The organism is Xanthomonas bromi (assembly GCF_900092025.1).
Classification (GTDB): Bacteria; Pseudomonadota; Gammaproteobacteria; order Xanthomonadales; family Xanthomonadaceae; genus Xanthomonas; species Xanthomonas bromi.
This window is the reverse complement of the sequence record NZ_FLTX01000066.1, coordinates 1-42,118: the sequence shown is the minus strand read 5'-3', so window position 1 is coordinate 42,118 and position 42,118 is coordinate 1. Positions and strand designations below refer to the sequence as shown.

The following is a 42,118-nucleotide window of genomic DNA, read 5'->3' as shown; positions in this document are numbered from 1 at the left end:
CCTAAGATCCTGGAGCCGATTCGCGCTTGCGTTCGTTTGGCGAGCGATGCCGCTTACGAAAAAGCCGGCGTTCCGATCTGGGGCATCAGTCTGCAAAACGAACCGATGGCCGTGCAGACCTGGGAGTCGATGTTGTTTTCGGCCGAAGAAGAGCGCGACTTTCTGAAGAACTACCTGGGGCCGACCATGGCCAGTGCCGGCTATGGCGATCGCAAGATCATCGTGTGGGACCACAACCGCGACATGATGGTGCACCGCGCGCGTGTGATCTTCGACGACCCGGAGGCGGCCAAGTATGCGTGGGGCATGGGCTTTCATTGGTACGAAACCTGGGCCGGGTTCGCGCCGATGGTGGAGAACGTTGCTGCGGTGGCGCAGGCGTATCCGGACAAGCACTTGCTGCTGACAGAAGCGGCGGTGGAAGAATTCGACCCGACCAAGTTTGCAGTACTGGCCCAATGGCGAACGCTATGGCACGGCCCTCATCAACGACCTCAATCATGGCGCAGTGGGCTGGACGGACTGGAACATCCTGCTCGACCAAAACGGTGGGTCGAACCATGTCGGCAATTACTGCTTTGCGCCGGTGCATGCCGATACGCGCACGGGCGAGGTGACCTATACGCCGAGCTATTGGTATATCGGCCGCTTTTCCAAGTTCATCCGGCCGGGTGCGCGACGGGTGAGTGCGGCCAGTAGCCGAAGCAATCTGGTGACCACCGCATTTGTGAACCGCGACGGCTCCTTGGCAATAGTGGTGATGAATCCCACCGACGTGCCGATTCACTACAACCTCTATGTGGGCGCAGCCTCCAGCGCATTGGAGATTCCGGCGCACGCAATACAGACGCTGACGATGCAGCAATAGCGATGCGGTGGCTTGCGCGGCGCTGTCTCTTCGAGAGAAAGGGGCCGCGTTCAAGAGCGTTGCTTGGGGAGAAATGTGGATCGCCACACAGGCGATCCACATTAGGGCAGCAGAATGAAGCCAGCTGGTGACTCAGGACAACAACAGTCCACCGGTGGCACCGAAGACCTCACCGGTGACATAGCTGGATTCCTGCGACGCCAGAATCACGTACAACGGCGCCATCTCCACCGGCTGGCCAGCGCGCTTGAGTGGAGTTTCCGAACCGAACTCAGGAATCTTTTCCGGCGGCTGACCACCGCTGGGCTGCAACGGGGTCCATACCGGGCCGGGCGCCACGGCGTTGACGCGGATGCCTTTGTCGGCCACCTGCAGCGCAAGCCCCTTGGTGAAGTTGACGATGGCGGCCTTGGTGGAGGCGTAGTCGAGCAAGGTAGGCGAGGGCTGGTACGACTGGATCGAGCCGGTGTTGATAATGGATGCGCCCGGCGGCAAATGCGGGATGGCCGCCTTGCACAGCCAGAACATCGCATACACGTTGGTCTTGTAGGTGGCGTCGAACTGCTCGGTGGTGATATCGGCGATGTCCTTGGTGGCGGTCTGCTTACCGGCAATGTTGACCAGCAGATCCAGCCCGCCGAGTTCCTTGACGGCGCGCGCCACGAGTTCATTGCAGAACGCTTCGTTCTTGAGATCGCCGGGGACGCTGATGGCCGTGCGGCCTTCGGCCTGGATCAATGCGACTACTTCGACCGCATCCTGCTCTTCTTCGGGCAGGTAATTGAGCACGATGTCCGCGCCTTCGCGTGCATACGCAATGGCGGTGGCGCGGCCGATTCCCGAGTCTGCTCCGGTGATCAGCGCCTTGCGGCCCTTCAGCCGGCCGAAGCCCTGGTAGCTTTGCTCGCCATGATCTGCCTTGGGCTGCAGCGCATGGATGGTGCCCGGCGCCTCCTGGGTCTGGTCCGGAAACTTGGGCTGCGGGAACTGGGTCAGGGGGTTCTGCATTTCGTACTGATTCTTCGTGCTGGACATGCACGGTCTCCTGCATTGGGGGATGAGTAGGCACGCAGCAGTGCATGCCTATGTCCGCAAGTGTGGAAACCAGCACGATGCGCACGGGTGAACGAATGTTGTGCGTCATGTGAATGCCCTTGTGCGCGCAGCATTGTGCTGCGTTTATCTCGGACGATGGCATTACCTGCATTCGCTGCACATGCTTGGGTCAGATTAGCGAGTCGCGCGACCTGGACGGTGGCATCTTTAGCGCCTCTAGCAGCATATCCGGTCGCCGAATCCGCTTGCGTACGCTTGCCTTGCGTCTACGCTCTGTCGTGGCCGGCAGTGCCTCTCGGGTGATTGTCATTGCCATCACCACTGCCCATGCTTGCATGTGAGCCCCCTCCATGTCTTTCGTCGCCCCCTCCATGTCTTTGGATCAGAACCGCCACCATCAGATGTTTCCCGAGCTGGACGCGGGCCAGTTGGCGATCGCGCGGCGCTTTGCCAGCGGGCCGGCGCAACGGTTCGCTGCCGGCGATACCGTGTTCGAGGTGGGCGACGCGCACGCGCCGGTGTGGGTGGTGCAGGAAGGCGCCATCGAAGTGGTCCGCCGCGACGGGCTGGGCAACGAAAAGCCGATCACCCTGCACACACCCGGCCAGTTCACCGGCGAGGTGAGTCAGTTGGCCGGGCGCGCGTCGTTGGCTGCTGGACGCGCCGGGCCGGACGGTTGCTTGGCGCTGCCATTCGATACCGCACACCTGCGCGCGCTGATGATCAGTTCGGCCGAAGTGGGCGAAGTGGTGATGCGTGCGTTGATCCTGCGCCGCGTCGGGTTGATCGAAGGCGATGCGTCTGGTTCGGTCCTGATCGGCGAACCGAACGATCCGCATCTGACCCGGTTGCAAGGCTTTTTTACGCGCAACGGCTACCCCAATACGGTGATGGATGTCTCCGATGAGGAGGGCCGCGCGCTGGTCGAGCGCCTGGGCATCCAGGACCACGATCTGCCGGTGATGGTGTGCCCAAGCGGGCGTGTGCTGCGCCAGCCCAGCGATGCCGAGGCCGCGCATTGCCTGGGCATGACCCCGGACATCGATCCGGACAAGCGCTACGACGTGGCGATTGTGGGCGCAGGCCCGGCGGGTCTGGCGACGGCCGTGTATGCCGCGTCCGAAGGGTTATCGGTACTGGTGTTGGATCAACGCGCCATCGGCGGGCAAGCCGGTGCGTCGGCACGGATCGAAAATTATCTCGGGTTTCCCACCGGTATTTCCGGTCAGGCACTGGCCGGGCGCGCCTACAGCCAGGCGCTGAAATTCGGCGCGGAATTGGCGATTCCGATCGAAGCGGCCACGTTGGAATGCAGCCGCGACGATGGCGCGCTGAAGCTGGATCTTGCCGATGGCAAACAGGTGCTGGCCAGCACCGTGGTGATCGCCTCGGGTGCGCGTTACCGCCGCCCGGAGATCGATGGGTTGGAGCGTTTCGAAGGCCACGGCGTGTCGTATTGGGCCTCGCCGGTGGAAGCGCGTCTGTGCGAGGACGGCGTGGTGGCGTTGGTGGGTGGCGGCAATTCGGCAGGGCAGGCGGTGGCCTTCCTGGCGCCTCGCGTCAAGGAATTGCACCTGATCATTCGCGGCGACGGGCTGGACGCGTCGATGTCGCAATACCTCATCGAGCGCATTGCCGCGTTGCCCAATGTGCAGCTGCGTACCGGTACAGAAGTGTCCGCGCTGGAAGGCGACCCCGAGCACGGTCTGCAGGCGGCCGTGCTGCGTACGCGAGCAGACGGTGCAACCACGCGCGTGGAATTGCGCCACCTGTTCTTGTTCGTCGGTGCCGACCCCAATACCGGCTGGCTACAGGAGTGCGTGGACACCGACAAGCGCGGCTTTGTCATGACCGGCACCGCGCGTGGCGACGGCGTCCCGGCGTGCCTGCCGCTGGAAACCAATCGCCCTGGCGTGTTCGCCATTGGTGATGTGCGTGCGGGCTCGGTCAAACGCGTGGCCGCCGCGGTGGGCGAGGGCGCCGCCGTGGTCGCGCAGATCCATCAGTACCTCGCACATCAGGCCAACCCGGTGCCGGTCTCCGAGCTTGCCAGCGCCACCCAGGAGTCGAGCAACGCATGAGCCGGCACTGCAGCCATACCGATCAAATCAATGAGGTCACGCCCAATGCGCGCGGCTGCGAAGAATGCCTGGCCATCGACAGCGCATGGGTGCATCTGCGCCTGTGCCGCAGTTGCGACCATGTCGGGTGTTGCGACGACTCGCCCAACCGCCACGCCACTGCGCATCACCACGCCACCGGCCACCCCATCATCGAAGGCTACGACCCGCCGGAAGGCTGGGGTTGGTGCTATGTGGACGAAGTGGACGTGGAGCTACCGGATCAAACCCCGCAGCTGGGGCAGATTCCGCGGTATGTGTGAGCGGCGCGGGTGCGCCGCTGGGATTGGGGAGTTGGGATTGGGGATTCGTTAGAGCGATTCCCGCGCGTTCGATGTTTCGTGTGTGACGTTGGGCGTCTGCTACGGTTAGTTTCGCCTGCTGCGTGGTGTGCAGATTTGCGTAGTTCTTACCCACACCCGCGCACTCACTCCGGCCAATGCACCTGCGGCAGCTCGCCGATCTGCGGTCTGGCGAACAGATAGCCTTGCTGCAGGTGGATGCCCATATCGCGCAGGGTGCGGTATTCGTCGGGGGATTCGATGCCTTCTGCGATGACGGCAACGCCGAGTTCTTCGCACATGCGGGTGACGTGGCGCACGATGGCCTGGCGGCTGCGATCGGTGTCGATGCCGCGGATCAGCGCGAGGTCCAGCTTGAGCAGGTCCGGCTGAAACTCGGCCAGCAGGCCTAGCCCGGCGTAGCCGGCGCCGAAGTCGTCGATGGCGGTTTTCATGCCGCGCGCCCGATACGTGCGCAGGATGTCGAGCAGATGCGCCGGGTCGGCGAGGTGTTCCTGCTCGCTGACCTCGAAGATGATCGCGTTGAGCGGCCAGCCGTATTGCTCGGTGGCCGACAGCGTGGCGCGCAGGCAATGCTCGGGGTTGTAAACCGCGTTGGGCATGAAGTTGATCGACAGCAGGGCCGGTAGGGCGATCTGCGCGGCGCATTCGATGGCCTTGATGCGGCAGGCCTGGTCGAAGGCGTAGCGGTTGCGCTCATCCACCGCGGCCAGGATGCTGCCGGCCGATTCGCCGTTGAAACCGCGTACCAGCGCTTCGCCCGCGTAGATGCTGCGGGTGGACACGTCCACGATCGGCTGGAAGGCCATGGTGATGGCGGTGGGAAAGTCCTGGCCGTCGCGGCAGGCATTGCAAACAGGGAGCGTGGGCATGTCGGAGCAATCGTGCGGCGTGGTGAGGGTAGCCTAGCGGTATCGACCGCAACAGCGTGTCATCGAATCTGCACATGCGTCCTCGCGCCATCCTCACCTGGCACCTCGCCGGGCTCGGCGATAATGCGCCATTGCCCGCATCGGACGCCCCATGACCGCTCTCACCGAACGCTATGCCCTGGCCGTGGACTACGCGCGCATCGCCCATGCCGGGCAGCTGCGCAAGGGGACGCAGATTCCTTACCTGAGCCACTTGCTGGGCGTGTCCACGCTGGTGCTGGAGTGCGGCGGCGATGAAGAGCAGGCCATCGCCGGCTTGTTGCACGACGTAGTGGAAGACTGCGGCGGCGGGCACGAGGCGTCGATCCGGGCGCAATTCGGCGATGTGGTGGCCGACATCGTGATGGCATGCACCGACGCCACCGCTGAAGACAAGGCCGATGTGGACAACAGCGAGCGCGCACGCAAACACGATTGGCGCGCGCGCAAGCAGGCCTATCTCGAGCGCCTGCGCAAGACGCCCGAGCGTGCGTTGCTGGTGTCCGGCTGCGACAAGCTCTACAACGCACGCAGCATCGTGCAGGACCTGGAAAATCCCGCCGTCGGCCAGGAGATCTTCAATGTGTTCACTGCCGGGCGCGAAGGCACACTGTGGTATTACGCTGCGCTGGAAGAGATCTTCCGCACGCGCGATACCGCCACTGCGCGGTTGTTCAGTGGAGTTGTCATGCGCATGCAGGCGCTGGCCGATACAGGCGAGCAGCCGGTACCGGCGCACGCGCTGGGCTGATCGCGTTTTAGAGCGGCTGATCTGCTGCCTGGCTGCAGTGCCCTTGCTCGCCCACCATCGCGGGACACGCTGCAAGTACGTCCTTGTAGGCTCTTACGCGGCATCCATGCCGCGTAAGGTCCCGCGACGGTGGGCGGGCAAGGACCAGTCGGGATGGTCGGTGTATAGGGTGCAAAAAATGTGGGACGTGCTTTTAATGGGCTAGCTCTCGTCTATTTGCAGCCCGCCCAGCGAATCAATGTATCTGTGAAATTGCCTGTTTTTCACAAAGCGACCGACGAACGTTCTGGTGCGGTGTCCTCGCCGCTTGCGGAACCGTGTGGCGGCATGGATGCCGCCACCAAGCCTCCCCGGATGGATTCACGGCGTGTCCCGCAAGCGGTGAGGGCACCGCGCCTTCGACCAACCAGTCTTTTGATCCAAGCAGCTTACTGCATCTAAACGACGCGTCGATGCTACGACGACATTGGCTGCATGTGCGCCGCGCTAGCCTAATGCGCTCTCGCAAGTCGGTTCGATAGTCATGTCCAGCACAACGTCGTCTTCCTCCGGCCTGGTGCGCGTGCGCGGCGCGCGCGAGCACAACCTCAAGAATGTGGATGTGGATATCCCCCGCGATGCGCTGGTGGTGTTCACCGGCGTTTCCGGCTCGGGCAAATCGTCGTTGGCATTCGGCACCATCTTTGCCGAGGCGCAACGACGCTATCTGGATTCGATCTCGCCGTATGCGCGGCGCCTGATCGACCAGGTAGGCGTGCCGGAAGTGGATGCCATCGATGGCCTGCCGCCGGCGGTGGCCTTGCAGCAGGCGCGTGGCGCGCCAAGTGCGCGTTCGTCGGTGGGCAGCGTCACCACCATCTCCAACTCGTTACGCATGCTGTATTCGCGTGCGGGCGACTATCCGCCGGGGCAGGAAATCATCTACGCCGACGGCTTTTCGCCGAATACGCCCGCAGGCGCATGCCCCACCTGCCATGGCCTGGGGCGCATCTACGACGCCACCGAAGCGACGATGCTGCTCGACGGAAGCCTGAGCATCCGCGACCGCGCGGTTGCCGCCTGGCCGGGCGCCTGGCATGGTCAGAACCAACGCGACATCCTCACCACGCTGGGCCACGATGTGGATGCGCCGTGGCACACGTTGCCGAAGAAAACCCGCGACTGGATTCTGTTCACCGACGAACAACCGGTGGTGCCGGTGTACGCCGGTTATAGCCTGGCCGAGGTCAAGCGCGCGCTCAAACGCAAGGAAGAGCCCAGCTATATGGGTACCTTCACCAGTGCGCGGCGTTATGTGCTGCACACCTTTGCCACCACCCAGAGCGCGCAGATGAAAAAGCGCGTGGCGCAGTACCTGATCAGCACGCAGTGTCCGCAATGCGATGGCAAACGGCTGCGACGCGAGGCGTTGTCGGTGACGTTTGCCGGGCTGGATATCGGCGAGTTGTCGCGCAGGCCGCTGGATGAAGTGGCCGAGCTGTTGCGTCCCGCGGCTGACGCCAAGCCATCCAGAGGTGCGCGCAAGGGCGCAACCGAACACCCGGAACAAGTGATCGCCGCGCAACGCATCGCTGCGGATCTGCGCGCGCGCATCGCGGTGGTGCAGGCGCTGGGCTTGGGCTATCTCAGCCTGGAGCGCAGCACGCCCACCTTGTCGCCGGGCGAGTTGCAACGGCTGCGGCTGGCCACGCAGATCCGCTCGCAGCTGTTCGGCGTGGTGTATGTGATGGACGAACCATCGGCCGGGCTGCATCCCGCCGACGCGCAAGCGCTGCTGGGCGCATTGGACCAGCTCAAGGCGGCCGGCAATTCGGTCTTCGTGGTCGAACACGAAGTGGACGTGATCCGCCATGCAGACTGGATTGTGGATGTCGGCCCGGCAGCCGGCGTGCAGGGCGGGCAGGTGCTCTACAGCGGCCCGCCCGCAGGATTGGAGCAGGTGCAGGCCTCGTCCACGCGGCGCTATCTGTTCGGCACACCACCGCAGGTGCGCGGCCATGCGCGCGCGGCAAGCGGTTGGCTGCAGCTGCGCGGCATCACCCGCAACAACGTGCGCGCGCTGGATGTGGATCTGCCGCTGGGTGTGTTCACGACGGTCACCGGTGTGTCCGGCTCGGGCAAGTCGTCATTGGTGAGCCAGGCGTTGGTCGAACTGCTGGCTGCCCACCTGGGGCAAACGCAGGCAGAGGACGAAGAAGTCTTGGATCCGCTGGAGCGCGGCACGCAGGTACCGTTGGGCGGCGCGATTGTCGCCGGGTTGGATCAGGTGCGTCGGCTCGTGCGCGTGGATCAAAAACCCATCGGCCGCACGCCGCGCTCCAACCTGGCCACCTATACCGGGCTGTTCGATCCGGTGCGCAAGCTGTTTGCGGCCACGCCCGCCGCACGCCGACGACGCTACGACCCTGGGCAGTTTTCCTTCAACGTCGCCAAGGGGCGCTGCGCCACCTGCGAGGGCGAAGGCTCGGTGTCTGTGGAATTGCTGTTCATGCCTAGCGTCTATGCACCGTGCCCCAGCTGCCACGGTGCGCGCTATAACGCCAAGACGCTGGAGATCGAACTGCGCGGTCGCAACATCGCGCAGGTGCTGGAAATGACGGTGGATCAGGCAGCCAGTTTCTTCGCCGACGATGCCAGCGTGCTGCGCCCGTTGCAGGTGTTGCGCGAAGTGGGGCTGGGCTACCTGCGTCTTGGCCAGCCGGCCACCGAACTGTCCGGTGGCGAAGCGCAGCGCATCAAGCTGGCGACCGAACTGCAACGCGCGCAGCGACGCGACACCGTTTACGTGCTCGACGAACCGACCACCGGCCTGCATCCGTCCGACGTGGACACCTTGATGGCCCAGTTGCAAGGGCTGGTCGATGCAGGCAACACGGTGATCGTGGTCGAACACGATATGCGCGTGGCCGCCAGCAGCGACTGGGTGCTGGATATGGGGCCGGGCGCGGGTGACGCTGGCGGCCACGTGGTTGTCGCAGGCACGCCGGCGGCGGTGGCTCAACACGTCAAGAGCCGAACAGCTGCATTTCTTGCGCCGTTGATCGTTTAGGCGACGCAGGTCGCAACTGATCGATACGGTCGGAATTCGAGTGCGCCACGTTTCGCCATCGCGCGCGGCGCTTCGCATTCGACATTCCGCGCGATGCTCAGCGCACTACTTTAGGAGTGGAGCAGCGGGACGTTGGATGCCCGACGTGTCCGCAGCGATACATCCTGACGGATGTCATTTCTTCTGGGAGGGAGGACGACATACGCTTAACCACAGCAAGGCAACAGCGTCACGCTCGAGGCGTGAGCGTCTTCAATTGCGTGCACACCCTGAGGTTGCCAGCGCCCGCGTGATTTCGCGTCTCTGGCGGGCTCGCCGTCTGGCCTGAACTAGCCATGCGTCAGTGCGCCAATTGAGGGCCTGGGCGTTGCCCGCGCCCGTTGAGTGTTGCCGATCAAGCCGAATGGATTGCCTCTGCACGCCTCGTGCGCTGTCAGGCATCCATGGGCCTGCCTGATCGGAACGCACATTTCTGGTACTTCACACCATGTTAGGCGTCGCCCTGCAGACGTCGCGCCGAGCATCCCATCTTTTTTGGATAGTTTGATGACCACATCACACTCCATCGCTTCCTCAAGTGCGTCTCGGTCGCTGCCGGCACCAGATTCGGCCGACGCGTCGGTGCCGACCACAGTCTCACCGCGGGCGCCTTTCCCTGAGCCTCCGGCGCATGCGCTGGGCGCCTTGCCGGTGAGGCGAGGCGCATCCAGCACCTCGACCACCGCGGTCCGCCTGCGCAGTTCCCCGTCGCGGCATGGCCGACGTGCCGGTGTGCAGCTCGACGGCGCCTCTGCGTCGGATAGCGATGTCGCACGCATGATTGACGCTTGTCTTGCGCGTCGGCCGGCGGTCCAGAGCGAATCGCCCCTAGGCGGCGGTGGACGTCTGCTGCGCTATGTGGCCGACCCCAAGGACCCGCGGATGCCACGCAACGAGGCGTTCTTCACCACAACGCCAGGTTTACTGATCGCAGGGTTGACCGTGCATCCGGACGTCGAACGCCGCACCGGCACGGCGCCGACTGCCGACCAGATCGCCAGCCAGCTTGCCGAGCCGCCGATTGGCCTGCTGACCGGTATCTGGCAGGCGACCGATGGTCAGTGTTTCACCTGTCGTGCCAACCAACTGCATCGCGCCGATGCGAGTGGGCGCTGGGTACCGGTTCCGCTGCCTGCCCCGTGCGGTGCGGCTGCCGATATCCGCATGCTCGGCCTGCAGGCCAATGGCGCTGTGTATCTGCAGGCGGGCGCGCACTGCTGGCGTGCCGGCAGTGACCAGATATCCGTCAGCGTCGGCGATCTACCGGACGGCGCCGTGCTTCGTTTCGATGCCAATGGCAGGCCATGCATGCTGCATGATGGCGTGCTCCGGCGTTGCGATGAGGAGACGCCCGACCGGGTGGTGGAGTTGTTGCGTCCGGTGCCTGGCGGCCCAGCCTTCGAGTCGATGCCTGCAATGCCGGTCGATGTGCTGCCGCTGGCGCATCCTGACGCCGGCACCGCGTTGATGCTCGATGACAAGGGGCGTGTGTATGAGGCGGATCTGCGCGGCACCGGGCCAATCACTGCACGGCTTCTGACCCTGCCGGATCGGATGGAGCGCGCACAGGGATGGGCGGTCACGTCCATGGGATTGGCCACCGATAACAGTGCGCATCTTGTGCTGGAAGACAGCACCGGGCACCGGATCGCCTTGCAACGGCCGGCAGGGCAGGCGAGATTCCAGCCGGCGTTCATGCTCGACCGCCCGCTTCTGCTGATGCGCAGCGAAGGGCTGCAGCTGCCCGCCGATGAGAAGATACATTCGCCGGTGGTGCTGGATGGGCATGCCCGGTTGGGGCATCTGGACGGGGTGCTGCACTACTCGCCCGCGCCGGACCAGCCATGGGAGCGGTTGAAGCTTGCCTGTGGCGCGCCACTCACCGGTGTTGTCTCGTTGCATACCGGACCGCGTGGGTTCGTCGATCGTCGGCCGGTGTTTGCGTTGCTGGCTGCGCCGCCGCAACTGGTCGACATCACGCTTCCCGGGCGGACGACCTGGCTGGCGGCCGATGCGGTGCCCACCACGCCTTCCGGTGGGCCGCTCGTCGTGGTGCCGGATGTGGTGGAGGTGCGCTGCAAGCCAATCGCCCGTTTCGACGAAGAGCTCGTCCAGGCGGCAGTGCATGCAGATCGCAGCGCGGTAGTGATGACGGCTTCGGGAACGTTGCTCAAGGTGGATGCGGAAGGCAACCGCGGCAGCATCCCCCCGCTGCAACGCCCGCTGGCAATCGCGGTCGGGTTGGACGATGTGCTGTATGCGTTAGACCACCCTCGTGAAGGGTCTGTGCAGCTATACCGGCTTGCCGAGCACGGGCAGTGGGATGCGGTGCAGATCACCTTGCCGAAGACGCTACCGCCACCGCATGGGCTGCGAAGTACGCGTACCGGGCGACTCCAGGTGCAGCTCGGCGCGGGCTGGCACGCCGTGTTGCCAGCAATGACGGCTGCAGATGGCACCCGCCTGGCGGCACGCGTTGCCGCGTCTCCGTCACCCGAGGAAGTCGCTGCTGCCGGTACCCAGTCCGGTACCAATGCCCACATAAACCAGCAGCAGGCAAGTCGGATCAGTACGCCCGACCACGACGCGGCGATCAGCACGACCTTGCTGGGTACTACGTCCACCGATCCGTTAAACTTGAGTTCGAATGCGCAGGTCCTGGTCCAGAGCGGTCGCGCGCAGGCCACCGCGCTCGCGCAGGTGATGATAGGCATGGTCGGAGGCGCTGTGCGCACGCTGGCCGGATGGAGCGGCGTGGTACAGCCACCCACTCCGCAGCAGCAACGGCTTGCCGGCTTCCGCCAGGAGGCGATGCAGGCTCAGTCGCTTGCGCTGGAACTGTTCGAGAGCTTGCCGGTCCTGGCCGAGGTGCGTATTGCCGCTGCGGCGTCTCCGCGCCAACCGGTTGAGGGGCTTTCGCCCGACCAGCATGCGCACCTGGTGGCGTTGCGCGAAACGGCCTTGGCCGGGCTATTGCGCGATCTGCGCAAGATTGGATTCCGCGAAGGCGCGCTGGCTCCCGATTTTTCCATGGCGGACGGTGCCGCCATCCAGCGCACAAGTTCGACTGCCAGTTATCGCGCCGCCGAACTCTGGCGGCGGGCGCGTTCTGCGGTCACTCGCGCTGTGGTCCAGAAGGATGATGACCTGCTGCCGTCATTTGACCGTTGCATTGCTGCGCTGGCCGGTGGCGCATCGCTACATCCGCAGGCATTGAGCGACATCGAGCATGCGCTGCTTGCCGAGTTGCGCGAGGTCATCCATCGGCTTAAGACCGCCCAGGTCACCTTGCCGGCGCAACATGATCAGGCCGCCAACGCAGCCGATACGCCGAATGCGCTGCGCAGTGCCTGCCTGCTCGCAGGCTTGGTTGAATACAACGCGCTGCTGGGCGTCGCCGATGCGCAGGCGCTGGAGGCAGCCGACGCCAGACGGCAGCAGTCCGGGCTGCATGCGCTGGCCAAGTTGGGGTTGTCGTCTTGGTACGAACTGGAGGCATTCGATGATGTAGTGTCGACCTTTCGGCAGGAAGTCACCACGCCCGGAAGCGCCCGCCAACTGCAGCTGCTCAAGAGTCTTGGCCTGCCGCAGGGGAGCGCCCCGGATGAAATGGCATCGCGCATGATCGATGTGCTGCAGGACCTGTTCAATCGCAGCACCTTCTTCTCAACTCGGGTGCGCTCGGCCGAGCTGCGTGGCTCGCTGGGGTCGGTGCAATGGATGCATGCAAATCCGATCAATGTCGGTATGGGAGGGGAGGCCATCCACGCGCTGGGCGTCGAGCGCATCGGCGATTCGAAGGACGGCGACGCGGGCCTGGTTGCCTTCTTCGTGCGCCACGCAAAAGCTACCGCGTCCGCAAGCGCAGGCCTGAGCATCGATCTTCAACCGGGCCCGGGAACCGGCGGGTATGTGTATGTGGACACCCCGGCGCCAACAGTGTCTGCAAGCTGGGGTGGCGCGGCCAATCTCGGCGTGGGGGGGGCCTATCAACATGGCGTGGGCGCGGCAGTCATCCTGTCGCCGGACACCATCCCCGAATTTGCCAGACTGTTGTTCGACCGGTACGCCGGCGATACCACGCGCCTGTTACGCGCAGGCGTGAATGATGGGGCGATCGGCCTGGATCTGTTCGAAACCAACATCAACGCCTCGCTCAACGTCAACCTGACTGCGCAGCCACTGGCGATCAGGCATCCCTTCGGTCCGAAACAGCCCACCGCACCGGGCGCAGCCACTGGCAACCCGCGCAGCGCGATTTCGGCATCGGTGCCGTTCAGCATGACCGCGCAGATCGGTGTGCAATGGAGCCAGATGGAATTGCATCTGGACCACGCCTGGAAAGACATCATCGGCCTGGAATTCCAGGGCCGCATCGGCATTAATGCCGAGGTCAATGCCAGCATCAATTTAGGCGGCGGATTGACCTCGGTACTGGGACGCAATTTCAAACGGCTGGTCAATGCCGTCACCGGTGCCGGCACGCTGCAGCTGGCCGGCATGCGGGTGGCGTCTAGCGACGTGCAGTTGCCAACCGACGCGATACTGGACGATACGCGCCCCGGTCCGTTATTGGGCACTGCCAGCTACAAGCGCACCCTGGATACGCATGCAGCGCAGCCGGTGACGCGGCATGGATGGGACACGTTGCGTGCGCGGCTCAAGGCCGTCTTTCCAGAAAGCAGCGCCGAACTGGGCGCGATGGAGTATCCGGCCACGCCGGAAGAGCGCAGTGTCCTGCTGCGCAAGGCGCTCGAACGTATCCAGGGTCCTGACGCACTGGCCATCGAAGCTGGCGCCGCACTCGGCGGAGCAGCCCTGGTACAACAGCGGACACTCGCCACGCAAGCGACCAGTGCCGCGGCGGCATCGCTATGGAAAGGCGGCACGGCGGCCGAGCGCGCGGCAGTGGTCGACATGCTGCATCAGCTGCGGCAGGAGGATGCTGCAGCCATCCAGCAGCGCGCGCGCGTGATTCCCGGCGCCCGCGTAGAGATCAACATGTTCGGACGTGAATCGCTCGACGCGGTAATCAGTCATGCCATCGGCCACTACTCGCTGGGCGAGAAGATGCGCGACGTTGCCGAGATACGACGCAAGATTCCCGGGTTGGATGAGGTGTTGCGTAGGTTCAAGGACATCCCGCATGTCAATCAGGTTCGCTTCGTGTTTGAGATGCGGCCGCAAGCCATGGTGGCGATCAACGACGCGCTGGCCGCCAGGCAGCATGCACAGGCAGCAGCGGCACTGGGATTGCCGGCATCCAGCGACGGGATGTCTTGGCAGGACGTTCTCATCGCTGCGCAGCAATCGCCGGATCTGTACCGGCTTGCGGCCATCGCCGTTCACAATACTGACGAAAATCCGCTCACCAGCCGCGTCGGCCTGCCGCTGCTCAATGTGGCGTCGACTGCTGTCGCCTCGCACCAGGTGTTCGAGGCGGAGATTCAGTTCCGTTACGGGTTGTACGACCGCATCGAAGGGGCGGAGGTCCTCGAAGCCGGTGCGCGTGCGCTGCGCCGCCCACTGGACCGCCTGCAGCAGGCCGGCGTGCAGGCGCTTGGGCAACCTCAGAGGGCGCAAGTGCCGCCACCGGGCACGGCCTCTCCGCGCGGCGAGGGCCCAGGGTTACAGGAGACGCGCGACCTTGCATTTGAACGGTATCTGCAGGCGGCCACGCCGCCGAAGGATCCTCATCCACGCGCGCTGACGCGCGAATTGGCACGCATGGAAGAACAAACGCTTGGCGTTGACGCGCAGCGCCGCAACTGCGCTGCGTTGATGGAGGCAGTGGGCCTGGCACAGGCCAAGGCAGGCGAACGCATCGACCGGCTGCTGGCCAGACTTGCGCCAACAGGCGAGAACATAACCGATGCGGCGGTCGCGCCGTGGAGCTTGCGCCAAGCGCTTGCGTCAGTGCACGCCTGTAGCGAGGCGGTGACACAGGCCGAGCACGCGCTCGACCAGGCGCACGGTCGCCTAAGTCGCCAGATGGCCGGACGCAGCGCGATGGAGGAGATTGCGGTAGCTCAGCAGGCGTTCGAATTACTGCAGCAGGCTGCACAAAGCGAGTCGTCGCTGATTGCAGCGATCGACTACCTTCTGCGTCAGACCGCAGAGGCGTATGACGCGCAAGAGGCGCAACTGCAGGACGTGGACGACAGGTTGAACGACCTGCTGCAGCGTCTGGAGGACCTGCAGCGCGTGTCTGAGCTGGAGCGTCAGTCTGTCGAAGACGCCGAGCGCGATGCCGACATCCGACGCCAAGCGCTGCGGGCACTGCAACTGCAGGCCACGAGCACCGATGCGTCGGCGAACGACACCGCCAGCAAGGATGAGGCGGTCCGGGCACTCGAAGAGGCGCAAACGAAGCTGAGCAGGGTCCAGCAGCAATCGGCAGAGACACGCGATCGCATCGGTACGCTGGTGTCGTTGGCGCACGGCTTGCGCGCCAGCCTGGCTGAAGAAGCCGATGCGTTAAGCGACATCGATGCACAGACACGTGCCGCACAGCAGACCATGACACGTGCGCACCACCTGGGTGACGAGGCGCGGGCTGCCATGATGGCGATGTTGAGCGCACCCTCCGGCGACGATGCCGCACTAGCGACCGTTGCTGGCGATGACATCACCTTGGCCGATGAGCAATGAGCCTGCATCTGCATGCGCCGGGCACGCTTGAATGCCGGCCTGACCGCGCAGGCGTACGTGCGATGCGCAGGTGTTCTGCATTACAGGGCGCGAGGCCAGCAGCGGCGGCGCCAATCGTTAGCGCGTCGATCAGGCGTGTTTAGCAAAGGGCGATCGCGACGTAGCGACCACACAGGCAGACCGTACCGATGACCAGCGCCGCACGCTGGTCATCGCAGCTTACATCAGGCCAGCTGTCCAATACCTGCCGACAAACGGCAGCTTCGGTCGAGCGCGCCTCCCACACATTGAATAGACCCCGCACCACGGTCAGCGTCGTTGCCTGCCTGATCAACAGCATCGGGGCGGGACCGCGTCTGGCCGGAGTAGCTCAGCGGCTCACCGAGTGCCAGCAGCGCCACGTCGGCACGGCGCGCGGTGGCCGCTGCGGCCTGCATGCGCTCGGGTAGTGGGCGATCGAAGGCGCAGCGCTCAACGACCTGCGGCAGTTGCGGGTTTGTCATTCGAAGGCGATCTTCGCCACACAGGTCGCGCGCCAGCGAACCTGATAAGTGGCCGCAACCGCAACCGCATGCGCGACACGCAGGACCCGCAGACCCAACTACGGCATCTGTTCGCTATCTGGGTGCTGGAACCGGTGGCGGCAGTGATCGAGTGGGGAAGCGGTATGAATCTGCTCAGCAATTGCGGCGAGTATGCCCCCGATGCACTGGATGCGCTTTACCAGCAGCTGGAAGATACGCTGGTGCAGCTGTTGCTGCCCGAATGTGCGCAATGACAGCGCAATGTCGGCTGAAGATCTCGCCTACATCCTGCGGCTTGCGACTACCAGCCTGAAAGCGTCGGCCGACAACGAGGCGGTCTTGCGGCGGCTGATTGCCTGCCTGATCACCATGGCTATAGCCTCGGTACGCGCAGGTGCTAGCGAGGCGCCAGGCAAGAAGAAACCTGCGCGATGCTGATGGGTGAGTGGAATGCACAGCCTCGTCACATCGACAATGTGCTGCTGCGATAAGACATGGGCCCAATGCACCGAGTGCATTGGGCCCATTGTCATGACCACTCAGAGCATCGACTAAGAGCGGCCAACAAAACTACGACGCAGACGCCAGGCGGGCGCGGCCGGTGCTCGGAATCGGCATGTACCACTCGTACACTCCGGTTCCTGTGCGCCGTCCACGCCCACCTGGCGACCGCTCGCTAGGTTTTGTTAGCCCCTCTAAGTGGCTGCATTTTCGTAACCCCATTTCTGTCGCATGCTCCATACATGCTTACAGGGGCAACGGGTAATATAGGTCAGTCCGCAATCACCTTATCCGGCGTCATCGGCGTGCTGCGGATGCGCTTGCCGGTGGCATGGAAGATGGCATTGCAGATCGCCGCAGAAACACCAACCAGGCCGATCTCGCCAACACCTTTCGCGCCCAGACTGCTGACGATGCGGTCGTCTTCGTCGGCGAAGATCACGTCGATGTCGTGGATGTCGGCGTTGGCCGAGACGTGATACATCGCAAAATCGTGATTCATGAACCGGCCGAAACGGTGGTCGGATTGGGTGTGCTCGTGCAAGGCCTGGCCGATGCCCCAGACCACGCCGCCGACGATCTGGCTGCGTGCAGTGATCGGATTGAGAATGCGCCCAGCGGCAATCGCACTCACCACCCGCGTCACGCGCACCGTGCCCAGTTCTTCGTCCACCCGCACCTCCACAAACACGGCGCCATGCGTGGCACGGGTGTACTTGCGTTGCTTGAGCACGTTGGGCAATAGCAAGAACTTGTCTTCGATGTGCTCCAGCCTTGCAATGCGCAGCAGGTCGGTCAAGGCGATGGCGCTGCTGGCATCTGCACGCAATGCCAGCTTGCCGTCGGCAAACGCCACATCGTCGATTTTGGCCTTCGCGAAGCGCGAGGCCGGCAGCGCCTGGGCCAGCCGCAACAAGCGCGCACGCAGCTTGCCGCACGCGCCATCCACAGCCGAACCGACCGTGGTGACGTGCGAGGAGCCGCCCTCGATCGGTGCAACCGGCAAGGTGGAGTCGCCGAGTCGAAATGTCACCTGTTCCAGCGGCAGACCCAAGGCTTCGGCAGCGATCATCGCCATCACCGTGTAGGTGCCGGTGCCGATATCGCTGGCCGCACTGCTGACCACCAAACGTCCGTCGGCATGCAGCACCGCATGTGCGCGCGCGAACATCTGCATCGCATCCCATTGCCCGGTGGCCATGCCCCAGCCCACCCATTCGCTGCCTTGCTTGCGCGCGCGCGGTTGTAGCGGGCGTTGCGCCCAACCGAAGCGCTCGGCCCCTTGCTCATAACACTGGCGCAACGCTTTGCTGGAGTAGGGCTTGTCGTCGGCCGGATTGACCTCGGCATAGTTCTTCAGGCGCAGCGCCAACGGATCCATGCCGATCTCGTAGGACAGCTCGTCCATCGCCACTTCCAGTGCGTGCACACCATGCGCCGCACCCGGTGCACGCATGTCCATCGGGCTGTAGTGGTCCAGGCTCACCACCTTGTAGCCCAGATGGACGTTATCGCAGGCGTACAACTGGCCGCTCCAGTTGACCACCACTTCCACGTAGTCTTCGATGCGAGAGGTTTCGGCGATGGCTTCATGCCAGATGGAGCGCAAGCTGCCATCGCGGTCGGCGCCGAGCTTCAATCGTTGCAACGTTTCGGGGCGGTGGCCGAAGGTGAACATCTGTTGCCGCGTCAGCACCACGCGGACCGAGCGATCCAGCAGGATCGATGCCATCACCGCCAGTGGCAGTTGATACTGCGGGCGCAGACCGGAGCCGAATGCGCCGCCCACGTACGGGTTGCGCACGGTGACCTTGCGCTTGCTCAGGCCGAACACATGCGAGACGTACCACCGGCTGTTCTGCGAGCCCTGGGTCTTGTCGTAAATGGTGAAGTGCCCGTCGGCATCGCGGATCACGGTGGAAGCGAACAACTCCATCGGGTTGTGGTGTTCCACGCCGCTGTAGTAGTCGGCCTGTATCTGGCACGCCGCAGTGTCGAATGCGCTCTGCGGCTCGCCCTTGTCCTTGGGTGGCGGCGAAAACCCTGCCTTCAATGGCTTGGGCGTGTGGGCACGGTCCAGGTTGGTCATCAGATTGGTGGCATGCGGGTCCTGCAGCAACTCCACTTCCACCAGATGCGCGGCGTGGCGCGCCGCTTCGAACGTTTCGGCAACCACCAGCGCGATGGGCTGGCCGCTGTACAAGATCTTGTTGTCGTACAACGGACGGAATGGCGAACCGGCCGGTGCCGTCATGTCCTTGTAGAACAGATCCATGCCGCGCATGTGCGGGCGGTTTTCGTGGGTGACGATCTCCAGCACACCGGGCACTGCGCGCGCGGCATCCAGATGAAATGCGACGATCTCACCCTTGGCGATGCTGCTGTTGACCACTACGCCATAGGCCAGATCCGATACCGGCCACTCGGCGGCATAGCGCGCTTGGCCGGTGACCTTTGCGCGTCCATCGATGCGAGTGACGCCGGTGCCGGTGGGACGATAACCGGTACCGCTGTCGGCAACCGGTGGGGTCAGCTCGCTGTCGGGCAGGTCGTTGCTGCGTGCATTCATGGCGATTCCTCCAACGCACTGGTGCGCCCGCGGTTGTCGATGGTGCCCTCGCGCGCAACGCGCAATGCACGCACGATGGCGCGGCGTGCCAGCGGCAACTTGAAGGCGTTTTCGCCTTGCGGTTGCGCGCCCTGCAGTAGCGCATCGGCCAGGCGGCCAAAGCTGTCGTCGGTGGCCGGTTGACCAGCTAGTTGTGCTTCTGCATCTGGATTGCGCCACGGCTTGTGCGCCACGCCGCCCAATGCAACGCGTACCTCGCGGATGCTGCCGTCTTCGGCCAAATCCAACGCGGCCGCCACCGACACCAGCGCAAACGCATACGAGAGGCGCTCGCGGATTTTGAGGTATGCACTGTGTGCGACGAAGGGCTGCGCGTCGGGGAGATCGATATGCACGATCAACTCGTCCGGCGCCAAGGTGCTGTCCAGTTCCGGCTGCTCGCCGGGCAAGCGGTGGAAGTGTGCGAACGGAATGTCGCGCTCGCCATTGGCGCCGTGCACATGTACCACTGCATCCAGCGCTGCCAGTGCCACGCACATGTCCGATGGGTGCGTGGCGATGCAGTGCGCGCTGGTGCCCAGGATGGCGTTGTATTTGGTCAGCCCGCCGATGGCCGAACAGCCGGTGCCTGGGGCGCGTTTATTGCACGGCGTCGCGTGGTCGTAGAAATACAGGCAGCGCGTGCGCTGCAACAGGTTGCCGCCATTGCTGGCCATATTGCGGATCTGTGGCGAAGCGCCGGCCAGGATCGCGGCGCTCAGCAATGGGTAACGCGCTTCCACCTCCGGGTGATATGCGGTGTCGGCATTGCGCGCCAGCGCACCCAGGCGCAGACCGCCATCGGGTTGAGGACGGATGCTGTCCAGTGGCAGCCGGTTGATGTCGACCAGAGCGCTGGGGCGCATCAGCTGCAGTTTCATCAAATCGGTGAGATTGGTGCCGCCAGCGATCAGCCGCACCGGCGCCTCGGAGGGCATCGGCTGTGTGTCGTCGCGACGCACTGCGATGGCGCCGAGTGCGGCATCGATGCTGTCCGGGCGCGTATAGGTGAGCGGAATCATGCCGGCACCGTCCCTGGGGTCCATGGGGTGGCCGCGCTTTCGCTGCTGTCGCTGGGCTTGCCCATCACCTCCATGACGGCATCGGTGATCTGCGGATAGGCGCCGCAGCGGCACAGGTTGCCGCTCATCAGTTCACGCACCTGGTCGCGGTCGTGCGCCTTGCCTTCGTTGATCAAGCCTACTGCCGAGCACAGCTGACCCGGGGTGCAATAGCCGCACTGGAATGCATCGTTGGCAATGAAGGCGCGTTGCAGCGGATGCAGGTCTTCGCCATTTGCGAGTCCCTCGACGGTGGTGATGTCGGCACCGTCCTGCATGACGGCCAGGGTCAGGCAGCTATTGATGCGGCGGCCATCGACCAGCACCGTGCAGGCGCCGCACTGGCCATGGTCGCAGCCTTTCTTGGTGCCGGTGAGATCGAGGCGGTCGCGCAGCAAGTCGAGCAGGCTGACCCAGGCTTCGAGTTGCAGTCGATAAGGCTGACCGTTGATGCGCAGGTTGACCGGGTAGGTCGGCGCACTGGTGGCGGCAGTTGCCGGCGCCGTGTCATGCGCAGTGGCGGGTGTGGCAGTCATGCGAGCCCCGTGGCGATGGCTGAGGAAGGCCACCACCTTGACGGCGCTGTGGTCAACGCAAAGTGACCATGTGTGCGATGCGTGCCTATCTAGCGCTATGCAACCGCATTCAACAGCAGCACTGTAATCACGACACGCTCGCGCTTGCATGCGTTGCGAGTGCGGCCCGCAATGCATGCGATGCGATGTGGTGCGCTGAATTCGTCAGGTTGCGCGCGCAGCTATCCGTCTGCGTCCCAGTTGCTGCGACGCTCCGCCGTTATCCTTGCGGCATGAAGACGAGGTGGCAGTAATGAGCCGGCGCGGTGGCAGTGCGGATCTTCCCTTGCATGGAGGGCGCGTTCCGCGTTGGTTGGGTGAGCGAATGGCGCGGCTTGGCGCGGTGATGTGCGAGGCGATCGTGCACAGCTATGGGCGCGATGAAGTGTTGCGGCGGCTTGCACACCCGTTCTGGTTTCAGTCGTTCGGTGCGGTGATGGGGATGGACTGGCATTCGTCCGGCATCACCACCAGCGTGATTGGCGCACTCAAGCGTGGGTTGACGCCATTGTCTGGCGAACTCGGCATCCATGTGTGTGGCGGGCGCGGCCGGCATTCGCGCGCCACGCCTTCCGAATTGCTGGCCGTGGGCGATGCCGTGGGGCTGGATGGCGTTGCATTGGTGCAGGCCAGCCGGCTGGTCGCCAAAGTGGACAGCGCCGCAGTGCAGGACGGCTTCGATCTGTATCTGCACGGGTTCATCGTCAGCGACGACGGCCGCTGGGTGGTGGTGCAACAAGGCATGCACGGGCAGCGCAAGCAGGCACGCCGCTATCACTGGCTCTCCGAAGGACTGAGCAGTTTTGTGGATGCGCCGCATGCGGCTATCGATGGCGCGCATCAAGGCAACATCGTCAATCTTGCCGACCAGCGCGCGGCTGCCTCGCGCGATGCGCAGGTGGAGTTGCTGCGCAGCACGGCGCCGGATCAGCTGGCACGCCAATGGCAACGGATTGCGGGTGAGCAGGTGCCTGCGGCGACTGTGGCGCAAGGTCCGGTCACCGGCGATCTGTTCGCCGGGCAGGAGTGGGACCCGGCGCAGCAACCGCATCTGTCCCTGCCCGATCATCACGATGTGCGCGGCGAGAACGTGATCGTCCGCCGGCTGCATGGCAGCCTGGCTGCGGCGGCCGAAGCGGGGCCCCGCGATTTCACCGCGTTGCTGCAGGTGCCGGGCGTGGGTGCGCGTACCTTGCGCTCGCTGGCGATGGTGGCTGAAGTGGTGCACGGCACACCGTGCCGTTTCAGCGACCCGGCACGCTTTTCGCTTGCGCACGGCGGCAAGGACCGGCAACCGTTCCCGGTACCTACACGCGTGCTCGATCACACCATCGGCGTGCTCAAGCAGGCGATGCAGCAGGCCAAGCTCGGTCACGACGAACGCTTGCAGGCGATCGCACGGCTGGATGCACAGGCGCGTCGTCTCGAAGCCACTGCACAGGGGCCGACAGTGGAAGACTACATTGCGCAGGAACGTCGCGATGCGCATCGGTACGGCGGGCGCAGCGTGTTCGGTTGGGAACCAGCACCAGAGGATGCGCACGCGCATGTAAGTCGTCGATGAGCATGCGCGGAAGTAGCAGTACACCGCTCGCCATCGACGGGCGCTGCTTCACCTATGTGTTTCCTTGCCAGTGGGAAGACCATTGCAAGATCGGTTTCTCGCGGGATCCGTTGCGACGTATCGGTAGCCTGCATCCGCGCTGGTTCGATTTTTTCGATCTGGAACGCGCGTTGCTCGTCGAAGTCGAGCGCGAGCGCGACGCGCGCGATCTGAAGTTGCAACTGCGTCGCCCCTTGCTTGCGCATAAAGCACCGGCACCGATGGCGATCCGCGCAGTCGTCGGTGGGCATACCGAGTGGTTCCGTGGCGTGAGTGAGGCACTGGAACTGGCAGTGAGCGGTTTGCATGCCCACGGCTACCGCGTGTTCGTCTTGCGCGACTGGTTGCACGCGGCGATGGCGCAGTGCATTGATCGGTTGTACGACTGGTCGGCCGTGCAGCTGAGTCCGGACGAACTGGATGGGCTGGTCGGGCCGACACCGGCGCAACGTGCGCTGCGCGACGTGCTGGATGGGTATCGCGCCCTCGATCTGCCGCTGCAGGCGCATCTGCCCGAACAGATCTGGGCGTGGTATTGCGGCGCGCAGTGAGCGTGTTGGCGTGCCACCTCCCAACACCGCCTCCAAGGCCACCAGGAAGAAGGCCGCATAGGACGACGCTGTAGCCAATTCCGACAAGCCGCCCTCGCTGACCCGTGCAGCGGGTGCAAAGAAAGCGCTGAAGACCGCAAGCAAAAAAACTACGGCCAGCAAGACGATAGGCAGGCATTGTCGGCACAGACCAGGCACGCCGCCAAGAAGCGCACCGCCAGCGTCCGCTCGGTAGCCGCGAAGAAAGCCGTGAAAACCAAAGGCCCGGCCGTGCGCAAGGCGGCGGCGAAGAAGGCGGTCGCGACGCGCAAGCGTACCGACCAGGGCAGTGCCACCTAGTGCAGCGATCGATCATGCTGCGTGCGCCAGACAGACACGGCTTGTCTGACGCAACTGCCTGACACAGCGCGTTTCGGTCAGCTCGCTTCAGCCGTAGATGGGCGTCGATTCGTTGACGCGTTGCGGGTGTCGTACCTGCAGGCGAGGACGCAGCCATGTCGCGCAGGCCGCTTCGTCCAGCGATCCGTCGGCCAGCCCCATATAGAACCCGTAGAGCTCCAGATCGTCTGCCACCATGATTGCGCCGTTGAGCACGATGAAGGTTTCGCAGGCGACGGCGGCGGTGCGTTTGTTGCCGTCGACAAATGGATGATTGCGCGCCAGGCCATAGGCCAGGCTGGCCGCAAGCGCCGCCAGATCCGGCGGCGGCGCGCCGTAGGACAGCAATTGCCTGGGTCTGGCCAGCGCAGAGTCGAGCAGGGCATCGTCGCGCACGCCGCTGGCGCCGCCATGCTCGGCCAGCTGACGGTCATGGATGGCCAGCACCAGCGGCCGTTCGATCAAAATGATCATGGGAATGGCTTACTGCGCCAGCTTGTGCAGCAGCGTGCGGCGCTCGCGCATCACCTGTTCGGCCACGTCCATCTGTGCGGCCAGGGTGGGGTCGAAATTGGTCAGCTTGATGCCGTCTGGTGTTTCCAGTGCATAGAGTTCGTCGCCCTTTCCGAGCCGCAGGCGAGCCAGCAGTTCCTTGGGCAGGATGACCCCGGCGGAATTGCCGATGGCGGTGATCTTGAGCTTCATGGCGGACCTCCTGTTAATACGAAAGTTATAACTCCGCAATCGGTCCCCCGCAAGCCGGATGGCTGAAGCGGCTCAGCAAGCCAATCTCGCCTGCTGCGACCAATCGGTGTACAAATGTACACCTTGTTCCGTCCGGCTACCGCGCCCCAATGTCACCGCTCACCCCCCAACGTGCCGCCGTGCTGGCCTTCCTGCAGGAGCAGGCCCAGGCAGGTGTGTCGCCCAGTCTGGCCGAGATCGCGCAGGCCTTCGGGTTTGCCTCGCGCAATGCCGCGCAAAAGCACGTGCAGGCGCTGGCCGAGGCCGGTTTGATCGAACTGCGGCCCAACCAAAAGCGCGGCATCCGCGTGCCGGGGGGCGCCGGGCGCGATGCCTTGCTGGCCTTGCCGGTGCTGGGCCGGGTGGCGGCGGGTGTGCCGATCGGGGCGGATATCGGGCTGGAGCAGCAGCTGTGGCTGGACCGCGCGCTGTTTTCGCTGCGTCCGGATTACCTGTTGCAGGTGCAGGGCGATTCGATGATCGACGACGGCATCCTGGACGGCGACCTGGTCGGCGTGCATCGCAGCAACGAGGCGCGCGACGGGCAGATCGTGGTGGCGCGGGTGGATGGCGAAATCACCATCAAGCGCCTGGAGCGCGGCGCCGAACGCATCCGCCTGCTGCCGCGCAATCGCGCGCATGCGCCGATCGTGGTGGCGGCTGACGCCGACTTCGCGATCGAAGGGCTGTACTGCGGCCTGATCCGGCAGGGCTGACATGAGCCAGGAGCCGGCACGCATCAGACAGGACGGCAATGCGGCGGTGGCACTGCCGCTGGACGCCCTGCTCGCGGCGCGTACGGTCTGGCGTGCGGGCCAGGGGACGGCCACCGCCAATGGTGGCGAATCCACCGGACACGCGGCATTGGATGCGCTGCTGCCCGATGGCGGCTGGCCGCGGCGTGCGTTGACCGAATTGCTGTTGTCTGCGCATGGCATCGGCGAGATCGCCTTGTTGCTGCCCACCCTGGCGCGGATGACCGGCGCCAGTAGCCGGGTGGTATTGGTAGCGCCGCCGTTCATTCCCTATGCGCCGGCCTGGCAGGCCGGCGGGGTGGTGCTGGAGCATCTGGAAGTGGTGCAGGCTGAGCCGCGCGATGCCTTGTGGGCGTTCGAACAATGCCTGCGCAGCGGCGCATGCGCCGCGGTGCTGGGGTGGCCGCAGACCGGCGATACGCGTGCGCTGCGCCGGTTGCAGGTGGCGGCCGATAGCGGCAATTGCTGCGCGTTCGCATTGCGCGATCGTCGCCATGCGGTGAATGCATCGCCGGCGGCCTTGCGGCTGGAATTCCTGCCCGAGCGTGATGCCTGGCAGGTGCGCAAATGCCGCGGCGGTCAGGTCCCGTCGCAGCCGTTGCGGTTGGCGCATTGAGGCGTGCGCATGTTGTGGGCCTGCATCTTGCTGCCGCAGCTGGCGCTGGACGCTGTCCTTCGGCGTCTGGAAGAGCCGCAGGCGCCGCTGGTGCTGGTGGAAGGCCCGGCGCAGTTGCGCAGCCTGCACTCGGTCAATGCCGCCGCTGCCGTGGCCGGGCTGAAGGCCGGCATGCGGCTGTCGGCGGCGCATGCGTTGATGACGCAGGTACGCACCATCGATTACGACGCGCAGAACGAAGCGCGCACGCAGCGGTTTCTGGCGGCCTGGGCGTACCGGCACAGTTCGTTGGTGAGCCAGCAATGGTCGCGTGCCGTCGTGCTGGAGGCGGGCGCGAGTTTTCGTCTGTTCGGCCCCTGGCCGCGCTTCGAGCGCCGCCTGCGCGACGAGCTGCAGGCCTTGGGTTTCCAGCACCGGCTTGCGCTGGCGCCCACACCGCGCGCCGCGCGCGTGCTGGCCGGCCTGCGCGACGGCATGGCGGTGACGCAGTTGCCGGCCCTGCACAGCACGCTCGACAACGTACCGGTGCGCCGCGCCGCGTTGCCGGGCGATGTGGGCGAGCGCCTGCAGCATATGGGCGTGCGCACGCTCGCGGCGGTGCGCGCCTTGCCGCGCGACGGATTGCGCCGGCGCTTCGGTGCGGGCCTGCTCGATCATCTGGACCGCCTCTACGGCCAGGTCGACGACCCGCTGGAATGCTACGCGCCGCCAGACCATTTCGACCACCGCGTGGAGCTGGGCTATGAGGTGGAAACGCATCCGGCGCTGCTGTTTCCGTTGCGTCGCCTAATTGGTGACTTGTGCACGTATCTGTCCATTCGCGATGGTGGCGTGCAGCGGTTTTTGTTGCGCCTGGAACACGAGGAAGGCGCGACCGATGTGGAAATCGGCCTGCTGACGCCGGAACGTGCGCCCACGTTGCTATTCGAGCTGGCCCGCAACCGGCTGGAGCGGGTGGAGATTCCGCGCCCGGTGGTGGCGATGCGCCTGCTGGCACGGCAACTGCCGCCGTTTGTCCCGGCCATGCGCGACTTGTTCGATCAACGCGCGCAGCAATCGGTGGAGTGGCCGCAACTGCGCGAACGCTTGCGTGCGCGGCTGGGCGATGAGGCGGTGTATCGCGTGCTGCCGGCCGACGACCCGCGCCCGGAACGCGCCTGGCGTCGCGCCATCGGCGATGCGGTGCGCGAAGCTGCTGCGCCGCCACGTCCGCCGCGCCCTACCTGGCTGCTGCCGCAACCGGTGCCGCTGCACGACCCGCACCTGCGTATCGTCTCCGGCCCGGAACGGCTGGAAAGCGGCTGGTGGGACGACGACGAAGCACGTCGCGATTACTACGTGGTGGAGACCGCACGCGGCCGACGCGGCTGGGTATTCGCCGCGCCTGGCCGGGTGGATGGCTGGATGCTGCACGGATGGTTTGCGTGAGCGCAGGCATGCCCGCGCGGTCGGAGCATGTGTCGCCTGGCTGGTCGTGGCGGCTTGGGCGCAAGCCGATGCCATGGCTCCGGTCAAACGCAGCAGGCGCTGTAGCCGCGCGATCTGCCGTGCACTGGAAATACCGTATCGCGCAGCCCGCTGTTGAAGGCATCCGTGCATGAGCTGGGATGACGCCATCGATGGCGTAGACCGCGACACGCCCGGCGGGCGCATGCCACGTGCCTGGAATGTTGCCGCGCGGTTGCGCGCGGCCAACGACGACATCAGCCATGCGCAGGTCGCCGATGGCTTGCCTGACTATGCCGAACTGCACTGCCTGTCGGACTTCTCGTTCCTGCGTGGGGCCTCCAGTGCCGAGCAGTTGTTCGCACGCGCGCAGCACTGCGGCTACAGCGCCTTGGCCATTACCGACGAATGCTCGCTGGCCGGCATCGTGCGTGGCCTGGAAGCGTCGCGCGTCACCGGCGTGCGGCTGATCGTGGGCAGCGAATTCACCCTGGTCGATGGCACCCGCTTCGTGCTGCTGGTGGAAAACGCACACGGTTATCCGCAGTTGTGCAGCTTGATCACCACCGCACGGCGCGCGGCGGGCAAGGGCGACTATCGCTTGGGGCGTGCGGACGTCCAGGCGCAGTTCCGCGAGGGTGTGCCAGGTGTGTTTGCGCTGTGGTTGCCTGGCGCGCAGCCGCAGGCAGAGCAGGGCGCCTGGTTGCAACAGGTCTTCGGCGTGCGTGCGTTTCTGGCGGTGGAGCTGCATCGCGAACAGGACGACGCCGCACGCCTGCAGGCGCTGCAATTGCTGGCGCAACACCTGGGCATGGCCGCATTGGCCAGTGGCGATGTGCATATGGCGCAGCGCCGCGAGCGCATCGTGCAGGACACCTTGACCGCCATCCGCCACACCACCGCGCTGGCCGAGTGCGGCGCGCACCTGTTCCGCAATGGCGAGCGGCATCTGCGCACGCGGCGCGCCTTGGGCAATATCTATCCCGATGCGCTGTTGCAGGCCACGGTGGAGTTGGCGCAGCGGTGTACCTTCGATCTTTCCAAGATCAGCTATAGCTACCCCAGAGAATTGGTGCCGGAAGGGCATACGCCCACCAGTTACCTACGCCAGCTCACCGAGCAGGGCATGCGTGAGCGGTGGCCCGATGGTACGCCAGAGAAAATACGCGACGACATCGAGAAGGAATTGGCGCTGATCGCCGAACTGGAATACGAGGCGTTCTTTCTTACCGTGCGCGATGTCGTGCACTTCGCGCGTTCAAAAGGCATTCTTTGTCAGGGGCGTGGGTCGTCGGCAAATTCGGCAGTGTGCTACGCGCTCGCAATTACCTCGGTGGATCCACGCAAGACGCGTTTGCTGATCTCGCGCTTCTTGTCCAAGGCACGCAACGAGCCGCCGGATATCGACGTCGATTTCGAGCACGAGCGCCGCGAAGAAGTGCTGCAATACGTCTACACCAAATACGGCCGGGAGCGCGCGGCATTGGCCGCTACGGTGATCTGCTATCGCGGCAAGAGCGCCGTGCGCGATGTGGCCAAGGCCTTCGGCCTGCCGCCGGATCAGATCGCGTTGCTGGCCAATTGCTACGGTTGGGGCAATGGCGAAACGCCGATGGAACAGCGCATCGAAGAAGCCGGGTTCGATCTGGCCAACCCGTTGATCAACAAGATCCTCGCCGTCACCGAACACCTGCGCGATCACCCGCGCCATCTGTCGCAGCATGTCGGTGGCTTCGTCATCTCCGACGAACCCCTGTCGATGCTGGTGCCGGTGGAAAACGCGGCCATGCGTGATCGCACCATCATCCAGTGGGACAAGGACGATCTGGAAACCATGAAGCTGCTCAAGGTCGATTGCCTGGCCCTGGGCATGCTGACCTGCATCCGCAAGACGCTGGATCTGGTGCGTGGTCAGCGGGGACGCGACTACGCTTTGGCGACGTTGCCGGATGAGGATCCGGATACCTACAAGATGATCCAGCGTGCCGACACAGTCGGCGTATTCCAGATCGAGTCGCGCGCGCAGATGGCGATGCTGCCGCGGCTCAAACCTGCAGAGTTCTACGACCTGGTGATCGAAGTGGCGATCGTGCGCCCCGGCCCCATCCAGGGCGACATGGTGCATCCGTACCTGCAACGTCGCAAAGACAAGAACCTGATCAGCTATCCCTCCGAAGGCGTAGAGAAGATTCTGGGGCCGACATTGGGGATTCCGCTGTTCCAGGAGCAGGTGATGGAACTGGTGATCCATGCCGGCTACGACCCCGACGAGGCCGACAAGCTACGCCGTTCGATGGCGGCCTGGCGACGTGGTGGCGATATGGAATCGCATCGCGTACGTATCCGCGGATTGATGGAAGGCAAAGGCTACGCCTCCACCTTCATCGACCAGATCTTCGAACAGATCAAGGGCTTCGGCTCCTACGGGTTTCCGCAAAGTCATGCCGCCTCGTTCGCCAAACTCGTCTACGCCAGTTGCTGGCTCAAACGTCACGAGCCGGCTGCCTTCGCCTGCGGGCTGCTCAACGCGCAGCCGATGGGGTTTTATTCGGCTAGCCAGATCGTGCAGGACGCGCGCCGCGGCAGCCCCGAGCGCGCGCGCGTGGAGGTGCTGCCGGTGGATGTGCTGCACAGCGATTGGGACAACACCCTGGTCGGCGGGCGGCCGTGGCGCAGCGACGCAGATCCTGGCGAACAACCGGCGATCCGGCTGGGCATGCGGCAGGTCGCTGGAGTATCGGAAGTGGTGGCACAGCGCATCGTTGCCGCACGCACGCAGCGGGCGTTCGCCGATATCGGCGATCTGTGCCTGCGCGCCGCACTCGATGAAAAAGCGCGCCTGGCACTGGCCGAAGCCGGGGCCTTGCAGGGCATGGTGGGCAATCGCAACGCCGCACGCTGGGCCATGGCCGGCGTGGAGGCGCGGCGCCCGCTGTTGCCGGGCAGCCCGGAAGAGCGCCCGGTGGAGTTCGAAGCCCCGCGTGCGGGCGAAGAGATTCTTGCCGATTACCGCTCGGTCGGTCTGAGTCTGCGCCAACATCCAATGGCGCTGCTGCGCCCGCAGATGCGCCAGCGGCGCATCCTCGGCCTGCGCGAATTGCAGGGGCGCCGCCATGGCAGCGGCGTGCATGTCGCCGGGCTGGTCACCCAACGCCAGCGTCCGGCCACCGCCAAGGGCACCATCTTCGTCACCCTGGAAGACGAACACGGCATGATCAACGTCATCGTCTGGTCGCACCTGGCGCTGCGCCGACGCCGTGCGCTGCTGGAATCGCGCCTGCTCGCCGTGCGTGGCCGCTGGGAACGCGTGGATGGCGTGGAGCACCTGATCGCCGGCGACCTGCACGACCTCAGCGATTTGCTCGGCGAGATGCAGCTGCCCTCGCGCGATTTTCATTAGTGCTGCCGACGCCGGCACGCACCGGCAACGCAACGATGCGTGATGTCCATGCACGTGCTGCGGCTGCGCTCAGTCCAACGTTGCGTCGCTGCGCGCTCGTCACCGACGCTGACGACAGCCAACCGGCAGACGCGCCGGCATCCACGTCATCGCCTGCAACATTGCTGTCGAGTTCGCTGATGGCCGTGATCATTGCCCGACAAGGTGCGAGATGTCGCCTCCAGCGCACAAACCCATGCGCGTGCATGAATAAGCCCGGCATCGGTCACCGACGGCCAACCGGTCTGTGCTACACCATGCAGGTCTGCGCAGCCGCGCTGGCTTATCCGTTCACCCACGAGGCGATCATGAAGTTGGAGGCGTTGTTCGACCAGTTGCATACCTTGCCCACCGTGCCCAAGGTGGCGCAGGACCTGATCCGTCAGTTCGACGATCCGCAGACCAATATCGATACGCTGGCGCACAGCATCGAGCGCGATCCGGTCATCGCCGCCAAGGTATTGCGGCTGGCTAATTCGGCGCGCTTCCACGGCCTGCGCGATTCCACCAGCGTGGAAGATGCGGCCATGCGGCTGGGCTTCAACACATTGCGCACGCTGGTGCTGGCCTCGGCGATGACCGGCGCCTTCCGTGCAGGCCCGGGTTTCGACCTCAAGGCGTTCTGGCGCCACAGTTTCGAAGTGGCCGGCATCTGCCGCCTGCTGGCGCGCCAGCACGGGCTCGATCCGGAGACCGCCTTCACCTGCGGCATGATGCACAACATCGGCGAGTTGCTGATCCAGTCCGGCGCTCCCGATTACGCCAGCCGCATCAATCACGACAGTTCCTCGGCCGGCTATGCCGCCGAAGAAACGTTGCAACTGGGCTTCGGCTACCCGGAGGTGGGTGCCGAACTGGCGCGCCGCTGGCAGTTGCCGACCGTGATCCAGGACGCCATCGCCTACCAGGTGCGCCCCGCGGCCGCGCCGGACGGTGCGCGGATGCCGCTGCTGGTCGCCCAGGCGGTGCAGGTCTCCGACGCGCTGCACGCCCACGGCGGCGCCACCCCGGCGGCGTTGGAAGCGGTGCGCGGCCCGCTGATGGATGGCGTGGATCTGGACGCCTTGTTCGCGGCGCTGCCGGAGGTGATCGAAGCCGATCGCGCGTTTGCCGAGTTGCTGCACTGAACAGTGGTTGCCGCTGCGTCACTCCAGACGCAGCGGCTCGAACGCGCAGTCCGCCGCGCTCCGGATGTCCTCACTCCGGGAACAGGCATAGAACTGATCCTGCCCAGGGGCTGGCGCTTGATCGAGCTGCCAGCGGGATGGGCGTTGCAGTGTGATGATCAGGTTGCGTTGTGTATCCGGCGTCTGGCGATCGAAGTAGGCCAGATCCACCTCCGTGCCACCGTGTAACGCGTAGCTGCAATTGACCAGAACTCCGGTGCTGGGCGCCGCCGCGGCGAGGGTGCCGTAGTAGAGCGCTGATGAAAAATGCCGCGGACTGCCCGCGTTGGGTTGCAGCGTACTGGCCCACACGCCGCTTCCGGAGCCGACGTCGAGCCGGACAGGGGCGCGATAGCGTCCGGCTTCGTAGTGCACCGTTTCAGGTGCTGGGCATCGTGCCGCGTCCTGAGCAGGCTGCTTGCCGGATGCATCGGCAGCAGCAGGCGGCAGTAGCATGCCGGCCAGAATCAACGGTGTCAGTGGACGGATCATGTGTCGGACCTTTCGGCACGCGGCCGCGGTATGCGATGGAAGGCCGATGAAACAGGCTTGGCGGTCAGCGCACGCCGCATCGGCCGGAGCGGGGCACACAGGCTCTTGTCGACCCGCTGCTGCGCAGGACGATAGCGAGCGCCACGCCCTGGCGCCGGCGCCATGTGCGAATCAATGGCGCCAGGGGCGCACCGATGCAACGATCCACACGGGTCGCCGCCAGTTGGCGTCTCCATCGCGCCACGCAAGGCATCGCCGCCGATGTTGTTTGCGCCACACGCCATCCCTTGCACACTGTCACGCCGCGCCGCAGCTGGACTCGCATCGGCGCAGGCGCTAGCGTGGTACGGATTTTTTGCCTACAGGGGAATGCCCAATGCGCCACGACGCGCAACCGCGCCAACTCACCTTCCGCGCCGTCGTATTGGCCATCGTGCTGGCAGTGGTGCTTTCGGCCGCCAACGCCTATCTCGGCCTGTTCGCCGGCCTGACCATCGCCACTGCCATTCCGGCAGCGGTGGTGTCGATGGGTGTGCTGCGCCTGCTTGGCGGCGGCACCATTCTGGAGAACAACATCGTCCAGACCGGCGCTTCGGCCGGCTCGTCGATCGCCGCCGGGGTGATCTTCACCATCCCCGCGCTGGTGATCATGGGCTACTGGCCGGACTTCAAGTACTGGTGGGTGCTCGGCATCGCCGGCATGGGTGGCCTGCTGGGCGTGCTGTTCTCGGTGCCGCTGCGGCGCTCGATGATCGTCGAAGACCCGCTGCCGTTCCCCGAAGGCAAGGCGGCAGCCGAAGTGCTCAAGGCCGGCGAAAATCCCGGCCCTGGCCTGAAGATCCTGGCCGCCTCCGGCGCCATCGGTGCGCTGGTCAAGCTCGCTGCCGCCAGCGGTTTGCGCGTGATCCCCGATACCTGGGCGCAGGCCACCTACCTGGGCAGCACTCGGCTGGTGGGCTATATCGGCACCAACCTGTCGCCGGCACTGCTGGGCGTGGGCTATATCGTCGGCTTGAATGTCGGCATCGTGGTGTTGTCCGGTTCCATCCTGTCCTGGCACATCGCCATCCCGCTGTATCAACAGTTCTTCATGGGCTCGGACCCGGCGCTGGCACAGAGCCTGGTCGGTGCGCCGGCGGCCGATGCCGCGTTCGGCATCTGGGGCGCGAAGATCCGCTACCTCGGTGTTGGCGCGATGTTGATCGGTGGCGTGTGGACCTTGTTTTCGCTGCGCAAATCGCTGTTTTCCGGCGTCAAGAGCGGCTTTGCCGCCGCACGCAAGAGCGGTGGCGGCGTGGTCGCCGACACCGAGCGCGATCTGCCGATGAAGTGGATGCTGGTGGCGCTGGTGCTGTGCACCTTGCCGCTGCTGGGCCTGTATCAGGCCATCGTGCAGCAGTGGCATGTGTCGATCCCGATGACCATCATCATGATCGTGGCCGGCTTCCTGTTCGTGTCGGTGTCCGGGTATCTGGCCGGGTTGATCGGCTCGTCCAACAACCCGGTCTCGGGCATCACCATCTCCACCATCCTGTTCGCCTCGGCGGTGCTGGTGCTGTTGCTGGGTAAGGACGGTCTGGTGCCGGTGGGTATCGGCGCCGCACCGCTGGGTGCGGTGGCCGCGATCATGATCGGTGCGGTGGTGTGTTGCGCGGCGGCGGTGGGCGGCGACAACCTGCAGGATCTCAAGGCCGGGTATCTGGTCGGCGCCACGCCGTGGAAGCAGCAGCTGATGCTGGGCATCGGTGCGTTCTCGTGCGCATTGATCATGGCGCCGGTGCTGAACCTGCTGGCCCAGGCCTACGGTATCGGCCCGGCCACGCCGCAGCATCCCAATTCGCTGGGCGCGCCGCAGGCCACCTTGATGGCCTCGGTGGCCAAGGGCTTGTTCGGTGGCCAGTTGCCGTGGACGATGATCGCCATCGGAGCGGTGGTGGGCGCGGCGATCATCGCGCTGGACGAATGGTTGAAGGCCACCGGCAAGCGCTTCCGCGTGCCGGTGCTGGCCGCGGCGATCGGTATCTACCTGCCGCTGGAGCTGATGGTGCCGATCTTCATCGGTGGCCTGATCGCGCATCTGGTCGAGCGCTTCCACAATATCCGTGCCGACGACGAAGATGGCCGCGACCGCGTGCATCGTCCGGGCGTGCTGTTTGCCGCCGGACTGATCACCGGCGAAGCGCTGATGGGGATCGCCATCGCGGTGCCGATCGTGCTGTCCAGCCGCGCCGATGTGCTGGCGCTGCCGGCTGCCTTGCAACTCAATCAGTGGGTTGGCCTGGCCATTCTCGCCCTGGTCGGCTGGCTGCTGTATCGCGTCGGCAAGCGCGGCGAACAGGCGGCCTGAGCCGGCGTCAGACACGGCGCATGCGATGCATGCGCCGTCCTGGCAGGGCGCAAGGCGACCTGCCCGCAGCGCATGCCGCTGCCATCTGCACCATGCCCACGCACCGCCGCCGCAGACCCACCGACCGCTCCTGACGGCACTTCTTGGTCTGCAGCCCGTCTTTGCGCCGGCTTTATGCCAGATCCTGCGCTCATGCATAGCGCCTTTATGCAGCTGCTCCGTATCGTGCCGTCTCCCGCACGGATGATGCGTTACGGCTGCCGCATACCTCGATCGACCCCGCTGATCTCCGCGCCGCAGGCCATCGCGCCGCCGCTGCTGCCGACAAAAACGTTAGCCCAATCACACTGCGTTTCTTCCAATGTGCAGTTGCGGTCACTTTTTTGTCATACGAGCGCGACAGTTCGATAGGATCAACCGGACGCCGCAAGTCCGGCGTCGTGCAGTCGATCCGCCTCTCCACGTGCACCCCCACCCACTCACTGCTGGTTTGTCCTGTCATCGATCCAGCGCTTTGCTATGGAGTTACTGTAATGCTGACTGTTATTTCCCGTTCCTCGTCCCGCGCAGCGCGCACTCCGCTGCTGGCCATCGCCATGGCCGGCGTGCTGTGCGGCCTGGCAACCCAAGCGCAGGCGCAAGACGCCACCGAAGCGGCGCTCTGCACCGATCGGCCGACCAAGGCCAATGCCACCTGCACCGTGCCGGCCGGCGATTGGCAGCTGGAAACCGACATCGGCAATTACACGCGCGACAGCCAGCCCGGCACACGCACGGAAACCTCCTACTTCACCAATCCCACGCTCAAGTACGGCGTCAGCGACCGCATCGATCTGCAGCTCAATTGGGCGCCGCAGCTACAGGTCAAGACCACCGACCGCGCCACCGGTGCGCGCACCAGCCTGAGCGGCGGCGGCGATATCTATCTGCGCATGAAGGCGCGTTTCTACGAGAGCGACACCGCCAGCGTGGCGCTGCTGCCGTTCGTCAAGGCACCCACCGCACGTACCGGGCTGGGCAACGACACCTGGGAAGGCGGCGTGGCACTACCGGTCAACTTCGTGCTGCCCAACAGCTTCTCGCTGACCTTCGGGCCGGAAGTGGATTGGTTGGCCGACAGCGATGGCAGTGGCAAGCACATCGCCATCGTCAATGCGATCAATCTGGCGCGTCCGCTTACGTCGAAGTTGTCGATGGCGGTGGAGTTGTGGTCCTCGATCAACCGCGACCCTGCGCAGACTGTCGAACAGTACTCGGCCGATATCGCGGCATCGTATCTGCTCAACCCGCTGTTGCAGCTGGATGTGGGTGCCAACTTCGGCCTCAACGACCGGACACCTGACACGCAGGTCTACGTGGGCCTGTCGCACCGCTTCTGACGTCCTCAGCCACTCGTGCCGCAGGGAGGTGGCACGGGCAAGGCGCGCGACGGCGTCTCACCTGACGTCGCGCCGCATGACGTTCTGCCTTTGCGCGTGCGCCGCAGCACCGCCTACCATCGACGTTTTGCCGTTGCCGGAGATCTCGATGAAGCTGCGTCACGCCGTATTGCCCCTGTGTTTGCTGGCTGCCCTGCCAAGCCTTGCCGCCGCGCGCGGTTTCGATGTGCGCGACATGGTGGCGCTGGAGCGGGTCTCCTCGCCCACGCTCAGCCCGGATGGCAGCGTGGTGCTGTTTGCCAAGCGGCAAGCCAAGACCAGCAATGGCAAGCCCGCTACCAGCCTGTGGGTGCGCAATCTGCGCACCCGCGATTTGGCGCCGCCCAAGCGGCTCACCCCGGAAGGCTGGAACGTCAACAGCCCGGCGCTGTCGCCCGATGGCAAGACGGTGTACTTCCTCAGCAGTAAATCCGGCAGCCAGCAGCTCTACGCGCAGCCATTGGCCGGCGGCACTCCGCAGCAGCTCACCGCGTTTGCGGTGGGCGTGGATAGTTACAAGCTCTCGCCCGACGGCAAGCGCATTGCCTTTAGCGCAGGCGTGTTCCAGGACTGCGGCTCGGACCTGGGCTGCACCAGGAAAAAACTGGGCGAACTCAAGAACAACAAGGCCAGCGGCGTGGTGTACGACCAGCTGTTCGTGCGCCACTGGGACACCTGGAACGATGGCCGCCGCAATACCTTGTTCGTGGCCGAGTTGCCCGCGGCCGGCGCCAAGGCAGTGGTCGGTGCGTCGGCGATCAGCGCCACGCTGGCCGGCGATGCGCCGTCCAAGCCGTTCGGCGGCAACGACGATTACACCTGGTCTCCGGATGGCAGCACCGTGGTGGCGAGCGTGCGCATTCCGCAGTCGCATGGCCCGGAAGTGGGCAAGAGTGCCAAGACCAGCGCCAAGCCCACCGGCAACGACGAACCCTGGCAGACCAACTTCGACCTGTACCGCCTGGATGCCACCGGCAAGTCGGCGCCAGTCAATCTGACCGCGGCCAACCCGGCCTGGGATGCCGGCCCGGTGTTCAGCACCGACGGCAAGACCCTGTACTACCGCGCAATGAAGCGTCCCGGTTTCGAAGCCGACCGCTTCGGCCTGATGGCGATGGATGTGGCCAGCGGCAAGACACGCGAGATTGCGCCCAAATGGGACCGCTCGGCCGGCGAAATCGTGCTGAGCGACGACGGCAGCAGCCTCTACACCAGCGCGGATGATCTCGGCGACCACCCGCTGTTCAAGATCGATATCGCCAGCGGCCAGGCGACCAAGCTGGTGGGCGAGGGCAGCGTGCATGCACCGACGCTGGCTGGCAATACGCTGGCGTTTACCCGCAACTCGCTCAAGAGCGGCGATCAGATCTTCGTCAGCGACACGCAAGGCCAGGGTCTGCGCGCGATCAGTCAGAGCGCCGGCGAGCAGCTGCCGGACGTGCAGTTCGGTGACTACGAACAGTTCCAGTTCAAGGGCTGGAACAACGACACCGTGCATGGCTACGTGGTCAAGCCGTACAACTACCAGGAAGGCAAGACCTATCCGGTGGCGTTCCTGATCCACGGCGGCCCGCAGGGCACCTTCGGCAATGGCTGGAGCAACCGCTGGAATCCGCAGACCTATGCCGGCCAGGGCTACGCGGTGGTGATGATCGATTTCCACGGCTCCACCGGCTACGGCCAGGAATTCACCGACGCCATCAGCCAGCACTGGGGCGACCGCCCGCTGGAAGACCTGCAGAAGGGCTGGGCCGCTGCGCAGAAGCAGTACGGCTTCCTCAACGGCGACAAGGCCTGCGCATTGGGCGCCAGCTACGGCGGCTACATGGTCTATTGGATGGCGGGCAACTGGAACCAACCATGGAAGTGCCTGGTCGACCATGACGGCGTGTTCGACAACCGCATGATGGGTTACTCAACCGAGGAACTGTGGTTCAGTGAATGGGAAAACGGTGGCACGCCTTGGCAGAACCCGGCCGGCTACGAGAAGTTCAACCCGGTCCTGCACGTGGACAAGTGGAAAGTGCCGATGCTGGTGATCCACGGCCAGCAGGATTTCCGCATCCCGGTCGAACAAGGCCTGGCCGCGTTCACCGCGCTGCAGCGCAAGGGCATCGACTCCAAGTTCCTGTACTTCCCGGACGAGAACCACTGGGTGCTCAAGCCGGATAACAGCGTCTTGTGGCACGACACCGTCAACAGCTGGCTCAAGCAACATATCGGCCAGTGAGGCAGTGCCGGCACGCCGCCTGGTGCGGCGTGTCGGTGATGGCGCGTATGCCGTGCGCTGGGTGATCGGCAGGCGCTGGTCGCGAGGGTATCGGCCAGATTGCTGGTCGATGAAATGAGGGGGGGCGGAGGCTGCGACGCCAGTGGCGTGGTTGTGCTGCAAACCTGGCAGGTCGGCTGATGCAAGGTCTGCGGATGAGTGCGCTGGGGCTGGATCGGTTGCGACGCTCCCGGCTGCGGGCCGATGCATCCCCACCACATTTTGCCGCAGAGCATCACAGGCGTGTCAAACTAGCACTTATTCCGCTTCCCAGCTCCCTGTCAGGACCGCCAGGACCGTTTGCATGCGCACGTCGTTCCGCCCCGCATTGTGGGCAATCGCTCTGATCTGTAGTCCCGCCCTGGGCGCCGCGTCGCGGCCTGCTGGTGCGCCTGCGCGCGCACCGGTGGCGCTGCCGGCGTCGTCCGAGTCAGGTAGCGACGCGAGCGTGCCATTGCCGGCCACGCTGCAATCAGGCATGGGGTATCGCGCGTTTGCGCAGGCGGTGATGGAGCAGGGCTGGCAGCTGATGGACCCGCTTGCGGCCGATAGCTGCATGGCCGCTGGCGACTGCCAGATCGAGTTCATTACGCCCGGCGGCAGTGCGCGCCTGCGCGTGCAGGTGGGCTCGCAGGCCGGCGCGGCGGTGGTGCAGAGCTGGCATGCGCGACAGGTGCCGCTGGATCGCATCGGCAACCCGACCGCTGCGGCAGTGGATGCCAAGGCTGCACCGACTGCAGTCGACGCGGGCAATCACCCGCGCTGAGTCACCCGGTCGCAGGCCTATCGCGCATGCCGCGTATCATGGCGCGGCGGGAGCGGGTGGTTTGGATCGCGCGCCTCGTGTGATGCGCCTTTCCCGATTCCGAGCACATTGCCCTGCATGAACCTTCTCGCATGAAGAGCATCGATCCCGCCGATCTGGAAGCGTTGTTCGATGCCGTGCCGGACGTGTTGTTCTTCGTCAAGGATCGCGAAGGCCGCTACACCCACGTCAACCAGACCATGCTGCGGCGGCTGGGGCTGAAGTCGCGCAAGGAGTTGATCGGCAAGCGTGTGGCCGAGGTCTATCCAAGTGGCCTGGGCGCCAATTACGCCAATCAGGACGAGCAGGTGCTGGCAGGTGAGGTGATCGACAACCTGCTGGAGCTGCATCTGTTCGCCAACCGCGAGCCTGGCTGGTGCCTGACCTGCAAGCGGCCGTTGCTGGTGAATGGCAAGGTGCAAGGCATCATCGGCATCTCGCGCGATCTGGGCCCGCAGGACGGGCAAGAATCGCAGTACGAAAAGCTGCGTCTGGCGCTGGCGCATCTCAACGCCAACTACGCGCAGAACGTGCGCATGCAGGCGCTGGTGGAGATCACCGGGTTTTCGATGTCCAAGCTGCAACGCTCGTTTCGCAAGGTGTTCCAACTGACGCCGCAACAGGTGCTGGCCAAGCTGCGCCTGCAGATGGCGATGCATCTGCTGCACGGAAACAAGAGCCTCACCGAAATCGGCCACGCGTGCGGCTTCAGCGATCAAAGCGCCTTTGCGCGGCAATTCAAGCAAGCGGTAGGCATGACGCCACGCGAGTATCGTGCGTTGGCGAATGCGCAGCAGTTGCCTGCCGAAACGTTGTAGAACAGCGGACAAAGACGACTGCACAGCTGTGGCATGTTTGAAGCCGCCTTCGGCAATCAGCGTGTGCTGTGTGGTGTCTCCAGGTGCACCGCACCGCCAGCGCTTCTAGAGCGGCTAGCGAAACCCGGGAATAAGGCGTAAGCAGATGATGGAGCAATCAAGCCAGCGCAATGCCGGGCGGATAGCGATGTGACGTCGAAGCAGGCGCGTCGTTTGCCCATGCCAGCGAACCCGGCATGCGTGCGCTCGACGATTCAGCGATGACGCTCCAACCGCTCGTTGCGTTCGATGCCCTTGCGTGCAATCCGCGCAATGACGCCGCTGCTTGGGAGATGTACGACACCGTTGGATGCCGTGAGCTTTTTCGACATGCAGTTTGCTTGATCAGCGTGCGGGCGCTCTGGTTTTCGCAGATGGCCGGCAAGGCATCAAGCAACTCCTCAAACACGGCCGAAGCGTGCCGATTGATGCCGGGGGCCGACGCCGCCTTGGAGCGGCTGAAAAAACGGAGCGAGCGGTCTCAGGCGGGTGTGGGCGGCGTACAGGAACCGTCCTGCACGTGGATACATGCCGATACCGAGCACTGGCCGCGCAGGAGTGTGTTTAGCCGTTCTTCTTTTCCGGAGTGCTGCGATCTTTACCTCTTGCTTCACGGACCGCAGGTGCCGCCGGCGGTGTACCGTGGAACGCCCCGGAACTTCAGCCTGTTCTCTGAGGCTTCTGAGTTATCAGGCAGACTCACCCGATAGCCTGGTCCCGTCCTTGAACAGCTGCACGCGCCAACAAGTGGTTTCGTATCAGGCACCAAGCATTCGCGCGGTATGCGGGCAGCGCAGCATTCGGTGGTTTACAAACGCATCGCGTAGCACGCTTCTATCCGTGGCTGAGTCGAACTGCTTGCGTTGAAACGGCAATCACAGGCACCACGCAGACACCGCTAGATACATCAGTCGCGATCGCATGGTAAAGAAATGTTGGGCTGATCCGATAACGAGCGAGACAGGCACTGCGACATGCAACTTGACCGGGCAAGCGGATTGAGCACCATGACGCCACCAAGGCGGGGACTGCACCATGCCTGCGCGGTGGGCGTCGTTGCCGGCGTGCCGAGCCTTGCCTTACAGCACGATCAAGAACCGCGCACATCCCGAAAATGGGCATATCTGGACGTGGGGTGCGAGGCAATGGGATGGCAATCTCGGAGGAAGCACCGTGCCTAAAGTTGGACCGACCAATCAGGCCCCACGGGACCCCGCACAATCGATTGAAACTGCACCGACACCATTGGGCCAGGGGGCAGCCACAAGTACCTCTACCGACGTTGTGGCGCCCTCTGCGCAACTCGGCGGGCTTGCCATCAGACCGCCGAGACTGGCCCGAGCCTCCACAACTCATGCCCCAGCGACATCCTCTGCCAACGCCAGGGGCGTCATGGCCTCGCTCTTGGCCGCGCCGTCAGTACCGCCAGCACAAGATCCTTTACAAGTATTGAGCAGGGCCTCGTCCAGGCTGAAACAATTCAACGACTTGACATTCAACGTAGCGCCGACCGAACCAGCGGACATCAGAGCTCTGGAAGCAAGACTCAATTCCGGGCAGGCCATGCTCGTATCCGCTCGACAAGGCTTGAATGCACTGGCCGAGTTGAAGATTCAACGGCGCCTGACGCTCCAGAGCATCGATGACTGCGAGAATTTCTTGGTGTCGCAGATCGCACAGACCGCATCCCTGCAATACGCTTCATGCGAGACGATGATCAGACAGAAACTGGCCACGGAATTGGGCTATGTGATCACCCAAAGGGCCGAGATGGTGGTCTTGCCCCCTGACGCCATCCGTCTGCAGCAACCGCAATCCTGGCTTACGTTACGCACTCATCTTCTTGATGTCATCGAAGTGATGGAGGATGTTTGCCAGCGCATCAAAGTGCCGATGTCGGGTAAGGAGCCGCGTGACTCGCTCAAGGACAAGCTGCAGGTCCTCAGGGGAATTGTGGCATCGTGCCATGAGAAGATGCAGACAGTCCGCGGAATTCTCGTCGAAATACATTCAGTGAGACTTGCCGATCAAGCCGAAGATTGCGGCCTGCACCAGGTGCTTGACCAACTGAAGGAGCTTGAAGAAATCGACAACCTCAACAAATTCGAGGTGGGCGAAGCACTCAGGCGTGTGACCCAGGTCAATGTCGAACGCTATCTTTCAACCGAGCACTCGGTTACACCGGAGATGCTGGCCATCTGCAAGAACGTGCTTTT

General features: G+C 64.5%; 27 protein-coding genes, 2 other RNA genes and 4 pseudogenes. 22 read left to right on the top strand and 11 right to left on the bottom strand.

Annotation, left to right across the window (positions count from 1 at the left end):
• Positions 1-868, top strand: a pseudogene (locus tag XBLMG947_RS18360) (glycoside hydrolase family 30 protein); the annotation flags it as partial.
• 132 nt (positions 869-1,000) lie between these two features.
• On the opposite strand, the gene XBLMG947_RS18355 reads toward XBLMG947_RS18360, so the two are convergent.
• Positions 1,001-1,903, bottom strand: a complete 903-nt coding sequence (locus tag XBLMG947_RS18355; RefSeq protein ID WP_065470020.1) for an SDR family oxidoreductase — start codon at positions 1,901-1,903, stop codon at positions 1,001-1,003.
• A 392-nt stretch (positions 1,904-2,295) separates the two neighbouring features.
• Between XBLMG947_RS18355 and XBLMG947_RS18350 the strand changes: the two genes are divergently transcribed.
• Together XBLMG947_RS18350 and XBLMG947_RS18345 are read left to right on the top strand one after the other, a co-directional pair.
• Complete coding sequence (locus tag XBLMG947_RS18350) at positions 2,296-4,005, top strand: FAD-dependent oxidoreductase (protein WP_065470019.1); 1,710 nt, start codon at positions 2,296-2,298, stop codon at positions 4,003-4,005.
• Positions 4,002-4,307: a UBP-type zinc finger domain-containing protein gene (locus tag XBLMG947_RS18345; protein ID WP_065470018.1), complete on the top strand. Its 306-nt coding sequence runs from the start codon at positions 4,002-4,004 to the stop codon at positions 4,305-4,307. The genes XBLMG947_RS18350 and XBLMG947_RS18345 overlap by 4 nt, the downstream gene beginning before the upstream one ends.
• 164 nt (positions 4,308-4,471) lie before the next feature.
• On the opposite strand, the gene XBLMG947_RS18340 is transcribed toward XBLMG947_RS18345, so the two are convergent.
• On the bottom strand, positions 4,472-5,218 hold the full coding sequence (locus tag XBLMG947_RS18340; protein ID WP_065470017.1) for an EAL domain-containing protein: 747 nt from the start codon (positions 5,216-5,218) through the stop codon (positions 4,472-4,474).
• A 151-nt stretch (positions 5,219-5,369) separates the two neighbouring features.
• On the opposite strand from XBLMG947_RS18340, the gene XBLMG947_RS18335 reads away from it, so the two are divergent.
• The 3 genes from XBLMG947_RS18335 to XBLMG947_RS18325 all read left to right on the top strand — a co-directional run bounded on the left by XBLMG947_RS18335 (position 5,370) and on the right by XBLMG947_RS18325 (position 15,747).
• Positions 5,370-6,008: an HD domain-containing protein gene (locus tag XBLMG947_RS18335; protein WP_065470016.1), complete on the top strand. Its 639-nt coding sequence runs from the start codon at positions 5,370-5,372 to the stop codon at positions 6,006-6,008.
• A 523-nt stretch (positions 6,009-6,531) separates the two neighbouring features.
• Positions 6,532-9,057: an excinuclease ABC subunit UvrA gene (locus XBLMG947_RS18330; protein ID WP_065470015.1), complete on the top strand. Its 2,526-nt coding sequence runs from the start codon at positions 6,532-6,534 to the stop codon at positions 9,055-9,057.
• A 684-nt stretch (positions 9,058-9,741) separates the two neighbouring features.
• Positions 9,742-15,747, top strand: a complete 6,006-nt coding sequence (locus XBLMG947_RS18325; RefSeq protein WP_065470014.1) for a coiled-coil domain-containing protein — start codon at positions 9,742-9,744, stop codon at positions 15,745-15,747.
• Between the two features lie 139 nt (positions 15,748-15,886).
• Here XBLMG947_RS18325 and XBLMG947_RS22875 read toward each other — a convergent pair whose 3' ends face one another.
• Positions 15,887-16,087 (bottom strand): hypothetical protein, encoded by a 201-nt coding sequence (locus XBLMG947_RS22875; RefSeq protein ID WP_139074428.1) that lies wholly within the window; start codon positions 16,085-16,087, stop codon positions 15,887-15,889.
• Between the two features lie 231 nt (positions 16,088-16,318).
• Between XBLMG947_RS22875 and XBLMG947_RS18320 the strand changes: the two genes are divergently transcribed.
• The gene (locus tag XBLMG947_RS18320; protein ID WP_065470013.1) at positions 16,319-16,525 is read left to right on the top strand and encodes a hypothetical protein; all 207 of its coding nucleotides are present in this window, start codon (positions 16,319-16,321) and stop codon (positions 16,523-16,525) included.
• 362 nt (positions 16,526-16,887) lie between these two features.
• Positions 16,888-16,963, top strand: a non-coding RNA gene (locus XBLMG947_RS18310) — sX9 sRNA.
• 80 nt (positions 16,964-17,043) lie between these two features.
• On the opposite strand, the gene XBLMG947_RS18305 is transcribed toward XBLMG947_RS18310, so the two are convergent.
• Genes XBLMG947_RS18305 through XBLMG947_RS18295 form a run of 3 tightly spaced genes read right to left on the bottom strand, consistent with a single transcriptional unit; the run spans position 17,044 to position 20,977 of the window.
• A complete protein-coding gene (locus XBLMG947_RS18305; RefSeq protein WP_065470011.1) occupies positions 17,044-19,341 on the bottom strand; it encodes a xanthine dehydrogenase family protein molybdopterin-binding subunit in 2,298 nt (765 codons plus the stop codon).
• On the bottom strand, positions 19,338-20,426 hold the full coding sequence (locus XBLMG947_RS18300; protein ID WP_065470010.1) for an FAD binding domain-containing protein: 1,089 nt from the start codon (positions 20,424-20,426) through the stop codon (positions 19,338-19,340). Before XBLMG947_RS18300 ends, XBLMG947_RS18305 begins: the two co-directional genes overlap by 4 nt.
• Entirely contained in the window at positions 20,399-20,977 is a 579-nt protein-coding gene (locus XBLMG947_RS18295) for a (2Fe-2S)-binding protein (RefSeq protein ID WP_065470009.1), read from the bottom strand. The genes XBLMG947_RS18300 and XBLMG947_RS18295 overlap by 28 nt, the downstream gene beginning before the upstream one ends.
• Positions 20,978-21,269: 292 nt before the next feature.
• Between XBLMG947_RS18295 and XBLMG947_RS18290 the strand changes: the two genes are divergently transcribed.
• The 3 genes and pseudogenes from XBLMG947_RS18290 to XBLMG947_RS18280 all read left to right on the top strand — a co-directional run.
• On the top strand, positions 21,270-22,580 hold the full coding sequence (locus XBLMG947_RS18290; RefSeq protein ID WP_065470008.1) for a DUF763 domain-containing protein: 1,311 nt from the start codon (positions 21,270-21,272) through the stop codon (positions 22,578-22,580).
• Entirely contained in the window at positions 22,577-23,170 is a 594-nt protein-coding gene (locus XBLMG947_RS18285) for a GIY-YIG nuclease family protein (RefSeq protein ID WP_065470007.1), read from the top strand. Before XBLMG947_RS18290 ends, XBLMG947_RS18285 begins: the two co-directional genes overlap by 4 nt.
• A gap of 16 nt (positions 23,171-23,186) precedes the next feature.
• Positions 23,187-23,509: pseudogene (locus XBLMG947_RS18280) on the top strand (DNA-binding protein); the annotation flags it as partial.
• 87 nt (positions 23,510-23,596) lie between these two features.
• Here the strand turns inward: XBLMG947_RS18280 and XBLMG947_RS18275 are convergent.
• Positions 23,597-24,022, bottom strand: coding sequence for a type II toxin-antitoxin system death-on-curing family toxin (locus XBLMG947_RS18275; RefSeq protein ID WP_065470006.1), 426 nt, complete (start codon positions 24,020-24,022; stop codon positions 23,597-23,599).
• Positions 24,023-24,031: 9 nt separating this feature from the next.
• Positions 24,032-24,253: an AbrB/MazE/SpoVT family DNA-binding domain-containing protein gene (locus XBLMG947_RS18270; protein ID WP_065470005.1), complete on the bottom strand. Its 222-nt coding sequence runs from the start codon at positions 24,251-24,253 to the stop codon at positions 24,032-24,034.
• A 149-nt stretch (positions 24,254-24,402) separates the two neighbouring features.
• Between XBLMG947_RS18270 and lexA the strand changes: the two genes are divergently transcribed.
• From lexA to XBLMG947_RS18245, 5 genes are all read left to right on the top strand, one after another.
• Positions 24,403-25,008, top strand: coding sequence for a transcriptional repressor LexA (lexA, locus tag XBLMG947_RS18265; protein WP_065470004.1), 606 nt, complete (start codon positions 24,403-24,405; stop codon positions 25,006-25,008).
• A 1-nt stretch (position 25,009) separates the two neighbouring features.
• A complete protein-coding gene (gene imuA / locus XBLMG947_RS18260; RefSeq protein ID WP_065470003.1) occupies positions 25,010-25,663 on the top strand; it encodes a translesion DNA synthesis-associated protein ImuA in 654 nt (217 codons plus the stop codon).
• A gap of 9 nt (positions 25,664-25,672) precedes the next feature.
• Positions 25,673-27,091 (top strand): Y-family DNA polymerase, encoded by a 1,419-nt coding sequence (locus XBLMG947_RS18255; RefSeq protein WP_065470002.1) that lies wholly within the window; start codon positions 25,673-25,675, stop codon positions 27,089-27,091.
• A 169-nt stretch (positions 27,092-27,260) separates the two neighbouring features.
• Positions 27,261-30,509 carry an error-prone DNA polymerase gene (locus XBLMG947_RS18250; RefSeq protein ID WP_065470001.1) on the top strand — a complete coding sequence of 1,083 codons (3,249 nt, stop codon included), beginning with the start codon at positions 27,261-27,263 and terminating at the stop codon, positions 30,507-30,509.
• Positions 30,510-30,856: 347 nt separating this feature from the next.
• Positions 30,857-31,675 carry an HDOD domain-containing protein gene (locus XBLMG947_RS18245; protein ID WP_065470022.1) on the top strand — a complete coding sequence of 273 codons (819 nt, stop codon included), beginning with the start codon at positions 30,857-30,859 and terminating at the stop codon, positions 31,673-31,675.
• An 18-nt stretch (positions 31,676-31,693) separates the two neighbouring features.
• On the opposite strand, the gene XBLMG947_RS18240 is transcribed toward XBLMG947_RS18245, so the two are convergent.
• Positions 31,694-32,206, bottom strand: coding sequence for a DUF3757 domain-containing protein (locus XBLMG947_RS18240; RefSeq protein ID WP_065470000.1), 513 nt, complete (start codon positions 32,204-32,206; stop codon positions 31,694-31,696).
• 376 nt (positions 32,207-32,582) lie between these two features.
• Here XBLMG947_RS18240 and XBLMG947_RS18235 point away from each other — a divergent pair, with 376 nt between their 5' ends.
• From XBLMG947_RS18235 to XBLMG947_RS18215, 5 genes are all read left to right on the top strand, one after another.
• Positions 32,583-34,553: an OPT family oligopeptide transporter gene (locus XBLMG947_RS18235; protein ID WP_065469999.1), complete on the top strand. Its 1,971-nt coding sequence runs from the start codon at positions 32,583-32,585 to the stop codon at positions 34,551-34,553.
• 533 nt (positions 34,554-35,086) lie between these two features.
• Positions 35,087-35,932: a transporter gene (locus XBLMG947_RS18230; protein ID WP_065469998.1), complete on the top strand. Its 846-nt coding sequence runs from the start codon at positions 35,087-35,089 to the stop codon at positions 35,930-35,932.
• 148 nt (positions 35,933-36,080) lie between these two features.
• A complete protein-coding gene (locus XBLMG947_RS18225) occupies positions 36,081-38,201 on the top strand; it encodes an alpha/beta hydrolase family protein (protein WP_065470021.1) in 2,121 nt (706 codons plus the stop codon).
• Positions 38,202-38,544: 343 nt separating this feature from the next.
• The gene (locus XBLMG947_RS18220) at positions 38,545-39,006 is read left to right on the top strand and encodes a hypothetical protein (protein WP_065469997.1); all 462 of its coding nucleotides are present in this window, start codon (positions 38,545-38,547) and stop codon (positions 39,004-39,006) included.
• 131 nt (positions 39,007-39,137) lie between these two features.
• Positions 39,138-39,863 carry an AraC family transcriptional regulator gene (locus XBLMG947_RS18215; RefSeq protein ID WP_065469996.1) on the top strand — a complete coding sequence of 242 codons (726 nt, stop codon included), beginning with the start codon at positions 39,138-39,140 and terminating at the stop codon, positions 39,861-39,863.
• Positions 39,864-39,977: 114 nt separating this feature from the next.
• Here the strand turns inward: XBLMG947_RS18215 and XBLMG947_RS22870 are convergent.
• Positions 39,978-40,335, bottom strand: a pseudogene (locus XBLMG947_RS22870) (IS5/IS1182 family transposase); the annotation flags it as partial.
• A 23-nt stretch (positions 40,336-40,358) separates the two neighbouring features.
• Positions 40,359-40,432, bottom strand: a non-coding RNA gene (locus XBLMG947_RS18210) — sX9 sRNA.
• A 643-nt stretch (positions 40,433-41,075) separates the two neighbouring features.
• Between XBLMG947_RS18210 and XBLMG947_RS18200 the strand changes: the two are divergent.
• Positions 41,076-42,118: pseudogene (locus XBLMG947_RS18200) on the top strand (type III secretion system effector XopP); the annotation flags it as partial.

Excerpts from the sequence above, each read along its gene's own strand:
- XBLMG947_RS18355 (WP_065470020.1), bottom strand. The coding sequence starts at position 1,903 with ATGTCCAGCACGAAGAATCAGTACGAAATGCAGAACCCCCTGACCCAG.
- XBLMG947_RS18350 (WP_065470019.1), top strand. The coding sequence starts at position 2,296 with ATGTCTTTGGATCAGAACCGCCACCATCAGATGTTTCCCGAGCTGGAC.
- XBLMG947_RS18345 (WP_065470018.1), top strand. The coding sequence starts at position 4,002 with ATGAGCCGGCACTGCAGCCATACCGATCAAATCAATGAGGTCACGCCC.
- XBLMG947_RS18340 (WP_065470017.1), bottom strand. The coding sequence starts at position 5,218 with ATGCCCACGCTCCCTGTTTGCAATGCCTGCCGCGACGGCCAGGACTTT.
- XBLMG947_RS18335 (WP_065470016.1), top strand. The coding sequence starts at position 5,370 with ATGACCGCTCTCACCGAACGCTATGCCCTGGCCGTGGACTACGCGCGC.
- XBLMG947_RS18330 (WP_065470015.1), top strand. The coding sequence starts at position 6,532 with ATGTCCAGCACAACGTCGTCTTCCTCCGGCCTGGTGCGCGTGCGCGGC.
- XBLMG947_RS22875 (WP_139074428.1), bottom strand. The coding sequence starts at position 16,087 with ATGCTGTTGATCAGGCAGGCAACGACGCTGACCGTGGTGCGGGGTCTA.
- XBLMG947_RS18320 (WP_065470013.1), top strand. The coding sequence starts at position 16,319 with ATGCGCGACACGCAGGACCCGCAGACCCAACTACGGCATCTGTTCGCT.
- XBLMG947_RS18305 (WP_065470011.1), bottom strand. The coding sequence starts at position 19,341 with ATGAATGCACGCAGCAACGACCTGCCCGACAGCGAGCTGACCCCACCG.
- XBLMG947_RS18300 (WP_065470010.1), bottom strand. The coding sequence starts at position 20,426 with ATGGACCCCAGGGACGGTGCCGGCATGATTCCGCTCACCTATACGCGC.
- XBLMG947_RS18295 (WP_065470009.1), bottom strand. The coding sequence starts at position 20,977 with ATGACTGCCACACCCGCCACTGCGCATGACACGGCGCCGGCAACTGCC.
- XBLMG947_RS18290 (WP_065470008.1), top strand. The coding sequence starts at position 21,270 with ATGAGCCGGCGCGGTGGCAGTGCGGATCTTCCCTTGCATGGAGGGCGC.
- XBLMG947_RS18285 (WP_065470007.1), top strand. The coding sequence starts at position 22,577 with ATGAGCATGCGCGGAAGTAGCAGTACACCGCTCGCCATCGACGGGCGC.
- XBLMG947_RS18275 (WP_065470006.1), bottom strand. The coding sequence starts at position 24,022 with ATGATCATTTTGATCGAACGGCCGCTGGTGCTGGCCATCCATGACCGT.
- XBLMG947_RS18270 (WP_065470005.1), bottom strand. The coding sequence starts at position 24,253 with ATGAAGCTCAAGATCACCGCCATCGGCAATTCCGCCGGGGTCATCCTG.
- lexA (WP_065470004.1), top strand. The coding sequence starts at position 24,403 with ATGTCACCGCTCACCCCCCAACGTGCCGCCGTGCTGGCCTTCCTGCAG.
- imuA (WP_065470003.1), top strand. The coding sequence starts at position 25,010 with ATGAGCCAGGAGCCGGCACGCATCAGACAGGACGGCAATGCGGCGGTG.
- XBLMG947_RS18255 (WP_065470002.1), top strand. The coding sequence starts at position 25,673 with ATGTTGTGGGCCTGCATCTTGCTGCCGCAGCTGGCGCTGGACGCTGTC.
- XBLMG947_RS18250 (WP_065470001.1), top strand. The coding sequence starts at position 27,261 with ATGAGCTGGGATGACGCCATCGATGGCGTAGACCGCGACACGCCCGGC.
- XBLMG947_RS18245 (WP_065470022.1), top strand. The coding sequence starts at position 30,857 with ATGAAGTTGGAGGCGTTGTTCGACCAGTTGCATACCTTGCCCACCGTG.
- XBLMG947_RS18240 (WP_065470000.1), bottom strand. The coding sequence starts at position 32,206 with ATGATCCGTCCACTGACACCGTTGATTCTGGCCGGCATGCTACTGCCG.
- XBLMG947_RS18235 (WP_065469999.1), top strand. The coding sequence starts at position 32,583 with ATGCGCCACGACGCGCAACCGCGCCAACTCACCTTCCGCGCCGTCGTA.
- XBLMG947_RS18230 (WP_065469998.1), top strand. The coding sequence starts at position 35,087 with ATGCTGACTGTTATTTCCCGTTCCTCGTCCCGCGCAGCGCGCACTCCG.
- XBLMG947_RS18225 (WP_065470021.1), top strand. The coding sequence starts at position 36,081 with ATGAAGCTGCGTCACGCCGTATTGCCCCTGTGTTTGCTGGCTGCCCTG.
- XBLMG947_RS18220 (WP_065469997.1), top strand. The coding sequence starts at position 38,545 with ATGCGCACGTCGTTCCGCCCCGCATTGTGGGCAATCGCTCTGATCTGT.
- XBLMG947_RS18215 (WP_065469996.1), top strand. The coding sequence starts at position 39,138 with ATGAAGAGCATCGATCCCGCCGATCTGGAAGCGTTGTTCGATGCCGTG.